General features: G+C 68.4%; 54 protein-coding genes, 2 tRNA genes and 1 pseudogene (2 of these 57 running past the window's edge). 26 read left to right on the top strand and 31 right to left on the bottom strand.

What is annotated here, in order from left to right; translation table 11 throughout:
- Both AC1RRW_RS09850 and AC1RRW_RS09845 read left to right on the top strand, forming a co-directional pair.
- Positions 1–1,238, top strand: the 3' portion of a protein-coding gene (locus AC1RRW_RS09850) for a TRAP transporter large permease (RefSeq protein ID WP_492900549.1). 58 nt of this gene lie to the left of the window's left edge; 1,238 of the gene's 1,296 nt are visible here — the last part of the coding sequence; its start codon lies off the left edge, out of view; it ends in the stop codon at positions 1,236–1,238.
- Between the two features lie 158 nt (positions 1,239–1,396).
- Entirely contained in the window at positions 1,397–2,581 is a 1,185-nt protein-coding gene (locus tag AC1RRW_RS09845) for an FAD-dependent oxidoreductase (protein ID WP_492900548.1), read from the top strand.
- A 231-nt stretch (positions 2,582–2,812) separates the two neighbouring features.
- Here AC1RRW_RS09845 and AC1RRW_RS09840 read toward each other — a convergent pair whose 3' ends face one another.
- Positions 2,813–3,757 carry a LysR family transcriptional regulator gene (locus tag AC1RRW_RS09840; RefSeq protein WP_492900547.1) on the bottom strand — a complete coding sequence of 315 codons (945 nt, stop codon included), beginning with the start codon at positions 3,755–3,757 and terminating at the stop codon, positions 2,813–2,815.
- Positions 3,758–3,990: 233 nt separating this feature from the next.
- Between AC1RRW_RS09840 and AC1RRW_RS09835 the strand changes: the two genes are divergently transcribed.
- From AC1RRW_RS09835 to AC1RRW_RS09810, 6 genes are read left to right on the top strand one after another with little or no spacing between them, the layout of a single operon-like run.
- Positions 3,991–4,743, top strand: a complete 753-nt coding sequence (locus tag AC1RRW_RS09835) for an SDR family oxidoreductase (RefSeq protein ID WP_492900546.1) — start codon at positions 3,991–3,993, stop codon at positions 4,741–4,743.
- A gap of 11 nt (positions 4,744–4,754) precedes the next feature.
- Entirely contained in the window at positions 4,755–5,942 is a 1,188-nt protein-coding gene (rhmD, locus tag AC1RRW_RS09830; RefSeq protein WP_492900544.1) for an L-rhamnonate dehydratase, read from the top strand.
- Positions 5,943–5,957: 15 nt separating this feature from the next.
- Positions 5,958–6,719 carry an SDR family NAD(P)-dependent oxidoreductase gene (locus AC1RRW_RS09825; RefSeq protein WP_492900542.1) on the top strand — a complete coding sequence of 254 codons (762 nt, stop codon included), beginning with the start codon at positions 5,958–5,960 and terminating at the stop codon, positions 6,717–6,719.
- A 40-nt stretch (positions 6,720–6,759) separates the two neighbouring features.
- Positions 6,760–7,767, top strand: coding sequence for a TRAP transporter substrate-binding protein (locus AC1RRW_RS09820; protein ID WP_492900541.1), 1,008 nt, complete (start codon positions 6,760–6,762; stop codon positions 7,765–7,767).
- Positions 7,768–7,777: 10 nt separating this feature from the next.
- A complete protein-coding gene (locus tag AC1RRW_RS09815; protein WP_492900540.1) occupies positions 7,778–8,248 on the top strand; it encodes a TRAP transporter small permease in 471 nt (156 codons plus the stop codon).
- The gene (locus tag AC1RRW_RS09810) at positions 8,248–9,519 is read left to right on the top strand and encodes a TRAP transporter large permease (RefSeq protein WP_492900539.1); all 1,272 of its coding nucleotides are present in this window, start codon (positions 8,248–8,250) and stop codon (positions 9,517–9,519) included. Before AC1RRW_RS09815 ends, AC1RRW_RS09810 begins: the two co-directional genes overlap by 1 nt.
- 173 nt (positions 9,520–9,692) lie before the next feature.
- Here AC1RRW_RS09810 and AC1RRW_RS09805 read toward each other — a convergent pair.
- Together AC1RRW_RS09805 and recJ are read right to left on the bottom strand one after the other, a co-directional pair.
- Positions 9,693–9,767, bottom strand: a tRNA-Glu gene (locus tag AC1RRW_RS09805).
- Positions 9,768–9,870: 103 nt separating this feature from the next.
- Positions 9,871–11,673: a single-stranded-DNA-specific exonuclease RecJ gene (recJ, locus tag AC1RRW_RS09800; protein ID WP_492900538.1), complete on the bottom strand. Its 1,803-nt coding sequence runs from the start codon at positions 11,671–11,673 to the stop codon at positions 9,871–9,873.
- A gap of 112 nt (positions 11,674–11,785) precedes the next feature.
- Between recJ and AC1RRW_RS09795 the strand changes: the two genes are divergently transcribed.
- Positions 11,786–13,441: an FAD-binding dehydrogenase gene (locus AC1RRW_RS09795; protein ID WP_492900536.1), complete on the top strand. Its 1,656-nt coding sequence runs from the start codon at positions 11,786–11,788 to the stop codon at positions 13,439–13,441.
- 10 nt (positions 13,442–13,451) lie between these two features.
- On the opposite strand, the gene AC1RRW_RS09790 is transcribed toward AC1RRW_RS09795, so the two are convergent.
- From AC1RRW_RS09790 to AC1RRW_RS09760, 7 genes are all read right to left on the bottom strand, one after another.
- Positions 13,452–14,669: an MFS transporter gene (locus tag AC1RRW_RS09790; protein ID WP_492900535.1), complete on the bottom strand. Its 1,218-nt coding sequence runs from the start codon at positions 14,667–14,669 to the stop codon at positions 13,452–13,454.
- A 193-nt stretch (positions 14,670–14,862) separates the two neighbouring features.
- On the bottom strand, positions 14,863–15,885 hold the full coding sequence (mgrA, locus tag AC1RRW_RS09785) for an L-glyceraldehyde 3-phosphate reductase (RefSeq protein WP_492900534.1): 1,023 nt from the start codon (positions 15,883–15,885) through the stop codon (positions 14,863–14,865).
- Between the two features lie 56 nt (positions 15,886–15,941).
- On the bottom strand, positions 15,942–16,940 hold the full coding sequence (glpX, locus tag AC1RRW_RS09780) for a class II fructose-bisphosphatase (protein ID WP_492900533.1): 999 nt from the start codon (positions 16,938–16,940) through the stop codon (positions 15,942–15,944).
- 72 nt (positions 16,941–17,012) lie between these two features.
- Positions 17,013–18,359, bottom strand: a complete 1,347-nt coding sequence (locus tag AC1RRW_RS09775) for a homoserine dehydrogenase (protein WP_492900532.1) — start codon at positions 18,357–18,359, stop codon at positions 17,013–17,015.
- 58 nt (positions 18,360–18,417) lie between these two features.
- Positions 18,418–18,849: a hypothetical protein gene (locus AC1RRW_RS09770; RefSeq protein ID WP_492900531.1), complete on the bottom strand. Its 432-nt coding sequence runs from the start codon at positions 18,847–18,849 to the stop codon at positions 18,418–18,420.
- Positions 18,850–19,089: 240 nt separating this feature from the next.
- Positions 19,090–20,310, bottom strand: a complete 1,221-nt coding sequence (locus AC1RRW_RS09765; RefSeq protein WP_492900530.1) for an LL-diaminopimelate aminotransferase — start codon at positions 20,308–20,310, stop codon at positions 19,090–19,092.
- 144 nt (positions 20,311–20,454) lie between these two features.
- The gene (locus AC1RRW_RS09760; RefSeq protein ID WP_492900528.1) at positions 20,455–20,934 is read right to left on the bottom strand and encodes a hypothetical protein; all 480 of its coding nucleotides are present in this window, start codon (positions 20,932–20,934) and stop codon (positions 20,455–20,457) included.
- Positions 20,935–21,052: 118 nt separating this feature from the next.
- Here AC1RRW_RS09760 and phaC point away from each other — a divergent pair, with 118 nt between their 5' ends.
- A complete protein-coding gene (phaC, locus tag AC1RRW_RS09755; protein WP_492900527.1) occupies positions 21,053–22,897 on the top strand; it encodes a class I poly(R)-hydroxyalkanoic acid synthase in 1,845 nt (614 codons plus the stop codon).
- Positions 22,898–23,013: 116 nt separating this feature from the next.
- Here the strand turns inward: phaC and AC1RRW_RS09750 are convergent.
- Positions 23,014–24,366 (bottom strand): annotated as a pseudogene (locus AC1RRW_RS09750) (OmpP1/FadL family transporter).
- A 460-nt stretch (positions 24,367–24,826) separates the two neighbouring features.
- Here AC1RRW_RS09750 and AC1RRW_RS09745 point away from each other — a divergent pair.
- A complete protein-coding gene (locus AC1RRW_RS09745) occupies positions 24,827–25,678 on the top strand; it encodes a fumarylacetoacetate hydrolase family protein (protein WP_492900526.1) in 852 nt (283 codons plus the stop codon).
- Between the two features lie 211 nt (positions 25,679–25,889).
- Here the strand turns inward: AC1RRW_RS09745 and AC1RRW_RS09740 are convergent, their stop codons facing one another.
- The 8 genes from AC1RRW_RS09740 to rplM all read right to left on the bottom strand — a co-directional run bounded on the left by AC1RRW_RS09740 (position 25,890) and on the right by rplM (position 32,069).
- A complete protein-coding gene (locus AC1RRW_RS09740) occupies positions 25,890–26,993 on the bottom strand; it encodes a helix-turn-helix transcriptional regulator (RefSeq protein ID WP_492900525.1) in 1,104 nt (367 codons plus the stop codon).
- Between the two features lie 110 nt (positions 26,994–27,103).
- Positions 27,104–28,036, bottom strand: a complete 933-nt coding sequence (gene argC / locus AC1RRW_RS09735) for an N-acetyl-gamma-glutamyl-phosphate reductase (protein WP_492900524.1) — start codon at positions 28,034–28,036, stop codon at positions 27,104–27,106.
- A 401-nt stretch (positions 28,037–28,437) separates the two neighbouring features.
- Positions 28,438–29,394, bottom strand: coding sequence for an agmatinase (gene speB / locus AC1RRW_RS09730; RefSeq protein WP_492900522.1), 957 nt, complete (start codon positions 29,392–29,394; stop codon positions 28,438–28,440).
- Between the two features lie 18 nt (positions 29,395–29,412).
- Positions 29,413–29,694, bottom strand: a complete 282-nt coding sequence (locus AC1RRW_RS09725; protein WP_492900521.1) for a hypothetical protein — start codon at positions 29,692–29,694, stop codon at positions 29,413–29,415.
- 103 nt (positions 29,695–29,797) lie between these two features.
- Positions 29,798–30,550, bottom strand: a complete 753-nt coding sequence (locus AC1RRW_RS09720) for an SDR family oxidoreductase (protein ID WP_492900519.1) — start codon at positions 30,548–30,550, stop codon at positions 29,798–29,800.
- A 65-nt stretch (positions 30,551–30,615) separates the two neighbouring features.
- On the bottom strand, positions 30,616–30,993 hold the full coding sequence (locus AC1RRW_RS09715; protein WP_492900517.1) for a PH domain-containing protein: 378 nt from the start codon (positions 30,991–30,993) through the stop codon (positions 30,616–30,618).
- A 132-nt stretch (positions 30,994–31,125) separates the two neighbouring features.
- Positions 31,126–31,605 (bottom strand): 30S ribosomal protein S9, encoded by a 480-nt coding sequence (gene rpsI / locus AC1RRW_RS09710; RefSeq protein ID WP_492900516.1) that lies wholly within the window; start codon positions 31,603–31,605, stop codon positions 31,126–31,128.
- A 2-nt stretch (positions 31,606–31,607) separates the two neighbouring features.
- The gene (rplM, locus tag AC1RRW_RS09705) at positions 31,608–32,069 is read right to left on the bottom strand and encodes a 50S ribosomal protein L13 (protein ID WP_492900515.1); all 462 of its coding nucleotides are present in this window, start codon (positions 32,067–32,069) and stop codon (positions 31,608–31,610) included.
- Positions 32,070–32,312: 243 nt separating this feature from the next.
- On the opposite strand from rplM, the gene AC1RRW_RS09700 reads away from it, so the two are divergent.
- The gene (locus AC1RRW_RS09700) at positions 32,313–32,480 is read left to right on the top strand and encodes a hypothetical protein (RefSeq protein ID WP_492900514.1); all 168 of its coding nucleotides are present in this window, start codon (positions 32,313–32,315) and stop codon (positions 32,478–32,480) included.
- Positions 32,481–32,683: 203 nt separating this feature from the next.
- On the opposite strand, the gene AC1RRW_RS09695 is transcribed toward AC1RRW_RS09700, so the two are convergent.
- Positions 32,684–33,115, bottom strand: a complete 432-nt coding sequence (locus AC1RRW_RS09695) for a PaaI family thioesterase (RefSeq protein ID WP_492900513.1) — start codon at positions 33,113–33,115, stop codon at positions 32,684–32,686.
- A gap of 92 nt (positions 33,116–33,207) precedes the next feature.
- Between AC1RRW_RS09695 and AC1RRW_RS09690 the strand changes: the two genes are divergently transcribed.
- The 4 genes from AC1RRW_RS09690 to AC1RRW_RS09675 all read left to right on the top strand — a co-directional run bounded on the left by AC1RRW_RS09690 (position 33,208) and on the right by AC1RRW_RS09675 (position 37,223).
- Positions 33,208–34,017 carry an enoyl-CoA hydratase gene (locus AC1RRW_RS09690; protein WP_492900511.1) on the top strand — a complete coding sequence of 270 codons (810 nt, stop codon included), beginning with the start codon at positions 33,208–33,210 and terminating at the stop codon, positions 34,015–34,017.
- Between the two features lie 65 nt (positions 34,018–34,082).
- A complete protein-coding gene (locus AC1RRW_RS09685; protein WP_492900510.1) occupies positions 34,083–34,613 on the top strand; it encodes a CoA-binding protein in 531 nt (176 codons plus the stop codon).
- Between the two features lie 29 nt (positions 34,614–34,642).
- On the top strand, positions 34,643–35,878 hold the full coding sequence (locus AC1RRW_RS09680; RefSeq protein ID WP_492900509.1) for an FAD-dependent oxidoreductase: 1,236 nt from the start codon (positions 34,643–34,645) through the stop codon (positions 35,876–35,878).
- A gap of 67 nt (positions 35,879–35,945) precedes the next feature.
- Entirely contained in the window at positions 35,946–37,223 is a 1,278-nt protein-coding gene (locus tag AC1RRW_RS09675; RefSeq protein WP_492900508.1) for an O-acetylhomoserine aminocarboxypropyltransferase, read from the top strand.
- On the opposite strand, the gene AC1RRW_RS09670 is transcribed toward AC1RRW_RS09675, so the two are convergent.
- Positions 37,208–38,317, bottom strand: a complete 1,110-nt coding sequence (locus AC1RRW_RS09670) for a COX15/CtaA family protein (protein ID WP_492900507.1) — start codon at positions 38,315–38,317, stop codon at positions 37,208–37,210. The two genes, AC1RRW_RS09675 and AC1RRW_RS09670, sit on opposite strands and share 16 nt — an antisense overlap.
- Before the next feature lie 147 nt (positions 38,318–38,464).
- Here AC1RRW_RS09670 and AC1RRW_RS09665 point away from each other — a divergent pair, with 147 nt between their 5' ends.
- Positions 38,465–38,674, top strand: coding sequence for a DUF2842 domain-containing protein (locus AC1RRW_RS09665; RefSeq protein ID WP_492900506.1), 210 nt, complete (start codon positions 38,465–38,467; stop codon positions 38,672–38,674).
- A gap of 8 nt (positions 38,675–38,682) precedes the next feature.
- Here the strand turns inward: AC1RRW_RS09665 and AC1RRW_RS09660 are convergent, their stop codons facing one another.
- The gene (locus AC1RRW_RS09660; protein ID WP_492900505.1) at positions 38,683–39,735 is read right to left on the bottom strand and encodes a polysaccharide deacetylase family protein; all 1,053 of its coding nucleotides are present in this window, start codon (positions 39,733–39,735) and stop codon (positions 38,683–38,685) included.
- Between the two features lie 158 nt (positions 39,736–39,893).
- Here AC1RRW_RS09660 and AC1RRW_RS09655 point away from each other — a divergent pair, with 158 nt between their 5' ends.
- Complete coding sequence (locus tag AC1RRW_RS09655; RefSeq protein WP_492900504.1) at positions 39,894–41,096, top strand: GNAT family N-acetyltransferase; 1,203 nt, start codon at positions 39,894–39,896, stop codon at positions 41,094–41,096.
- A 3-nt stretch (positions 41,097–41,099) separates the two neighbouring features.
- Here AC1RRW_RS09655 and AC1RRW_RS09650 read toward each other — a convergent pair whose 3' ends face one another.
- Positions 41,100–43,256 carry a GumC family protein gene (locus AC1RRW_RS09650; protein ID WP_492900503.1) on the bottom strand — a complete coding sequence of 719 codons (2,157 nt, stop codon included), beginning with the start codon at positions 43,254–43,256 and terminating at the stop codon, positions 41,100–41,102.
- A 206-nt stretch (positions 43,257–43,462) separates the two neighbouring features.
- Here AC1RRW_RS09650 and AC1RRW_RS09645 point away from each other — a divergent pair, with 206 nt between their 5' ends.
- Both AC1RRW_RS09645 and AC1RRW_RS09640 read left to right on the top strand, forming a co-directional pair.
- Positions 43,463–44,023: a polysaccharide biosynthesis/export family protein gene (locus AC1RRW_RS09645; RefSeq protein WP_492900502.1), complete on the top strand. Its 561-nt coding sequence runs from the start codon at positions 43,463–43,465 to the stop codon at positions 44,021–44,023.
- 34 nt (positions 44,024–44,057) lie between these two features.
- Entirely contained in the window at positions 44,058–45,221 is a 1,164-nt protein-coding gene (locus AC1RRW_RS09640; protein WP_492900500.1) for a glycosyltransferase family 4 protein, read from the top strand.
- Positions 45,222–45,230: 9 nt separating this feature from the next.
- Here the strand turns inward: AC1RRW_RS09640 and AC1RRW_RS09635 are convergent, their stop codons facing one another.
- Positions 45,231–45,545, bottom strand: a complete 315-nt coding sequence (locus AC1RRW_RS09635; RefSeq protein WP_492900499.1) for an SMR family transporter — start codon at positions 45,543–45,545, stop codon at positions 45,231–45,233.
- Positions 45,542–45,892, bottom strand: coding sequence for a DMT family transporter (locus AC1RRW_RS09630; RefSeq protein WP_492900498.1), 351 nt, complete (start codon positions 45,890–45,892; stop codon positions 45,542–45,544). The genes AC1RRW_RS09635 and AC1RRW_RS09630 overlap by 4 nt, the downstream gene beginning before the upstream one ends.
- Positions 45,893–46,414: 522 nt before the next feature.
- Between AC1RRW_RS09630 and AC1RRW_RS09625 the strand changes: the two genes are divergently transcribed.
- Together AC1RRW_RS09625 and AC1RRW_RS09620 are read left to right on the top strand one after the other, a co-directional pair.
- Positions 46,415–47,968, top strand: a complete 1,554-nt coding sequence (locus tag AC1RRW_RS09625) for an undecaprenyl-phosphate glucose phosphotransferase (RefSeq protein ID WP_492900497.1) — start codon at positions 46,415–46,417, stop codon at positions 47,966–47,968.
- Positions 47,965–49,212 (top strand): O-antigen ligase family protein, encoded by a 1,248-nt coding sequence (locus tag AC1RRW_RS09620; protein ID WP_492900496.1) that lies wholly within the window; start codon positions 47,965–47,967, stop codon positions 49,210–49,212. Before AC1RRW_RS09625 ends, AC1RRW_RS09620 begins: the two co-directional genes overlap by 4 nt.
- Here AC1RRW_RS09620 and AC1RRW_RS09615 read toward each other — a convergent pair whose 3' ends face one another.
- Positions 49,213–50,031, bottom strand: coding sequence for a class I SAM-dependent methyltransferase (locus AC1RRW_RS09615; protein ID WP_492900495.1), 819 nt, complete (start codon positions 50,029–50,031; stop codon positions 49,213–49,215).
- 194 nt (positions 50,032–50,225) lie between these two features.
- Here AC1RRW_RS09615 and AC1RRW_RS09610 point away from each other — a divergent pair.
- Positions 50,226–50,303, top strand: a tRNA-Pro gene (locus AC1RRW_RS09610).
- Between the two features lie 70 nt (positions 50,304–50,373).
- Positions 50,374–50,661, top strand: a complete 288-nt coding sequence (locus AC1RRW_RS09605; RefSeq protein ID WP_492900494.1) for a BrnA antitoxin family protein — start codon at positions 50,374–50,376, stop codon at positions 50,659–50,661.
- A 10-nt stretch (positions 50,662–50,671) separates the two neighbouring features.
- Here the strand turns inward: AC1RRW_RS09605 and AC1RRW_RS09600 are convergent, their stop codons facing one another.
- The gene (locus AC1RRW_RS09600) at positions 50,672–51,766 is read right to left on the bottom strand and encodes a methyl-accepting chemotaxis protein (RefSeq protein WP_492900493.1); all 1,095 of its coding nucleotides are present in this window, start codon (positions 51,764–51,766) and stop codon (positions 50,672–50,674) included.
- Between the two features lie 293 nt (positions 51,767–52,059).
- On the opposite strand from AC1RRW_RS09600, the gene AC1RRW_RS09595 reads away from it, so the two are divergent.
- Positions 52,060–52,284: a hypothetical protein gene (locus tag AC1RRW_RS09595; RefSeq protein WP_492900491.1), complete on the top strand. Its 225-nt coding sequence runs from the start codon at positions 52,060–52,062 to the stop codon at positions 52,282–52,284.
- Between the two features lie 59 nt (positions 52,285–52,343).
- Positions 52,344–52,511 (top strand): hypothetical protein, encoded by a 168-nt coding sequence (locus AC1RRW_RS09590; RefSeq protein ID WP_492900490.1) that lies wholly within the window; start codon positions 52,344–52,346, stop codon positions 52,509–52,511.
- 5 nt (positions 52,512–52,516) lie between these two features.
- Here AC1RRW_RS09590 and sugE read toward each other — a convergent pair whose 3' ends face one another.
- The 4 genes from sugE to AC1RRW_RS09570 form a co-directional block, all read right to left on the bottom strand.
- Positions 52,517–52,831 (bottom strand): quaternary ammonium compound efflux SMR transporter SugE, encoded by a 315-nt coding sequence (gene sugE, locus AC1RRW_RS09585; protein WP_492900489.1) that lies wholly within the window; start codon positions 52,829–52,831, stop codon positions 52,517–52,519.
- 37 nt (positions 52,832–52,868) lie between these two features.
- The gene (locus tag AC1RRW_RS09580) at positions 52,869–53,414 is read right to left on the bottom strand and encodes a MerR family transcriptional regulator (protein ID WP_492900488.1); all 546 of its coding nucleotides are present in this window, start codon (positions 53,412–53,414) and stop codon (positions 52,869–52,871) included.
- Positions 53,411–53,725, bottom strand: a complete 315-nt coding sequence (locus AC1RRW_RS09575; protein ID WP_492900487.1) for an integration host factor subunit alpha — start codon at positions 53,723–53,725, stop codon at positions 53,411–53,413. Before AC1RRW_RS09575 ends, AC1RRW_RS09580 begins: the two co-directional genes overlap by 4 nt.
- 188 nt (positions 53,726–53,913) lie before the next feature.
- Positions 53,914–54,599, bottom strand: the 3' portion of a protein-coding gene (locus tag AC1RRW_RS09570) for a beta-ketoacyl-ACP synthase III (protein ID WP_492900486.1). 292 nt of this gene lie beyond the right edge of the window; only the last 686 of its 978 coding nucleotides appear in the window; its start codon lies beyond the right edge, outside the window; it ends in the stop codon at positions 53,914–53,916.

The raw sequence follows: 54,599 nt of genomic DNA, 5'->3' as shown, positions 1-54,599 counted from the left end.
TCGCCTTCGCGATGGGGCTCGCGACCATCGGCGCTATCATGGCGCATGGCTCGCTGCCGATGTCGATCCTGGCCCAGCGCACGCTGGTCGGCGCCGATTCCTACGCGCTGCTGGCGATCCCGTTCTTCATCCTGGCCGGCAACCTGATGAATGGCGGCGGCATCACCAACCAGATCATCAGGCTCGCCAACGCCATGGTCGGGCGCTTTCGCGGCGGGCTGGCGCTGACCTCGGTGACGGCGGCGATGATCTTCTCCGGACTGTCGGGCTCGGCGGCTGCCGACGCCTCCGCGCTCGGCAAGGTGCTGATCCCGGCGATGAAGAAACAGGGCTATGGCGGCGGCTTCGCGGCGGCGCTGATGGCGTCCGCCTGCGTCAACGGGCCTATCATCCCGCCCTCGATCCCGCTCGTCATCTACGGGCTCTCGGCTGCCAAGGGCGTCTCGATCATCGCGCTCTTCCTCGGCGGCATCATCCCCGGCATCCTGCTCGCGCTCTCGCTGATGATCGCGGCCTACTGGATCTCGGTGAAGCGCAACTACCCGGTCTCGGAGGCGGTGCCGATCCGCGAGATCCCGAAGCTCTTCCTGCCGGCGAGCTGGGCCCTGATGATGCCGGTGATCATCCTGATCGGCGTCACCGGCGGCGTCGTCACGGTGACCGAGAGCGCGACCATCGCCGTCGTCTACGCCGCCTTCATCGGCTTCTTCGTCTACAAGGAGCTGAACATCCGGACGATCTGGCCGATCCTGGTCCAGACCGCGCTCGACACCGCGCTGGTGATGTTCATCATCGCCTTGTCGTCGGGCTTCGGCTGGCTGCTCGCGGTCTCGGGCGCGCCGCGCGCGATCGCGGCCTGGATCGGCACGGTCTCCACCGACCCGACGATCATCCTGATGATCGTCAACGTCTTCCTGCTGATCATCGGCATCTTCATGGAGCCGCTGCCGGCGATGTTCATCCTGATCCCGGTGCTGGTGCCGGTGGTGCAGGCGGTCGGCATCGACCTCGTCCATTTCGGGCTGGTGATGGTGTTCAACCTCTGCCTCGGGCTGATCACGCCGCCGGTCGGCATCCTGCTCTACATCTGCGCCAACTTCGCCGGCGTGAAGCTGGAGGAGGAAAGCCGCGAGCTCGGCCCCTTCCTCGGGGCCGGAATCGTCGTGCTGATCATCATCTCGCTGTTTCCGTCGACCGTGCTGTGGCTGCCGAGACTGCTCGTCGATTACGGGCAGTAAGGAGACGGACCGGCGAAAAGGGCGGCCCGACCGATGGACGCGACGCGCCGCGTCCCCGCATAGTGACGCCATGATCGCCGCCCGCGCCCGCGTCTTTTCCGGCTACCTGTCCCGCAGCCGAGCGAGCGCATGCCGGTGACACGCGTTCGCGGCTTCAGATGGCGATGACGCCGGACGGAAGCGCCGTTCCCGCCCGCCATGACATCGTCCTCGTCGGCGGCGGCCATACCCATGTCCAGGCGATGACGGCCTTCGGGACGAAGCCCGAGCCCGGCGTCCGGCTGACGCTGGTCGCCGACCGGCTGGAAACGCCCTACTCCGGCATGCTGCCAGGCCATGTCGCGGGCTTCTACAGCCATGACGAGATGCATATCGACCTCGCCCGGCTGGCGCGGGCGACCGGGACGCGGCTGGTCCATGCCGCGGCGACCGGGCTCGATCGGAACGGCCGGCAACTCCTGCTGCAGGGCCAGCCGCCGCTGGCCTACGACACGCTCTCGCTCAATCTCGGCATCGCGCCGGACCTGTCCGGCATCGCCGGCGCGGCCGATCACGGCGTCGCGGTCAAGCCGATCGGCTCCTTTCTCGACCGGCTCGACGCGCTGCTGGCGCGCGCCGCGCAACGCGACGGGCCGCGCCGCTTCGCCGTCGTCGGCGGCGGGGCGGCCGGCGTCGAGATCGCGTTCGCCCTGCGGACGCGGCTCGATGCGATCTCGCGGCAGGCGGGCAGCCGGCCGGAAGCATTCGCCGTCACGCTCGCCGGCGGCGGGCCGCTCGTCGCGACGCTGAACGGCGGCGTCCGCCGCCGCGTCGCGGACGCGCTGGCGCGCCGGTCGATCGCGGCCCTGACCGGATTCGAGGCCGTCGCGCTGAGCGAGACCGGCCTGACCGCCGCCGATGGACGCCTGCTCGCCGTCGACGCGGCGCTGTTCTCGACGGCCGCCCGCGCGCCGGACTGGCTCGCCGGCACGGACCTGCCGCTGGCGGCGGACGGCTCGGTCAGGACGAGGGCGACGCTCCAAATCGAGGATGACGAGGCCGTCTTCGCCGTCGGCGACTGCGCGACGGTCATCGGCGAGCCCCGCCCCAAGGCCGGCGTCTTCGCGGTCCGGCAGGGGCCGGTGCTCGCCGGCAACCTGCGCGCCCGGACGCAGGGCCGGCCGCTCGCCGCGCACAAGGCCCAGCGCGACTATCTCGTCATCCTGATGACCGGCGACGGCGGGGCCATCGCCGGGCGCGGCGCGTGGTTCTCGGCGGAAGGTGCGCCGATCTGGCGCTGGAAGGACTGGATCGACCGCCGCTTCATGGCGAGGTTCGCGGAGTTCGAGGCTCCCGGCGCATAGGACAAGGGGCCCGATCTCGCGATCCGGCCCTGCCGATTTTCGCTCCGGCATGCGTCCCGGGCTATTTAAATCGGGCCACCTCGTCCGCGCTGATCGCGCCTTGCGTCTGAACTGGACCAAAGGCGGCCTGCAATATGCTCCACCAGTTCGGTGAGCATCCAAGGAGACGCCGGGAGACCGGCGCCTCTGTCGGTTCCTTCGTCCGCTTTCCAGCGGTGCATGGAGGTCAATCTACGATCGGCCCCCAGCGAGCTCCCTGATGATCCCCGCGAAATCCTCGGCATTCGCCGAAAGGGCCTCGCCGCTGCGGCGGATGATGCCGTAGGGCTCCAGCGGATTGTCGAGGTAGAAAGGCAGCCGGACAAGTTCGCCCCGGTCGATCGCCTCCATGACGATGGTATGGGGGAGCACCGAGATCATCTGCGCTCGCCGCACGAGCTGCAGCGTCGCGTAGATCGAGGTCGTCTCGACGAGATTATCGAGCGACGGCAGTCCGGCCTCGGCGAACGATCGATCGATGACCTGCCGCATCGGGCTGGTCTGCTGCTGCAGCACCCAGGGATAGACCTCCATTTCGGCCAGCGAGACCTCGTCTCTTCCGGCCAGCGGGTGGTCGAAGGCGGCGAAGACCCAGAGGCTCTCGTTCGAGAGCGGCTCGACATCGAAGATCGCGTGGTGACGTGCCTCGGTCAGGCGCCCTATCACAAGGTCTATCTCGTTCTTCTCCAAGCCGCGCAGCAGTTCGTCGCTGGTCGTCGCCGAAAGCCGGATCGTCATCAACGGCCGGCGGCGCTTCAGCTCCGCGATTGCCGCCGGAAGAATGTCCGGCGCGGTCGCCATGATCGCCCCGATCGAGAGCGCGCCATAGCCCCCGCGCTTGAGATTGCCGAGTCCTCTCAGGAAGCGCTCCTGATCGACAAGGAGCTGGTCGGCATAGTTGATGACGAAGCTGCCGATCTCCGTCGGCGCCAGCCCGCGCGGCTGCCTGTCGAAAATGCGCACGGCCAGCATGTCCTCGATGTCGTGAAGCATCTTACTCACCGCCGGCTGCGTGACGTTCATCTCCTCCGCGGCCCGATGCAGCGTGCCCACGCGCGCGATCGTGGAGACGAGCAACAGATGCCGGATGCGCAGCCGGGACATCATGTGCCGCGGCAGTGACGCGATGAAGCTCATTGCGATAACTTTCTGGAAGTGATCATGTCGTATTTTTCATTATTTGCTTATCGCAATTGTCGCTAGCGTTTCTCGGAGAGGCAAGGCAGCGCCCAGGCGATCCTCGATGATCGAGCCCCGGGACGACGGCCTGTCAGGAGGACGCCGGAGGACGCCGCAAACGCGACATCCCCGTCTCGATCGAGTTCAGGCCGCCGGGCTCCTGCCGGCGGTCGATGAGGGGCTATGCGCGCGTGAACCATATCGATCTTCAGACCCGTATCGCCGTGATCACCGGCGGCGCACGCGGCATCGGCTTCGCCGCCGCCGAACGCATGCTCCGATCGGGTGCGGGCGTCACCCTCTGGGACATCGACGCGGAGCGGTTGGCGCAGGCTCAGGCGAAGCTTTCGCCTCTCGGCGAAGTCTCGACCGCGACCGTCGAGCTGACCGACGAAGACTCGGTCGCGAACGCCGCCGCCGCCGCGATCGAGCATCACGGCAAGGTCGACATCCTCGTCAACAATGCCGGCATCACCGGCGGCAACGGCAAGCTCTGGGAACTCGACCCCGAAACCTGGCGACGCGTCGTCGACGTCAATCTGGTCGGGCCTTATCTGACCTGCCGCGCGCTGGTTCCGCACATGATCGCGCAGGGCTATGGCCGCATCGTCAATGTCTCCTCGATCGCCGGGAAGGAAGGCAACCCCAACGCCTCGCATTATTCGGCCTCGAAGGCCGGACTGATCGGGATGACGAAATCGCTCGCCAAGGAGGTCGCCCAGACCGGCATCCTGGTGAACTGCATCACGCCGGCGGCCGCCAGGACCGAAATCTTCGACCAGATGAAGCAGGAGCATATCGACTTCATGCTCTCGAAGATCCCGATGAACCGCTTCCTGGCGGTGGAGGAGGCGGCGGCACTGATCGGCTGGCTGTCGTCGGAGGACTGCGCCTTCTCGACCGGCGCCGTTTTCGACATCTCCGGCGGTCGCGCGGTCTATTGAGGGAGATCGCGATGGCGATGCCGACGATCAGCCATGTCCGTGCCTTCACCGTCCGGGGCGGCGGAGCCGACTATCACGATCAGAAGGGCGGGCACTGGATCGACGGGCAGATCGCGACTCCGATGTCGCGCTACCCCGAATACCGGCAGACGCGCTCCTCCTTCGGCCTCAATGTGCTCGGCACGCTGGTGATCGAGATCGAGGCCAGCGACGGCACGATCGGCTTTGCCGTTACGACGGCCGGCGAGATCGGCGCCTTCATCGTCGAGAAGCACCTCGCCCGCTTCATCGAAGGCCGCAAGGTCACCGAGATCGAGGCGATCTGGGACCAGATGTACTTTGCCACTCAGTATTACGGCCGCAAGGGCGTGGTGGTGAACACGATCTCCGGCGTCGATCTCGCGCTCTGGGATCTGCTGGCGAAGGTGCGGGGCGAGCCGGTCTGCGCCCTGATCGGCGGGCCAGTGCGCGACGAACTGGTCTTCTACGCGACGGGTCCGCGTCCCGACCTCGCCAAGGGCCTCGGCTTCATCGGCGGCAAGATGCCGCTCAAGCACGGTCCGGCCGAGCGTGACGAGGGCCTCAAGGCCAATATCGAGGCGCTCGCGGCGATGCGCGACAAGGTCGGCCCCGATTTCTGGCTGATGCTCGACTGCTGGATGGCGCTCGATCTCGATTACGCGACGCGGCTCGCGCGGGCCAGCGCCGAGCATGGCCTCAAATGGATCGAGGAGGCGCTCTCGCCCGACGACTACTGGGGCTATGCCGCCCTGAAGAAGGCCGTGCCGCCCGGGATGCTCGTGACCACGGGCGAGCACGAGGCGACGCGCTGGGGCTTCCGCATGCTGCTCGAAATGGGTTGCTGCGACATCATCCAGCCCGATGTCGGCTGGTGCGGCGGGCTGACGGAGCTCTTGAAGATCAGCGCGCTCGCCGACGCCCATGGCGTCATGACGATCCCGCACGGCTCCAGCGTCTACAGCTATCATTTCGTGGCGACGCGCCAGAACAGCCCGTTCGCCGAGTTCCTGATGATGGCGCCCGATGCCGACCGCATCGTGCCGATGTTCCATCCGCTGCTGCTCGACGAGCCATTGCCGGAGAACGGCCGGATCAGGACATCCGCGCTCGACAGGCCGGGCTTCGGCGTCAGGCTCAATCCCGAATGCCAGCTCCACCGTCCCTATCCACGCGGCTGAGGATCGAGGCGCGCCATGCAGGATCTGAAAGGCAAGGTCGTCCTCGTCACCGGCGCCTCCTCCGGCATCGGCGCTGCGGTCGCGCGTGCCTTCGCCGCGCAGGGCAGCCATGTCGCGGTGCATTACCGCTCGCAGCGCGAGGCGGCGGAGGCGGTTGCGCTCGATGTCAGGTCGCATGGGTGCGAGGCCGAGATTTTCCAGGCCGACGTCTCGGTGACCGCCGAGACCGACCGGCTCGCCGCCGCGGTCATCGCCCGCTTCGGCCATGTCGACATCCTGGTCAACAATGCCGGCGGCTTCGTCCAGCGCGCGCGATTGAGCGACGCAGACGATGCGCTGATCGACGCGGTCTTCCATCTCAACGCCCGGTCCATGCTGGCGCTGACGCGTGCGCTGATTCCCGCCATGCGGGGCAGATCCGGTGCTTCGATCATCAACATGACGTCCCAGGCCGCACGAACGGGCGCCAGCCCCGGCGCCGGCCTCTACGCCTCGACCAAGGCCTATGTCTCGACCTTCACCCGGGCGCTGGCGAAGGAACTCGCTTTGGATGGCATTCGCGTCAATGCGGTCGCGCCCGGCGTGATCGCGACACCGATCCATGACGCACATACCTCACCGGAGCTGCTGAGATCGCTCGAGGCGGGCATCCCGATGGGGCGGCTTGGCCTAGCCGAGGAATGCACCGGAGCCGTGCTGTTTCTCGCGAGCGAACAGCTTGCCAGCTACGTAATCGGCCAGATCATCGAGGTGAACGGCGGCAGCGTGATGCCGTGACGGCACAAGAAAGCAACAACAGTCAGGGAGGACGACCATTATGACGACCAAGCCCATGATCGACCGCCGCAGCCTCGTCGCCGGCGGAGTCGCGGCCGTGACGGCGCTCGCGGCGCCGAGCCTCGTTCGCGCCCAGAGCAAGCGCACGATCAGGCTCGCCCATCACCTGCCGATCCAGTCTGAACAGCACGCCGCGGCCGAGATCTTCGCGAAGAAGGTCGCCGAAGCCTCCAAGGGGGCGATCACCATCCAGATCCTGCCCGCCGCCCAGATGGGCGGCCAGCGCGAGATCATCGAATCGGTCTCGATCGGCACGCTCGACATGGGGTTCGGCGAGTCCGGGCTCTACGCCAACTACGTGCCGGAGTTCGGCGTCGTCGCGCTGCCTTATCTCTACCGCGACTTCGACCATTGGAAGCGGGCGGTCGATGGCGAGGTCGGCGCCTCGCTCGCGAGCTCGCTCGACAAGAAGGCGAACATCAGGATCGTCAACTGGATGGTGACCGGCTACCGCTACACCTATCTGCGCGGCAAGCCGATCACACAGCCGGCCGATTTCAAGGGCCTCAAGGTGCGCCTGCCGGAGGCCCCGGTCTTCGTGAAGACCTTCTCGACGCTGGGTGCGATTCCGACGCCGATCCCGGCCCCGGAAATGTACGCTGCGCTGCAGACCGGCGTGGTCGATGCGATGGAGGGGACGGCCGAGGTCGCCTACACCTTCAAGATCTACGACGTCACCAAGTATCTCTCGATGACCCGTCACATCCTGCTCGACGGTTCCTTCGCGATCAGCAGCTCGCTCTTCGGCAAGCTTTCCAAGCCGGAGCAGGAGCTCATCCTCAAGGCGGCACAGGATGCGGCAGTCGAGCAACGCGCGCAGCATTTCGAGCGCGAGAAGGCCTCGCTCGCCAAGCTGACCGGCGAAGGCAAGATGCAGCTCAACGAACCGGACCTGAAGCCGTTCGCGGAGGCGCTCGCCAAGCTACAGGATGAGTTCGCCGCGGCCTCGAAGGGGACTTCCGTCCTCGACGCGATCCGCAAGCTGTGACGGCGCGGCGATGATCCGCAACGTGATCGGCGGCATCATTGGAGTCACGAAGCTCATCGCGGCGGGCTGCTTCGCCGCGATGATCGCGTTGACGCTCGTCCAGGTGGTCAACCGCTATGCGTTCGGGCTGCCGATGTTCTGGACGGAGGAGCTGATCGTCCTCCTCCTGGTCTGGTCGATGCTGCTGGGGCTGCCCGTGCAGCTCTGGACCCACGAGGAGATCGTGGTCGACGTCCTGCCGACGCCCGATCCGCGCGCCCAGGCGATCAAGGACGGGGCCAACCTCGCCTGCTCGGTCGCCTTCTGCGCAATCCTCGCCTGGTCGGGCTACGCCTTCATGCTGCGCGGCCTCAACGTCACCTCGCCGGCGCTCGGCCTGTCACGGCTGTGGTTCTTCCTGCCGATACCGGTCTCGGCCGCCCTCTCCGTCATCGTGTTGCTGACCCGGCCGAAAGGGCAGAGCATCGGAGGCTTCGACTGATGCTCTGGACACTCGTCCTCTCGCTGATGCTCTTCATCGCCATCGGCATGCCGATCGCCTTCTCGATGGGGCTCGCAGCCGTCGCCGCGCTCCTGGTCGATGGCTCGGTCCCGCTGATCGTGCTGCCGCAGAAGATGTATTCCTCGCTCGATTCCTTCCCGCTGCTGGCCATCCCTCTCTTCATCCTGGCCGGCTCGGTGATGAATGTCGGCGGGATCACGGCCAGCCTGATCGGCCTGGCGCGGGCGCTGGTCGGGCATCTCCGCGGCGGGCTCGGCCATGTCACCATCGTCACCAACGTACTGTTCTCGACGATTTCCGGATCGGCTGCGGCGTCCGCGGCCGCCGTCGGCTCGATGCTGATCCCGGAGATGAAGAAGGACGGCTACCGGCCCGAGGACGCGGCCGTCATCAACGCGGCGGGCGCGATCCTCGGCCCCGTGATCCCGCCCAGCGTGGTCATGGTGATCTATGGCGCGATGACCGGCCTATCGATCGGCACGCTGCTGCTGGCCGGCATCGGACCGGGAATCCTGATCGCCCTGATCATGATGGTGGCGGTCTATGTCATGGCCGGGCGCAGCGTCCTCAAGAAATACCCGCGCGCCTCGCTCGCCCAGATCGGGCGCGCCTCCCGCGACGCGGTTCCCGCGCTGATCATGCCGGCGATCATCGTCGGCGGCATCATGTCGGGGCTGTTCACTGCGACCGAGGCCGGCGTGATCGCCGTGGCCTATGGCGTCGCCTACGCGCTGCTGACGCGACGAAGCACCTTGCGCCAGTTGATCGACAACGTCACCGAGGCGACGATCGTCTCCTCCAGCATCATGATCATCCTCGGCGGGGCCGCGCTGTTCGGCTGGATCGTGGCCCGAGAGGGCGTGCCCGTGATGATCGCCGACTGGCTGCAGGCGATGACGAGCCAACCCTGGATCGTGATGGTGCTGATCCTCGCCGTGCTGCTCGTCGTCGGCATCTTCATCGAGCCCATCCCGGCGATGGTGATGCTGGTTCCGGTCTTGCAGCCGATCGCGGAGGCTTACGGCTTCAACCCGTACCATTTCGCGATGGTCGTGGTCTTCGGCGTGCTGCTCGGGTCGCTGACACCGCCCGTCGCGGTGCTCGTGCTCATCACCTGCAAGATCGCCAAGGTCGACGTCAACAAGGCAAACGGCCCGCTCGTACCGATGTTCCTGTTGATGGTGGTCGCGCTGTTCATCATCGCCTTCGTGCCGTGGATCTCGTTGATCGCCCCCAAGCTGTTGGGATGACGGCGCGGCAGCTTGCGCCGCGCCGCTTTGGAGGCTGCGACCGTCCCCGCCTGGGTTGCCATGCTCCCGTGGGTCTCATTGCGATTGGAGCGCCCGGTTCGGGCCGCATTCCGTCTTGAAGTGCCGAAGCCATGAATGTCGGGACTAAACATATTCGCAGCTTTGCACCGGAGTGGCGCGACCTACGGGAGTCGAACCCGTCTCCCCAGCGTGAAAGGCTGGTGTCCTAACCGATAGACGAAGGTCGCGGAGCACGCTTGAGTCGCGCGAGCGCCGGAGCGGGGCGAGCTATAGTGACCGCGGCCGGAGAGGGCAAGCCGTTTCGCGCGGCAAGGGTGCGCCGGGCCGGTCTCAGCCGGTCGCGCGGGCGAGATCGAGCACCCGCAGTTCGGCGCTCTCGTTGCCGCCCCAGCGGTTGAGAGTGAGCGTGGCGGCGAGATGGACGAGTTCGCCGCGCGCCGCCAGCAGCGCCAGCCCGAGCGGCTCCCGCGCCGCGCGGAAGACGATGCCGCCGACGCTGGCGCCGTCGCCGGCCCGCAGCCTGATCCTGAGATGACCGTCGCCGCCGACCTCCATGACATCGGTCAGACGGTGCGAGGGGAAGACGAAGACCGGCTCGGGCGCGCCCGCCCCGAACGGCCCGGCCTTGTCGATCTCGGCGAGCAGGCGCGGGCTCGCCCCGCCGGCGCCGAGCGCGCCGTCGATCAGCAGCGCCTCGGCCTCGCCCGCGGCCGCGACCTCGCCGGCCAGACGCTCCGTGAGGAAGGCGAGGAACATCCCGCTCTGGCCGGGTGCGAGCGTGACGCCGGCCGCCATGGCGTGGCCGCCGCCCTTGACGGCGAGCCCCGCCTCGACCGCCGCGCGCACGGCGCGGCCGAGATCGACGCCCGCGACCGAGCGGCCGGAGCCGGTCGCGCCGCCCTCCCCGTTCACGGCCAGCGCGAAGGCCGGCCGCCGGAAGCGCTCCTTCAGCCGCGCCGCGACGAGGCCGACGATGCCGGGATGCCAGTCGGCCGAGCCCGCCATCAGCACCGGCCGGTCGGGCTGGAGCGAGAGGCGATAGTCGGCCTCGGCGACGGCCTCGACCACCGCCTGCCGCTCGATCTCCTGGCGTTCCCGATTGAGGCGGTCGAGCCCGGCGGCGATGGCGCGCGCCTCGATCTCGTCGTCGGTCAGCAGCAGCCTCGCGCCGAGCGCCGCATCGCCGATGCGGCCGCCGGCGTTGATGCGCGGCCCGAGCAGGAAGCCGAGATGCCAGGGCTGGACCGGGCCGTCGAGCCCGGCGACATCCATCAGCGCGACGAGGCCCGGCCGCGCCCGGCCGCGCAGGATGGCGAGCCCCTGCCGGACGAAGGCGCGATTGAGCCCGGCCAGCGGCACGACGTCGGCGACGGTCGCCAGCGCCACGAGATCGAGGGCGGCGAGCAGATCCGGCTCCGGTCGCCCGCTCCAGAACCCCCTGCCCCGCAAGGCGCGGCTCGTGGCGACCAGCGTCAGGAAGACCACGCCCGCGGCACAGAGATGGCCGAGGCCCGAGAGATCGTCCTGGCGGTTCGGATTGACCAGCGCCTCGACCTCCGGGAGCCGCTCGGGCGCCTGATGGTGGTCGAGCACGACGACATCGAGCCCGAGCCGGCGCGCCCCGGCGAGCGGCTCGTGGCTGGTCGTGCCGCAATCGACGGTGACGAGAAGGCTCGCGCCCTCGCCCGCCAGCATCGCGATCGCCTCGGCATTGGGGCCGTAGCCCTCGATCAGCCGGTCGGGGATGTGGATGCGCGGGCGCGCCCCGGCCTGCGTCAGGAAGCCGGCGAGGAGCGCCGACGAGCAGGCGCCGTCGACATCGTAATCGCCGAAGATCGCGACCTTTTCGCCGCGTTGCGCGGCGGTGGCCAGCCGGTCGGCGGCGGCCTCCATGCCGGTCAGCGTCGCGGGATCGGGCAGGAGATCGCGCAGCTTCGGCTCGAGGAAGCGCGCGGCGTCCGCCGGCTCGACGCCGCGCCCGGCGAGCATCCGCGCGAGCACGTCGGGAATGCCCCCGACCTGCGCCAGCGCCTCGGCCCGACCCAAGCCCGCCGCATCGAGCCGGTCGCGCCAGGGCCGGCCGAGCGCGGAGCGCGTGACGCCGAGAAAGGCGCGCGGGGGCTGGGGATTCATCACCTGAACGGGGTCGCTCAGCCGCGCGCATCCGTCAACCGCCGCCGCCCTTGCGAGCGCCGCCATCCCCGTCATACTGCGGATCGTTCAGACCTGAACCAAGGAGCCCGTCATGGCGCGGGAGGCTGATGCGATCATCGTCGGCGCGGGGCTCGCGGGCCTCGTCGCGGCGGCCGAGCTGGCCGATGCCGGCCGCAGGATCGTGATCCTCGACCAGGAGCCCGAGGCGACGCTGGGCGGACAGGCGCACTGGTCCTTCGGCGGGCTGTTCCTGATCGACACGCCCGAGCAGCGTCGGCTGCGCATCCGCGACTCGCTGGCGCTGGCGACGCAGGACTGGCTGGGCTCGGCCGGCTTCGACCGGCCGGAGGATCATTGGCCGAGGCAGTGGGCGCGGGCCTATCTCGATTTCGCGGCCGGCGAGAAGCGCGCCTGGCTGCACCAGCAGGGCATGCGCTGGTTCCCGGTCGTCGGCTGGGCCGAGCGCGGCGGCTACGCCGCCACCGGCCACGGCAATTCCGTGCCGCGCTTCCATGTCGCCTGGGGCACGGGGCCGGCCGTACTGGAACCGTTCCTGCGGCGGGTGAAGGCGGCGCGGGCGGCGGGGCTGGTCGAGTTCCGCTTCCGGCGCCGCGTCACCGCGCTGACGCGGAGCGCCGGCGCGATCGACGGCGTCGAGGGCGAGGTGCTGGAGCCGAGCGATGTCGGGCGCGGCGAGCCGAGTTCGCGGGTCGTCGCCGGCTCCTTCGCGCTGAAGGCGCAGGCCGTGATCGTCGCCTCCGGCGGAATCGGCGGCAACCACGAGCTCGTGCGCGGGAACTGGCCGCGGCGGCTGGGCTCGGCCCCGGCGACGATGCTGTCCGGCGTGCCGGCCCATGTCGACGGGGCGATGCTCGGCGTCGCGGAGGCCGCCGGCGGCCGGCTGATCAACGGCGACCGGATGTGGCATTACGTCGAGGGCATCGCGAACCACGCCCCGGTCTGGCCGCGCCACGCCATCCGCATCCTGCCCGGCCCTTCCTCGCTGTGGTTCGACGCGCGCGGGCGGCGGCTTCCCGCGCCGCTGTTTCCCGGCTTCGACACGCTGGGCACGCTCGAACACCTGCGCAAGACCGGCTTCGACCATTCCTGGTTCGTGCTGAACCGCTCGATCATCGCCAAGGAGTTCGCGCTGTCGGGCTCCGAGCAGAACCCTGACCTGACCGGCAAGAGCTGGCGGCAGGTGATCGAGCGCGCCACCGCCGGCGTGCCCGCGCCGGTTCAGGCTTTCATGGACAAGGGCGAGGACTTCATCGTCGAGCGCGATTTTTCGACGCTGGTCGCGCGCATGAACGCGCTTGCCGGCGAGGCCTTGCTCGACGGGACGGCGTTGCGCGCCGAGATCGAGGCGCGCGACCGCGAGATCGACAACCCCTTCGGCAAGGATCTGCAGATGACCGCGATCCGCGGCGCGCGCGCCTATCTCGGCGATCGGCTGATCCGCACCGCGAAGCCGCACCGCATCCTCGACCCGGCGCATGGGCCGCTGATCGCGGTCAGGCTCAACATCCTGACGCGGAAATCGCTGGGCGGGCTGGAGACCGACCTGTCCTCCCGGGTGCTCGACGCCGGTGGGCAGGCCGTGCCGGGCCTCTACGCGGCCGGCGAGGCGGCGGGCTTCGGCGGCGGCGGCATCCATGGCTACCGCGCGCTGGAAGGCACGTTCCTCGGCGGCTGCATCTTTTCGGGCCGCGCGGCCGGACGGGCGGCGGCGAAGGCGGCGGCGTGAAAGACGCGCGCTACGGCGCGGGCCGCTCCTTCAGGCTCGGCAGGAACCAGGCGAGCAGGCCCATGAGCGGCAGGAAGGAGCAGATCCGGTAGACGGCGTCGATGCCGATCCGGTCGGCGAGCTCGCCCAGCATCGCCGCCGCGATGCCGCCGAGGCCGAAGGAGAGCCCGTAGAACAGGCCGCCGATCAGGCCGACACGGCCGGGCGAGAGCTCCATCGCATAGATCAGGATCGCTGCGAACGCGCTCGACATGATCAGGTTGATCACGATCGTAAGCGCGCCGGTCCAGAACAGGTCGGCATAGGGCAGCGCCAGCGTGAAGGGCAGCGCGCCGAGGATCGAGAACCAGATGATGCGGTCGCGGCCGATCCGGTCCCCCAGCATGCCGCCGGCGACCGCGCCGACCGCCGAGGCGCCGAGGAAGAGGAACAGCATCACCTGCGAGGTCTCGACCGAAACGCCGAACTTGCCGATCAGGTAGAAGGTGTAGAAGGAGGAGAAGCTCGACGAATAGGCGTTCTTCGAGAACAGCAGGATGACGAGGATCGTCATCGCGAAGGCGACGTTGACGGTGGGCCTGGCCAGGGTCGCGGACGCGCCGGCGGGAACGGATGCGACCGGCGTGGCGGCGGGCCCGCGGTCGAGCGCGGCGTGGCGGCCGACGATCCACATCATCAGGAGCATCGCGGCGAAGGCCGCCAGCGAGAACCAGGCGAGGCTCGCCTGCCCGCGCGGCACGATGATGAAGGCTGCGAGCAGCGGGCCGACCGCGCCGCCGGCCTGGCCGCCGAGCTGGAAGATGCCCTGCGCCAGACCGTGCTGGCCGCCCGACGCGCTGCGCGCCATGCGCGTCGCTTCCGGGTGGAAGATCGACGAGCCGATGCCGACGCAGCCGGCCGCCAGCAGGAGCAGCGGGTAGCTGCCGGCATAGGCGAGCCCGACCAGGCCCATGAGCGAAAAGCCCATGCCGACGACCATCGAATAGGGCATCGGGTTGCGGTCGGTGTATTGGCCGACGAGCGGCTGGAACAGCGAGGCGCAGATCTGGAAGGTCAGCGTGATCAGGCCGATCTGGCCGAAGTCGAGCGCATAGGCGCTCTTGATGATCGGATAGATCGCCGGGATCAGCGACTGGATCATGTCGTTGAGCAGATGAACCGCGCCGAGGCCGACCAGCACGGGCACGACGGCGCGATGGGACATGGTCGGGGTGATGTTCTGGTTCATCGTCGCTGCTTCATGCCGCTGCCGGAGGGGCCATCTGGCCGGCCGCATGCGGCCGTATCCGACGCCGGCTCCGTCTTACGATCCGCGCCGGAAATGACAATCGCGGCAGCGCATGGCGTCCCGGCGTCCGGCGCGGGCGGCAAAGCATCGCGCGGCCCCGGCCTGCTGCGCCGAGACGAGCGGCTCGCGCCGCTCAGCGCTCCGCCGAGGCGGCCCAGATGTTCAGCCCGCCCTCGACGGCGTTGCGGTCGATGCTCGCCAGTTCCTCCGCGGAGAAATCGGGGCGTTCCAGCGCCGCGACGCATTCGACGACCTGCTCCGGCCGGCTCGCGCCGATCAGCGCCGAGGTGACCCGGCCGCCGCGCAGCACCCAGGCGATCGCCATCTGGGCGAGGCTCTGCCCGCGCGCCGCCGCGATCTCGTTCAGGGCCGCGATGGCGCGCAGATTGGCCTCGCTCAGAAAACCGTCGCGAAAGGACGGGGCCTTCTTCGCGGCGCGGCTGCCCTCGGGCACGCCGCCGAGATATTTCGAGGTCAGCATGCCCTGCGCCAGCGGCGAGAACACGATCGAGCCGACGCCCTCCCCGTCGAGGGTGTCGAGCAGTCCGTCCTCCTCGATCCAGCGGTTGAGCATCGAATAGCTCGGCTGGTGGATGACGCAGGGCGTGCCGAGCGATCTGAGGATCGCCGTGGCCTCGCGCGTGCGCCTGGAATTGTAGGAGGAGATGCCGGCATAGAGCGCCTTGCCTCGACGCACGGCCGAGTCGAGCGCGCCCATGGTCTCTTCGAGCGGGGTGTCGGGGTCGAAGCGGTGCGAGTAGAAGATGTCGACATGGTCGAGCTTCATCCGCCGCAGGCTCTGGTCGAGGCTGGAGATCAGGTATTTGCGGCTGCCCCATTCGCCATAGGGGCCGGGCCACATGCGGTAGCCGGCCTTGGTCGAGATCACCAGCTCGTCGCGATGCCCGGCGAGGTCCTCGCGCAGGATCTCGCCGAACAGCGTCTCGGCCGAGCCGGGTGGGGGCCCGTAGTTGTTGGCGAGGTCGAAATGGGTGATGCCGAGGTCGAAGGCCGTGCGGCAGATGGCGCGGCCGGTCTCGCGCGGGGACGTGCCGCCGAAGTTCTGCCAGAGCCCGAGCGAGATCGCCGGCAGCATCAGGCCGCTGCGGCCGCAGCGATTGTATGTCATGCGGTCGTAGCGGTCCGCGGCGGGCATCGGCGGTCGTCCTCGGTGTGTCCCGTCGGCCGGAAAGAGCGCGACAGGCGCCTCGTTCAGTCCAGCTTGAACTTGCCGAACTCGCGATGCTCGCCATGGATGCGACGGACCGTGCCGGTGATCGAGCGGTAGACGATCGTCTCGGTCAGGATGACGTTCTTGTTGAACTTGACGCCCGACAGCATGCCGCCATCGGTGACGCCGGTGGCGCAGACGATGACGTCGCCGGAGGCCATCTCCGACATGTCGTATTTCTTGTTCGGATCGGTGACGCCCATGCCGTGGGCGCGCTTGCGCTTCTCCTCGGTGTCGAGGATCAGCCGGCCCTGCATCTGGCCGCCGACGCAGCGCAGCGCCGCCGCCGCCAGCACGCCCTCGGGCGCGCCGCCGATGCCGAGATAGAGGTCGATGCCGGTCTTCTCCGGCTCGGTGCAGTAGATCACGCCGGCGACGTCGCCGTCGGTGATCAGGCGGATCGAGCAGCCGGTCTTGCGGATTTCCTCGATCAGCCTGGCGTGGCGCGGGCGGTCCATGACGAGCGTCGAGATCTCGTGGGGCTTGCAGCCCTTGGCCTTGGCGAGCGCATGGATGTTGTCGGTCGGCGAGGCGTCGAGGTCGATCACGCCCGGCGCGTAGCCCGGACCGATGGCGATCTTGTTCATGTAGACGTCGGGCGCGTTCAGCAGCTTGCCGGCCTCGGCCATCGCCATCACGGCGATGGAATCGGGCATGTCCTTGGCGCAGAGCGTCGTGCCTTCGAGCGGATCGACGGCGATATGGACCTTCGGGCCCTGCCGGGTGCCGACCTTCTCGCCGATGAACAGCATCGGGGCCTCGTCGCGCTCGCCCTCGCCGATGACGATCTCGCCGTCGATCGGCAGGCGGTTCAGCTCGCGCCGCATCGCGTCGACCGCCGCCTGGTCGGCCGCCTTCTCGTCGCCGTGGCCACGCAGGCGCGCGGCGGAGACGGCGGCGCGCTCGGTGACGCGGACCAGCTCCATCGAGAGATAGCGCTCGATGATCTGTTCGGAGGAAATGCGGAGTTCGTCGGACATTCTGGGCTCCCTCGGGCAGCGGGCAATCGGCAGTGGGCGGTCGGCCATCCCCTAACCGCCACCTGCCGATGCCTACTCCCGTTCTATTCTGATGACTTGCGGCGCTTCGGCGACATGGCCGTCGGCCGTGACCTTCTCGAGCGCGGCGCGGATGGCGGCCTCGCTGGTGGCGTAGGTGATCAGCACGACCGGAACCGGCGCGCCGGACCGGCCCGAGGGATCGCGCTGGGCCGCGGCTTCCGAGCGGCGCTGGACGATGCTCTCCAGCGAGATGTCGGCCTCGGCCATGCGCGTCGCGATCGCGGCGGCCGCGCCCGGCCGGTCTGCGACGGCGAGACGGATGTAGTAGCCGCCCTCGTGGCGCTGCATCGGCGCGCGGGCGGCCACTTCGAGTCGCGCCACCGGCAGGCCGAAGGGCTGGCCCGCGACGCCGCGCGCCACATCGGCGATGTCCGCGACGACGGCCGAGGCCGTCGGGTCGCCGCCCGCGCCGGGCCCGACCAGCGTGATCTCGCGCACCGCGTCGGCGTCTATGGTGACGGCGTTGGTGACGCCCGTCACCTGCGCGATCGCGGAGGATTTCGGCACCATGGTCGGGTGGACGCGCTGCTCGATGCCGGTCTTGGTGCGCTCGGCGACGCCGAGCAGCTTGATGCGGTAGCCGAGTTCGTCGGCCATCTTCAGGTCGAGCGGCGCGATCGAGGAAATGCCTTCGACGTGAATCGCTTCGGAATCGATCTTCGTCCCGAAGGCGAGGCTGGTCAGAATGGCGAGCTTGTGGGCGGTGTCGAAGCCCTCGACGTCGAAGGTCGGGTCGGCCTCGGCATAGCCGAGCCGCTGGGCCTCCTTCAGGCAGGCCTCGAAGGTCAGCCCCTCCAGCTCCATGCGCGAGAGGATGTAGTTGCAGGTGCCGTTGAGGATGCCGTAGAGCCGCGTGACATTGTTGCCGGCGAGCGCCTCGCGCAGCGTCTTGACCACCGGGATGCCGCCGGCCGAGGAGGCCTCGAAAGCGAGCGCGACGCCGTTGGCCTCGGCGAGCTCGGCCAGCGCGACGCCGTGATGGGCGAGCAGCGCCTTGTTGGCGGTGACGACCGGTTTGCCCGCCGACAGCGCCGCCTCGACGGCTGCCCTGGCAGGACCGTCCGCGCCGCCGACGAGCTCGACCAGGCAGTCGATCTCGGGCGAGGCCGCGAGCGCGACCGGGTCGTCGAACCAGGCGAGCCCGCCGAGATCGACGCCGCGATCGCGCTTTCGGTCCCGGGCCGAGACGGCGGTGACGCGGATGGCGCGGCCGCAGCGGTCGGCCAGCGCGTTCTCGCGGCGACGCAGGATGCGCAGCACCGAGGCGCCGACGGTGCCGAGTCCGGCGATGCCGATGCGAAAAGCGGCGTCGGGCGGCGTGGAGGTCGCGGTCGTCATGAGGCGCGGGGTCGCATGAGGCGGGATGGGAGTCAACGGCGGCGGGAAGCCGATGCGATCAATCGAACCGACACACCACCTCGGCCGCGAGCTTGCGGAGCCTGCCCTCCCCGAAGGTCATATGGATGCGCAGCAGGTTGTTGCCGAAGGCGGTCGCCTTGATGGTGCGCAGCGCCTCCAGCGTGTCGCCGTTCCAGCTCGTGGAGTTCTCGATCGTCGGCTTCCAGAACCAGGGTTTCGGCGGGACGATCTCGGCCTCCTTGAGGATGCGTTCGGCCTCGGCCTGCTCGATCCCGACAGGGAAGTAGCGCTGGGCGATCGTCGTGGCGTCGCGGCCGCAATCGCGCGCGGTCGTGGCGGCGAGCACGTCGGAGACGAGCGGCGAGGCCGTCTGCGACAGCCGTCCGCGCGAATAGTCATAGGTGAGGATGAAGCAGACGATAGCGAACAGGCCAAAGCCGATGCCGATCAACCGGCCTGTGGAAAGCATGTCCAGCGCCTCGAACCGAGTGTCGGGGCAAGCCCCGTTCGTGCGCAAGGAGTTCCCATGTTTTGAAGGCGGGGTCCAGTGTTCCCCGCGCAAGCGATCACCGCCGTCATGCCGGACGCGGCGAGGCGGAGACCCGGGCGTCATCCGGGAGCAGCGTCCCGCCCTGTGATGGGTCCCGGATCCGCGCGGCCGCGCGGCTTGTCCGTGACGACGGCGAGGGGTGGAGTCGCGGGCCTCCCCTCACCCCGCCTTCGGCATCCGGATGACGTTGTGCAGGGTCTGGTCGGCGGTCTTGAGGAAGCGGCCGAGATTGCGCGCCGCCTGGCGGATGCGCTGCTCGTTCTCGACGATGGCGATGCGGACGAAATCGTCGCCATGCTCGCCGAAGCCGATGCCGGGCGCGACCGCGACCTCGGCCTTCTCGATCAGCAGCTTGGAGAACTCCAACGAGCCCAAATGGCGGAATTTCTCCGGGATCGGGGCCCAGGCGAACATCGAGGCGCGCGGCACAGGAATGTCCCAGCCGGCCTTGCCGAAACTCTCGACCAGCGCGTCGCGGCGCTTGCGATAGGTCTCGCGCATCTCGCGGATGCAGTCGTCCGGGCCGTTCAGCGCGGCGGCAGCCGCGACCTGGATCGGCGTGAAGGCGCCGTAGTCCAGATAGGACTTCACCCGCGCCAGCGCCGCCAGCAGCTTCTCGTTGCCGACCGCGAAGCCCATGCGCCAGCCGGCCATCGAGAAGGTCTTCGACATCGAGGTGAACTCGACCGTGACGTCGATCGCGCCGTTGACCTGCAGCATCGAGGGCGGCGGGTCGGCGTCGTCGAAATAGACCTCGGCATAGGCGAGGTCCGACAGCAGGATCAGCTCGTGCCTCTTCGCGAAGGCGACGAGGTCGCGGTAGAAATCCAGCGTCGCGGTGAAGGCGGTCGGGTTCGCCGGATAGCAGGCGACGAGCGCGATCGGCCTCGGCACCGAATGCATCATCGCCCGCTCCAGCGCCGGAAACATCGCCGGCGTCGGCTCGGCCGGGACGGAGCGGATGACGCCGCCGGCCATCAGGAATCCGAAGGCATGGATCGGATAGCTCGGATTGGGCACCAGCACGACGTCGCCCGGCCCGGTGATGGCCTGCGCCATGTTGGCGAAGCCCTCCTTCGAGCCGAGCGTCGCGACGATCTGCGTGTCGGGATTGAGCTTCACGCCGAAGCGGCGCTCGTAATAATGCGCCTGGGCCCGGCGCAGGCCCGCGATGCCCTTGGAGGCCGAATAGCGGTCGGTGCGCGGCTTGCCGGCGGTCTCGACCAGCTTCTCAATGACGTGCCGGGGCGCCGGCAGGTCGGGATTGCCCATGCCGAGGTCGACGATGTCGACGCCCTTGGCGCGCTCGGCCGCCTTGATCTTGTTGACCTGCTCGAAGACGTAGGGCGGCAGGCGCTTGATGCGGTGAAAATCGGCCATCTCGAAAACGTCCCTGGCCGGAGACCGGAATCGGACCCGGCGATCAAATCATTGCGTCGAATCTGCTTAGCACCGCATCTTTGGTCATGGCAGATGTAAAAACGCAAGAATCGACGCGTGAGGCCGTTTGCGACGGAGGCGGACTCAGTTGGTCGGCTGCACCGCGGCGGGCTTGGGCGGAGGCAGGGCCTGGCCGAGCGCCCTGGCCTGCGTGCTCGCGGCTTCGTTCCGGAGCCGCTTGGCCTCGAGATCGGCCTCGATATTCTTGAAATCGGCCCGCGGCTTGCAGGCGTCGGCGCGCGTGCGCGCGGCCGGCCGAAGGAAGTTGGCGGCGGTTCCCGACGGGGTGTAGGGCGGCGGGAGCGTGTCGCCGAAGCAGAGCGGCTCCTCGGGAAAGACGCGCCCGACCGGGATGTAGGCCGGATCGACCGGACGGGTTTCCCTGACGAAGGCCTTCGATTCCTGCGCCGTCGTCGCGAGCCCCGCCGCCTCCGCGACGCCCTTGACCGGCCCGTCGGAACCGCAGCCGGCCAGCGAGGCGGCCAGGGCGACGGCCGCCAGCAGCGGAGCCGGGGTTCGCCTCGGCGACGGCGTCGGCGAAACAGGCATGGGCGAGGCGGTCATGGTGCGGTCCGGCATCGTGCGGAATTCTCTTTATCGATCATATCGGCTACGTCCTTAATGGGACCAAAATGGGGACGCATCGAACGCCCCCAGCGGAAACGGCCAGGGGAGAGGCGCCATGGGCTCGAAAGGCGAGCATGAGCCGAAAGGCAAGCCGGCGAACCCGACGGCCCAAGGGCCTGCCGGATTGCCTGCCGGTCCGGATTTCGACCAGTTCTCGCAGAACATGGCAAGGCTGGTCGAGGAATACGGCAAGGCCACCGCCGCCTACCTGAAGCCGGTCGAGCGCGGCGAAGCCAAGGGCGGCCAGGCCGAGGAGGCGAGCGAGATGGTCAGGACGCTCAGCCGCGTCGCCGAGCGCTGGGTCAACGACCCGCGCAAGATCATCGAGGCGCAAGGCGCGCTGACCAGCGACTTCCTCAGCCTGTGGAGCAACACGCTGAAGCGCGCCGGCGGCGAGGAGACGGCCCCCGTCGCCGAGCCGGACAAGCGCGACGCCCGCTTCGCCGATCCCGACTGGTCGGCCCATCCGATGTTCGACTTCGTCAAGCAGGCCTATCTGATCGGCTCGCGCTGGGCCGAAACCATGGTCGACAAGGCCGAGGATCTCGATCCGCATACCCGCGAGAAGGCGCGTTTCTACGTCAAGCAGATCGCCAGCGCGCTCTCGCCCTCGAACTTCGTCGCGACCAATCCCGAACTGCTGCGCGAGACGCTGGCGCAGAACGGCGAGAACCTGGTGCGCGGCATGAAGATGCTGGCCGAGGACATCGAGGCCGGCGGCGGCGAGCTCAAGATCCGGCAATCGGACGCCGGCGCATTCGAGGTCGGCCGCAACATCGCCACCACGCCCGGCAAGGTGGTCTTCCGCAACGAGATCATCGAACTGATCCAGTATGCGCCGACGACGCCGGACGTGCTGAAGCGCCCTCTCCTGATCGTGCCGCCCTGGATCAACAAGTTCTACATCCTCGACCTCAACGCCGAGAAGAGCTTCATCCGCTGGTGCGTGGCGCAGGGGCTCACCGTGTTCTGCATCTCCTGGGTCAACCCCGACGCGCGCCACGCCGCCAAGGACTTCGAGAGCTATATGCGCGAGGGCATTTTTGCCGCGCTCGACGCGATCGAAGAGGCTACGGCTGAAAAATCGGTCAGCGCGATCGGCTATTGCGTCGGCGGCACGCTGCTCGGCGTGACGCTGGCCTATATGGCGGCGGTCAAGGACAAGCGCATCGCGAGCGCGACCTTCTTCACCACCCAGGTCGATTTCTCGAATGCCGGCGAGCTTTCCGTCTTCGTCGACGAGGGCCAGATCAGGGCGATCGAGCAGCAGATGGCCGAGCGCGGCTATCTCGACGGGGCGCGCATGTCGGGCGCCTTCAACATGCTGCGGCCCAACGACCTGATCTGGTCCTATGCGGTCAACAACTACCTCAAGGGCAAGACCCCGACCGCCTTCGACCTGCTCTACTGGAACGCGGATTCGACCCGGATGCCGGCGGCGAACCACTCCTTCTACCTGCGCAACTGCTATCTGGAAAACAGGCTCTCCAAAGGCGAGATGCGCATCGGCGGCAAGGCGCTCGACCTCGGCAAGGTGACGATCCCGGTCTACAACCTCGCGGCGCGCGAGGACCATATCGCGCCGGCCCCCTCGGTCTTCCTCGGCTCGCGATGCTTCGGCGGCCCGGTCGACTATGTCGTCGCGGGCTCGGGCCACATCGCCGGCGTGGTCAACCCACCGACCAAGGTGAAGTACCAGTACTGGACCGGCGGCAAGGCGGAGGGGGCTTTCGAGGACTGGATGAAGGCCGCGACCGAGACGCCGGGCTCATGGTGGCCGCATTGGTTCGCCTGGCTGGAAAAGCAGGCGCCGGAAAGGGTCAAGGCGCGCGAGCCGGGCGGCGGCAAGCTGAAGGCGATCGAGGATGCGCCGGGGAGCTATGTGAGGGTGAAGGCGTGAGGATGTGGGAGAGCGGGGCAGCTTCCGACCCTCTCCGGACATCCACCTCTCGCAGCCCGCCACACAAAAAAAGCCGGCCTCGCGGCCGGCTTCTTCGTCTCGCCTTGGGGCGACGATCAGTACTTGCGCACCACCGGGGCCATGGGAATCGTCTCGACGGGGTTGTCCCAGCGATAGGTCAGGCCGGCCGAGACGATGTGGATGTAGGGCTTGGCCTCGGCGGTGTAGAACACGTTGGGGTTCTGCTGCGGATGCGTGCCGCCGTAGTTCACGGTCGCCTTCTTCACGTTCAGGTAGCTGTAGCCGATGTCGAGCTTCAGCTTGTCGGTGATCTGGTAGCTGCCGCCGACGCCGAGCCAGAGCCGGTCGTTGTCGGAGATGAAGACCGTGCGGTTGCGGTCGTTGACCGGCGACCATTCGTAGCCGACGCCGGCGCGCAGCGTCAGGTCGCGGTTGTAGCGGTATTCCACGCCGGCCGAGACGAAATGGCTGTCGTCATACTGGAAGTTCAGGCTCGGCAGGGGGCCGAGAACGCCGCCCGTCAGCTTGTTGACGATCGGGATGTTGCGGAAGCGGCTCCAGTTGGTCCACTCGTAGCCGAGATGGACCTGCCACTGCTCGTTGATCTGATGCGAGACGCCGACGACGACCGAATCGGGCAGGTTGAGATTGGCCTTGATCGGGATCGCGCCGGCGGGGGTCGAGAAGTCGCCGTCCAGCGTCTGGCGGATGGAGGAGCGGTAGCCGACGCCGATCGTGGTGCCCCTCATCGGGGTCAGGGTGATGCCGAGGCGGTAGCCGAGGTCGATCGAATCGCCGTCGAGGATCGCGTTCGGGGCCGTGGCGGTCACCGCGGTGGCGGACTTCAGGTTCGTCTTGATGAACTAGCCCTGCACGGCCGCGCCGACCGCGAGCCAGTCGTTGACCTGATAGCCGATCGTCGGGGCGATGTTGATGGTGCGGACCTTGGCCGAACGGCCATAGGTCTGGGCGGCGTTGTAGTTGTTCTCGGCCTTCGAGCGCAGGCCGAACGGCGCGGTCGAGGTCACGCCGATCCAGAGCCGGTCGGTCAACTGCCAGGCCGAGAAGGAGGCCGGCACGAAGGCGCCGTCGCCGCCGAGATTGCCCGTCCCGGCCGGGCTGCCGCCGGCCAGGGTGTTGGGGATCAGGCCGCCGGTCGCAGGGTTGCGGACCAGGGTCTGCGAGGTCGGGTTATATTCGCCGTTCGGCGCGATATAGGTCGCGTTCCAGTTGCTGTTGCGGCCCGGGAACATGGTGATGGTGGCCGGGTTCCAGGCCATCGAGCCCAGCCCGATGCCGCCCGAAGCCGCGCCGGCATAGGCCATGCCGAGGCCCTCGGCGCTCTGGCCCGAGCGGATCGCGAAGGAGCCGGCGAGCGCCGCGCCCGAGGCGGTGAGCGCGAGCACGGAAACCGTGGCGGCGGCGATGTAACGGAGGCGGCTCTGCATCATGCCCATCCCTTGGAGTGATCTTGTCTCGAATGATCTTGGCGATCGATCTTGCGTCGGGGTCGCTTCGCCCCGCTTCGACGACACCATGCCGCGAGCCCGTCCTTGCCGCAATCCCGCCTTACAGGCCCCAATTTCGCCATCAGCTCCGAGCCTGCTCCATCGGAAACGCGGAAAACACGAGAATTCGGGTCAATTTCGTCGGCTTGCACGCAAGCCCCGGGCGAAAAGGATCGTTTACATAGGAACTATCGCGATTTTTGGCGCGACTGCCGGGAATCTGACCATGACAGCCTCATCGTTGGGCGCTTCTCTTTCACGCGTCGCGTGTCATTCCGGCAACATCGCGACATGGGCTCGGGCGCAGCCGGGCCATGCGCGCAAACGGGCTTGTCTTGGCGCCGCGCCTCCGATCAGGATCGCGCCGCTCGATCAGATCGTTTGAAATGGGGTAAACGACGTGAAACTGCTACGTTATGGCGATTTCGGCCAGGAGAAGCCGGCGCTGCTCGACGCCAAGGGCGTGTTGCGCGACATATCCGGACTCGTTCCGGATCTTGCCGGCAAGGCGCTGACTTCGGCCTCTCTGGCGACGATCAAGGCCGCCAGTCCCGAATCGCTGCCGGCCGTTCCGGGCTCGCCCCGAATCGGCGCCTGCGTCGGCGATGTGCGCAATTTCATCGCCGTCGGCCTGAACTTCGCCGACCATGCGGCCGAGACCGGCGCCGCGATTCCCGCCGAGCCGATCCTTTTCAACAAGGCGCCGAACTGCATCGTCGGCCCCAACGACGACGTCGTCATCCCGAAGAACTCGGTCAAGACCGACTGGGAGGTCGAGCTTGCGATCGTGATCGGCGATGGCGGCTCCTATATCGAGGAGAAGGACGCGATGGCCGCGATCGCCGGCTTCTGCGTCTGCAACGACGTTTCCGAGCGCGCCTTCCAGACCGAGCGCGGCGGCCAGTGGGCCAAGGGCAAGGGCTGCCCGACCTTCGGGCCGCTCGGCCCCTGGCTGGTGACGCCCGACGAGATCGCCGACATCCAGAACCTCGGCATGTGGCTCGAGGTCGATGGCGAGCGCGTCCAGAACGGCTCGACCAAGACCATGATCTTCGGCGCGACCTATCTGGTCCACTATATCAGCCAGTTCATGCGGCTCGATCCGGGCGACGTCATCACCACCGGCACGCCGCCCGGCGTCGGCCTCGGCTTCAAGCCGCCGCGCTTCCTCAAGGGCGGCGAGGTCGTGACGCTCGGGATCGATGGGCTCGGCGCGCAGAAGCAGAACTTCCGGCCGTTCAAGGCCGCCTGAAAGCGGCCTGAAACGAAAAAGGCCGTCATGACCGCTTGACCCGGTCATGACGGCGGAGGAGCTCGAAACGGCGGGCGGCCCGATCTGCCATGAGCGCCCGCGCGCGGCGGAGAGCGGGAGTGACCGCGCTCCAGAACCGCGGCCCGAAGGCCGCGAAGCCCTGATATTTCACGGCTGCCGCATGGGCACACCTCCCATATGGGAGCAGCGCTCAGCCCGGCCTCGCCGCGCCGCGCAGCATGCCGACGAGGTCGGACTGGCGGCGCGAGCCGGTCTTGGCCAGGACGCGCTTGAGGGTCGTGCGCGCCGTGCCCTCGGTGACGCCGAGCCGCTGCGACGCGTCGCGCGGCGTCAGGCCCTCGGCGATCATCACGGCGAGCCTCGCCTCGGCCGGCGTCAGGTCGAACAGGCCCTCGATGATGTCGGCGCCAGGCGCGCGGTGCGGCCGCAGCGGAGTCGCGATCAGGATCGCGGCCGAATTCGCGAAGACGTCGCGGGCGCGGCGGCTGACCGGTGAGAGGTGGAGGATGATGGGCGGCCGCTCCTCGCTCGCCGGAATCGGGATCGAGCGCACGGCGGAGTCGTGCCCGTCAGGCGCCAGCCCCGCCAGTGCGAGGCCCAGAAGCCGGTCGGCGACGGGATCGACGATCGAGAGCCGGCCGAGCCTGTCGCGGAAGACCGCCGGCATGAGCGCCTCGATCAGGGCGTTCGCGCTGACGATGCGCCCGTCCGGGCCCAGCACCGCGCCGGGCAGCCCCATCTGCGCCAGCGCCGCCGCCGCCGCCTGCGCGCGCTCCATGTCGAGACGGCGCGCGAGCAGCCCGGCGCGGGCGAAATGCGGCCGCAAGCGGTTGAGCGCGGCGATCGTGGCCGGGTCGACGGCGCCTTCGGCGATCGCGCGCTCGCAATGGACGACGATCATCTCGCCGCTCGGCGCGGCGATGGCCGCCGCGACGCCCGAGCCGTAGCCCGACGGGATCAGCATTTCCTGATAGAGCGGCTCGGATGCGATCTCGGCTTCGGTGAAAACGTCCATGTCGGTGATGAAGCCGCGATTCCGCGCGCCCATCAGGCGCAGAGCGCGCTGGTTGACCGGGATCGGAAGGCGTTCGAGAATCCGGTCGTAAGCCCGGCCGAATTCAGGGGAAGACGCCGTCAGCCGGGCCTGGTCGTTCAGGATCGTTCCGAACAGCGCCTCGCGACAACCGGCGATCGCGGCCGTGACCCGAAGGACCTCGGGCCAGCCCTCGGGCACGATCGCGGCCTCGTAGATCCGGTCGATCAGGCCCTCTTCGCGATCGTCGGCGTCAGGCAAGGCGCAACCTTCTGGCGGAGCAAACGAATGAATCAATGCGATTCAAATGGTTGCCGGGACAAATTGTTGCGCCGATCGCCACTGGTCGGGCGATCACGATCCCGTGAAGATCATGCCGGCAAACCGAGCATCAGCCTGATGTTCTGGACCGCCGCGCCGGACGCGCCCTTGCCGAGATTGTCGAGCCTTGCCACGAGCAGAGCCTGACCGAGCGCATCGTCGCCGAAGACGCGCAATTCCAGCAGGTTGGTGTGGTTGAGCGCCTCCGGCTCCAGCTTGCCGCCGGAGAGCGCGCCGTCGACGACGGAGACATAGGTCGAGCCGGCATAACGCTCCGCCAGCACAGCCTGAAGGTCGGCGATCTTCGGTCCGCCCGGCAGCGTGTCGAGGTGCAGCGGCACCGAGACCAGCATGCCCTGACGGAAACCGCCGACGGACGGCACGAAGATCGGCCGCCGGGTCAGGCGGGCATATTCCTGCAGCTCCGGCAGGTGCTTGTGCTTCAGCCCGAGACCGTAAAGCTCGAAGGCCGGCGCCCTGCCCGCCTCATGATCCTCGATCATGCCCTTGCCGCCGCCGGAATAGCCGGAGACGGCATTGATGGCGAGCGGTTGATCCCGCGCCAGCAGCCCGGCATCGACGAGCGGCCGCAGCAGCGCGATCGCCCCCGTCGGATAGCAGCCCGGATTGGCGACGCGGTTGGCGTTGGCGATCCTGTCGGCATGGCCTGGGGCGAGCTCGGCGAAACCATAGACCCAGCCCGGCGCGATCCGGTGCGCGGTCGCGGCGTCGACGATCTTGGGTGCGTCGGAGCCCAGCTCGTCGGCGAGCGCGACCGATTCCCTCGCCGCGTCGTCGGGCAGGCAGAGCACGACGAGGTCGACGCCGGCCATCATCGCCTTGCGGGCGGACGCGTCCTTGCGTTTGTCGGGGTCGATGCTCCTGACCACGACCTCCGGCACGGCGGCCAGCCTGTCGCGGATGCCGAGGCCGGTGGTGCCGGCCTCGCCGTCGATGAAGATGGATTTCAGATTCTGGTTCATCGGACCCTCGCGAGGCGTCTGGTGGAGATAGGCGAAAAAACTTGGCCGGCTTCAGGCATAAAAAAACCGCGCTCGGGGCGCGGTCGCGGGCGTTCGGACTGGCAGCCGAGCGTCATCGCGGTCGCGCAGGGGCGGCCGGGGACGGGCGACGTCGGGAGAAGTTCGCGGGCATGGCAGGGATATGAGGGAGTGGGACGACGCTGTCAATAATCAGGGAGCCCTTCGCTCGCTCCTTGTCATGGCCCCCTAAAGGCGACCATCCACGTCTTCCTCGGCGGCCACGGCGGTCAAGACGTGGATACCCGGGACAAGCCCGGGCATGAGTGGAAGGAATTGTCGCGCAACATGAGTCAGTTCATCGGTTTGGCAAACGCCTTGATTCAACCGCCTCACATCCCGATTCAACCGGCCTTCCTCAGCGCCAGCATCTGGATGTAGTGCTGCGCGACGGCCGCTCCCGCGATCGCGGTCGCGTCGGCGTGGTCGTAGGGCGGCGAGACCTCGACGATGTCCATGCCGCGGAGATCGAGACCGCGCAGGCCCCAGACCATGCGCAGCGCCTGCGCCGTTGACAGCCCGCCGGCGACGGGCGTGCCGGTGCCCGGCGCGTGGCCGGGGTCGAGCGCGTCGATGTCGAAGGTGAGATAGGCCGGGCCCTGCCCCACCCGCTCGCGGATGCGGGCGACGACGCCCTCGACGCCGAGTTCCTGCGCCTCGTAGCCGTCGATCACCGCGAGCCCGCAATCGCGCGGCGCGACGGTGCGGATGCCGATCTGGATCGAGCGCTCGACGTCGATCAGATCCTCGCGCACCGCCTCCAGCACGAAGGCGCCGTGGCTGATCGCGCCGACGCCGTCGTCCCAGGTGTCCTGATGCGCGTCGAACTGGACGAGCGCGAGCTTGCCGTGGCGGGCGACATGGGCGCGCAGCAGCGGCAGGGTGATGAAATGGTCGCCGCCGAGCGTGACGAGATGGGCGCCGCTGGCGATGATCCCGGCCGCGCCGTCCTCGATCGCTTTCGCGCAGCCCTGGAGATCGCCGCGCGGCAGCAGGCAGTCGCCATAGTCGACCGCGCTCAGGCTCTCGAACGGGTCGATGCGCGACGGGAATTGCGCGTCGCCGTCGAAGATCGCGCTGACGCGGCGCAGCGCCTGTGGGCCGAAGCGCGCGCCGGGGCGGTTCGAGACCGCTAGATCGAAGGGCACGCCCCAGATCACGAGATCGCAGCCGGAAACGTCCTTGCCGTAGCGGCGGCGCATGAAGGAGAGCGCGCCGGCATAGGTCGGGTCATGGGCGGGGCCGCGCCTGTCGCCGGTGAAGGCGTGGTCGATCGTCGGGGTATCGGCGGGTTCGGTCATCGGTTTCAGTCTCAAGGGTCAGCGGCGCGCGCCGGCAAGCCAGACATAGAGGCACCAGGGCAGGATCAGCGCGAGGCCCGACAGCACGAGCCGAAGCGTCGTCCAGGCCACGGGATTCCGCAGGGCCCGGCCGTCGAGTTCCGGCGCGCCGTGGATCAGGCCGAGCGCGATCGCCGGCGTCAGGAAGATCGCCAGCGCATTGGCGATGCGCCGCGCCCGGCCATGCCGGGCGCTGGACAGCGCGAGCAGGGCCGGCACGGCGATCATGCCGAAGGCGATCAGGATGAGAAGGACGCGCATTGTGGCTCGCGGGCGGAGTGGAGCGGGGGATTTAGCACGGCCCTGCGCGGGTGGCAGTCGGGATCGACGTCGATGGCAGCCGAATCTGTCGTCCCGGTCGCGATCAGCGCCCGCCGGCGACGCGCAGCACGACGCCCGTCGTGTAGGCCGAAGCCTCCGAGAGCAGGAACAGGATCGATTCGGCGATCTCCTCGGGCGTCGCGGCGCGCTTGAGCGGAACGCTCGGCGCGATGCGCGCGACGCGGCCGGGATCGCCGGTGGACAAGGCGTGGATGTCGGTCCCGGTCATGCCGGGCGCGACCGCGTTGACGCGGATCCCGGCCGGGGCCAGTTCCTTGGCGAGCCCGATTGTGAGGGAGTCGATCGCGCCCTTCGAGGCGGCGTACCAGACATATTCGCCGGGCGAGCCGAGCGTGACGGCGGCCGATGAGATGTTGACGATCGCCCTGCCCGGCGCGTCGCCGTTCGCCGTCAGCGCCCGCGCCGCCTCGCGCGCCACCAGGATCGCGCCGGTGACGTTGACGTCGATGCAGGCGCGGATGACGGCGGTGTCGGCGTCCGCCAGCGGGCTCGCCTTGCCGGTGATGCCGGCGTTGTTGACGACGTGCGAGATCGGCCCGAGCGCCGCCTTCGCCTCGGCGAAGAGCCGGATGACGTCGGTCGCGCTCGCCATGTCGCCCTGGATCGCGACGGCCTTGGCTCCGGCCGCCTCGCAGGCCGCGACGACGGTCGCCGCAGCCTCTGCATTGCCCTGGTAGTTCACCGCGACGTCATAGCCACGCTTTGCCGCCAGGATGCAGGTGGCGGCCCCGATGCCGCGGCTGCCGCCGGTGACGAGGAGGACGGGGCGAGTCATGGGCGGGCTCCAATAGGACCACGCGAGCACCGAGGCTCACGGCCTTTTTCGATCAGGCGTGAGTTCTAGCGAAAGATTGCAGCCGCGATTGCCCGCTGGACACCGCGCACATCGCTACCCTTCTTCAGCGTCTTCTGGATTGGATCGGGGCTCCCAGACACCCAAATCTTCAGCTCCGCGTCCAAATCAAAAGTACCAGCGGTTTCAACAGAAAATCGAGTGATTGCTTTATAGGGGATCGACATAAAATCGACCTTGCTGCCAGTGATGCCCTGCACATCAACCAGGATGACGCGAAAATTGGTGAATACGAAAAAGTCCCTGATGATCTTGTACGCAATATCGACCCGTTCATTCTCGATCAGGACGCCCTCGAGTCGCTGACGCAGTTTCTCCGGGTCGACGTCAGTCCCATGGCCCAATAGCGCGTCGAACATTCCCAAGACAGAACTCTCCCACTCGACACGCTCACGACAGTTTGAGCGTCTGATCTCCAGCAATAGAAACGAAAAGGGCGGCTCTTGCGAGCCGCCCTGATGCATGGCCGGTAAACGACGGCCGTGGCTTTCGTTCGATCAGCGCTTCGAGAACTGGAAGCTGCGGCGGGCCTTGGCCTTGCCGAACTTCTTGCGCTCGACGACGCGCGAATCGCGGGTCAGGAAGCCGCCCTTCTTGAGCGGGCCGCGAAGCTCGGGCTCGTAGAAGGTCAGGGCCTTGGAGATGCCGTGGCGCACCGCGCCGGCCTGGCCGGAGAGGCCGCCGCCCTTGACGGTGACGACGACGTCGTACTGGGTCATGCGCTCGACGAGCTGCAGCGGCTGCTGCAGGACCATGCGCAGCACCGGGCGGGCGAAATACACCTCCTGGTCACGGGTGTTGACCGTGATCTTGCCGGAGCCCGGCTTGATCCAGACGCGGGCGATGGCGTTCTTGCGCTTGCCGGTGGCATAGGCGCGGCCCTGCGCGTCGACCTTCCTGACGTGGACGGGGGCGTCGGCTTGCGCGGTCTTGGCGACCTGGCCGAGCTGCTCGAGAGACTGGAGAACCTCGGCCATGGTCAGACCCTCGCATTCTTGCGGTTGAGCGCGGCGACGTCGAGCGTCTCCGGCGACTGCGCGGCATGGGGATGCTCGGCGCCCTTGTAGACGCGCAGATTGCCGAGGATCTGGCGGAAGAGCGGGCCGCGCGGCAGCATGCGCTCGACGGCCTTCTCGACGATGCGCTCGGGGAAGCGGCCTTCCAGGATGAACTTGGCCGACCGCTCCTTGATGCCGCCGGCATAGCCGGTGTGGTGGTGGTAGACCTTCTGGTCGCGCTTGCGGCCGGTCAGGACGACCTTGTCGGCATTCACGATCACGATGTTGTCGCCGCAGTCGACATGGGGCGTGTAATCGGCCTTGTGCTTGCCGCGCAGACGCAGCGCCACGATGGTGGCGAGGCGGCCGACGACGAGCCCGGAGGCGTCGATCACAACCCACTTCTTTTCGACATCGGCGGGTTTCAGCGACATGGTCTTCATCGCGGCGCCCTTTCGATTGGCTGATGAGAAAACGACAAGCCGCCGGAGACCGGCGGCGATGTGGGGCGGTGGATAGGGCGGCGACGGCAGGCTGTCAAGCGCCACAATGCGCGCTCGCGAGCGAAAATCGCTGATTTTTGAACGATATGCCATATAAGGTATCTGGATACCGCAAATCCTTGCCGTGCTGCGTCTTGCCGCCTGTTTCCGGTCCGGGCGAACATGCGTCCGGAGGAAACATCCATGACGAGAACTCTGAACCTGTCGGCCCTGCTTTCGCTCGGCGCGGTCGCCGCCCCGCTCATGATCGCCGCGCCGACCATGGCGGACGTCCATGTCATCAGATCCTGCGGCTTCACGGCGGCCGGGATCGCAGCCGGATCGAAGGGCCAGAAGCGGCGAAGAAGCTGATCGCCTGCCTCGGCTCGCCGGAGGCCGCGCCGGCGATCAAGAAGACCGGGCTGGAACCGCTGCCGCAGAAGCCGTAGCGCCCTGCCCTCGCCCGTCATGCTCGCCCTTGTGGCGAGCATCCACGTCTTGGGCATGGGCTCGCCGCCGGAAGACGTGGATTGTCGGGACAAGCCCGACCATGACGGTAAAATACGTGGGCCTGCCTAGCGCTGCGCCGGGATCGAATAGGTCCCGGTCGCGTGGCAGACGATCTCGCTTTCTCCCTGAGAGAACAGCGAGACCTCGCCGACCGCGAGCCGCCGGCCGAGCTTGAGCAGTTTGCATTCGGCGATCAGCGCCGCCTGACCCGGCTTGCGCAGGAAATTGTAGTTCAGGCTCGTCGTGACGGCGAGCGCGACCGGGCCGATCTGGGCCAGGATCGCGACATAGAGCGCGAGATCGGCCAGCGCCATCATGGTCGGGCCCGAGATCGTGCCGCCGGGACGCAGATGCCGCTCGTGATAATCGCAGCGCATCCGGGCGCTCATCGGCCCGACGTCCTCGACGAAATAGGTGCGCCCCCCGATGTGCAGCTGCGGGAAGACCCGATCGAGATACCGCTCGATCTCGGAGGCGGTCATGGCGGTGGTCGTCATGGTGCGGCAAACGGCTCCGGCTTCGGCATTGCCGTCCCTTGCAGCATGCGGCCGGCGTACCGACAATAGGCGTGTCTGCGAAAGGCCCTGCGATGAACGCCCATGCCATCAACACCGCCCCCGTCCTGCTGCGCTCCGACGCCGACGGCGTCGCGACGCTGACGCTGAACCGGCCGCACGCGCGCAACCCGCTCGGCGAGGCGTTGCTGGCGGCGCTGTCGGAGAGCCTTGCGGCGATCGCGGCGGACCGCGCGGTCAAGGTCGTGATCCTCGCGGCCGAGGGCCCGGTGTTCTGCGCCGGCCACGACCTCAAGGAGATGAGCGCGCATCGGGCCGACCCAGATCGGGGACGAGCCTATTTCACGGACGTTCTCGGGCGCTGCTCGACCGTGATGCGGGCGATCACCGCCCTGCCCCAGCCGGTCATCGCGGCGGTCGAGGGCACGGCGACGGCGGCGGGTTGCCAGATCGTCGCGAGCTGCGACCTCGCGGTGGCGGGCGCGGACGCAAAGTTCTGCACGCCCGGCGTCCATATCGGCCTGTTCTGCTCGACGCCGATGGTCGCGCTCTCGCGCAATCTCTCGGCCAAGCACGCGATGGAGTTGCTGCTGCTCGGCGAGATGCTGCCGGCTGCGGAGGCGGCGCGGATGGGGCTGGTCAACCGGGTCGTGCCGACCGGCGGCGCGTTGGCGGAAGCGGGCAGGCTCGCCGCCGTGATCGCCTCGAAGTCGCCGGCGACGATCAAGATCGGCAAGCGGGCGTTTTACGAGCAGCGCGAGATGGGCCTGGCGGCGGCTTACGACCATGCCTCGGCGGTGATGGTCGAGAACATGCTGGCGCGGGACGCGGAGGAAGGCATCGGCGCGTTCGTGGCGAAGCGCGCGCCGGTATGGGAGGGGTAGGCGCTGGGAACCCCACTCCTGTAAGGATTGGCTTCCCGCTATCCGACTCTCGAAACGCAAGTGTGATGACCCACGACGCCTACCCCGACAGCCAGATCCGCGACATCCTCAAATCCGTGAAGCGCATCGCGCTGGTCGGGGCCTCCGCCAGCGAGGCGCGGCCTAGCTGGATCGTCACCAAATACCTGCTCGATCGCGGCTACGACGTGATCCCGGTCAATCCGGGGCTCGCCGGCCAGACTCTGCTCGGCAAGACGGTCCATGGCTCGCTCAGGGACATCCCCGGCGCGATCGACATGGTCGAGATCTTCCGCAATTCGCAGGCCGCCGGGCCGATCACCGAGGAGGCGCTGGCGCTCGACCCGCTGCCTAAGGTGATCTGGATGCAGCTTTCGGTGCGCAACGACGAGGCCGCCGCCCGCGCCGAGGCGAAGGGCGTCACCGTGATCATGAACCGCTGCCCGAAGATCGAATATGGCCGGCTCTCGGGCGAAATCGGCTGGCAGGGCATCAATTCGCGCATCCTGTCGTCGAAGAAGCCGGCGCTGGCGGGCAAGGGCTTCCAGAAGCTGACGATCCACCGGCCGGGGACGTGAAGGCGGCCTGATTTCGCGAGGGCTCCGCGATGCATACGCTCACCACCACCTGCTGCATCGCCGGAGGCGGCCCGGCCGGGATGATGCTGGGCTTCCTGCTGGCGCGGGCCGGCGTCGAGGTCGTCGTGCTGGAGAAGCACGCCGACTTCCTGCGCGATTTCCGCGGCGACACGATCCATCCCTCGACGCTGCAGTTGATGCACGAGCTCGGGCTGCTCGAGGATTTTCTCCGGCTGCCGCACAGCAAGGTGTCGGACCTTGCGATGAGGTTCGGGCAGGACACGGTCCAATTCGTCGATTTCTCGCACCTGCCGGTCGTGGCGCCGTTCATCGCGATGATGCCGCAATGGGACTTCCTCGATTTCCTGGCCGATCGCGGCCGCGAGCAGCCGCGCTTCACGCTGACGATGAACGCGAAGGCCGAGACCCTGATCGAGGACGGCGGCAAGGTGGTCGGGCTCACCGGAACAGGCGCGGACGGGCCTTTCTCGGTCAGGGCCGACCTCGTCGTCGCCGCCGACGGACGCCGCTCGGACATCCGGGCCGCGTCCGGCCTGACCACGATCGACATCGGCGCGCCGATGGACGTGCTCTGGTTCAGGCTGGCGCGGGAGCCCGGCGATCCCGGCCAGACCGGCGGGCAGGTCGCCAATGGCCGCCTGCTGGTGACGCTCGATCGCGGCGACTACTGGCAAAGCGCCTTCGTCATTCCGAAGGGCAAGTTCGACGAATTGCGCGCCGCCGGACTGCCGGCCTTCCGGGACGACATCGTCAGGCTCGCGCCATGGTTCGCCAACCGCATCGACAGCATCGCCGACTGGGACCAGATCAAGCTGCTCACCGTCAGCATCGACAGGCTCGATAAATGGTGGCGGCCCGGCCTGCTCTGTATCGGGGACGCGGCGCACGCCATGTCCCCCATCGGCGGCGTCGGCGTCAACCTGGCGGTGCAGGACGCCGTCGCCGCCGCCAACCGGCTCGCCGCGCCATTGCGCGAAAAGCGCGTCAGCGACGCCGATCTCGCCGCGGTCCAGGCGCGCCGCGAATTTCCGACACGGGCGACCCAGCGCATCCAGGTGATCGCGCAGAACCGGATCATCTCGCCGCTGCTGGCCCGCGCCGGAAGCGATGCGCCGCTGCGCGCGCCCTGGCTGGCGCGGCTGTTCGACTGGCTGCCGCCGCTGCGGCGCATTCCCGCCCGGATCGTCGGGCTCGGGATCAGGCCGGAGCATATCGGGCCTGAACTCGTCCCGCCGTCGAATTGACGCAGCCCAGAGCGTTCGTTAAAACGAACGGCACGTCTCACGACCGGAATTTTTCAGGGAGCACGCCATGACCGACCGCGCACCGGGTTTCCACACGCTCGCCATCCATGCGGGCGCGGCTCCCGACGCCGCGACGGGCGCGCGAGCGACCCCGATCTACCAGACGACCTCCTTCGTCTTCGACGATGTCGACCATGCGGCGTCGCTGTTCGGGCTGCAGGCCTTCGGCAACATCTACACCCGCATCGGCAACCCGACCAACGCCGTGCTGGAGGAGCGCGTCGCGGCGCTGGAGGGCGGGACGGCGGCGCTCGCGGTCGCCTCGGGCCATGCGGCCGAGTTCCTGTGCTTCCATGCGCTGCTGCAGCCCGGCGACGAGTTCGTCGCGGCCAGGAAGCTCTATGGCGGCTCGATCAACCAGTTCAACCACTCCTACAAGAATTTCGGCTGGAGCGTGATCTGGGCCGATTCCGACGATCTGGAGGCCTTTGCCGCCGCCGTGACGCCGAAGACCAAGGCGATCTTCATCGAATCCATCGCCAATCCGGGCGGCGTCGTGGTCGACATCGCCGGCATCGCGGCGATCGCCAGGAAGCACAACATTCCGCTGATCGTCGACAACACGATGGCGAGTCCCTACCTGATCCGCCCCTTCGAGCACGGCGCCGACATCGTCGTGCATTCGGCCACCAAGTTCCTCGGCGGCCACGGCAACTCGATCGGCGGGCTGATCGTCGACGGCGGCTCGTTCAACTGGGTCGGCGACGAGCGCTACCCGATGCTCTCCAAGCCGCGGCCGGAGTATAACGGCATGGTGCTGGGCGAGACTTTCGGCAATTTCGCTTTCGCGATCGCGACCCGCGTGCTCGGCCTGCGCGACATGGGCCCGGCGCTGGCGCCCTTCAACGCCTTCATGATCCTGACCGGCATCGAGACCTTGCCGCTGCGGATGCAGAGGCATTGCGAGTCGACGCTCGCCGTCGCGCAGCATCTTTCGCAGCATCCGGCGGTCGACTGGGTCAGCTATGCCGGCCTGCCCGACAACAAGCACCACGCGCTGGCGCGGCGCTACTGCCCGAAGGGCGCGGGCGCGGTCTTCACCTTCGGCCTGAAGGGCGGCTACGACGCCGGCGTCAAGCTGGTGACCAACCTGAAGCTGTTCTCGCATCTGGCCAATATCGGCGACACGCGCTCGCTGGTGATCCACCCGGCCTCGACCACCCACCGCCAGCTCTCGGACGCGCAGAAGACGGCGTCGGGCGCGGGCCCGGAGGTGGTCCGGCTCTCGATCGGGCTCGAGGACGTGCAGGACATCATCGACGATCTGGATCAGGCGCTGGCGTGACCGCCTCTGTCGTTCCGGGGAGCCGCCTTCGGCGCGCTCCGGAACGACAGGCGCGTCACATGCGCCACCGCCATCGCGAGGATCGCGAAGGCGAGCGCCTGATGGGCCAACCCGGCCCAGAGCGGCACGACCAGCAGCAGCGTGACGACGCCGAGCGCGCCCTGCATCAGCATCATGCCGGCGAGCGCGGTCGCGCGCTTCGCCCCGCCGGACCCCGCCGCGACGCGGCGCAGGGCGAACGCATGCCAGAGCGCGAAAACCAGTAGCGCATAGGCCCCCAGGCGGTGGTTGAACTGAACCAGCGCGACATTGTCGACGAAGTTCTCCCAGAACGGCGTCTGGGCGAACAGCGTCGCCGACGAGGGCAAGAGCGCGCCGTCCATCAGCGGCCAGGTGTTGAAGGCGAGGCCGGCCTTCGAGCCGGCGACGAGCCCGCCGAGCGCGATCTGCGCGAAGGTCAGGCCCAGCAGGGTCCAGGCCGCCGCCCCGCCCTGCGCGGCCTCGACGCGTCGCGGCGGCGTCATCGCGGTCGCGAAGGCGACGACGGAGGCGAAGAACAGCCCGGCGAAAGTGAGGTGCAGCATCAGCTTCACGGGCGCGACCGCGACCATGCCGGGCTGGAGGCCGGACGCCACCATGATCCAGCCGATCGCGCCCTGGAGCGCGAGCAGCAGGCCCATGCCGAACAGAACCAGCGTCTGCCGCCAGGGCAGGATGCGCAGCGCCGCGATCACCAGGAAGCCGCCGAGATAGACCAGCCCGATGAAGCGGCCAAGCTGGCGATGGCCCCATTCCCACCAGTAGATGAACTTGAAATCACCGATGCCCATCCCGGCGTTGAGCAGCAGGTATTGCGGGCTGGCGCGATACTTCTCGAATTCGAGCGCCCATGCGGCGTCGGACAATGGCGGCAGCGCGCCGGTCACCGGCCGCCACTCTGTGATCGAGAGGCCAGACCCCGTCAGCCGCGTCGCGCCGCCGACCACGACCATGACGAAGACCAGCGCCGCGACAGTCCAGAGCCAGCGCCGGATCGCGGCGCGCCCGGCGTTGTCTTCGGCCGCGAATGCGGGTCGGTCGAGGGCGATGGTCACGGGTTGGGGCTTTCCGTCGTTTCGGGATCTGCCGTCACGGATTGTCGCGCTTCACAAACGGTCGTCGCGGTGACAGATAGACGCCATGAAAACACCCGACAACGCCCGCATTGCCGCAGCCGGCCTCCCTTGCGGCGAGACGACGCGATGACCCAGAGCCGCCGCAAGCTGATCGGGACGGTCGCGATCCTCGTCTTCGTCTGCGTCTACGCGCTGGTCGCGATGGCGCTGGCGCAGGGCCGCATCACCGAGGCGCCGAAGCTGGTGCAGGCCATCGCCTATATCGCGCTGGGACTGGCCTGGGTGCTGCCGCTGCTGCCGCTGATCAGGTGGATGGAGCGGAAGGATGGAGGTTAGGTCTCCACCTAACCCACATTCACCTTTCGCCCCTTGTTCCACAACAGGAACGGCAGCCCCGACAGCAGCGCCCGCACCGCCTCCTCGCTCTGGTGGTAGCCATTGAGCGAGACGCGGGGCAGGGCCTGGAGATGGCGGGCATGCGGCTCGTGGAGATGGCCGGGCCGCGTCGTGACGGAGCTCGCGAAGCCGGCCTCCTCCGCGAGTGCGAATTCGCGCGGGCCGGCCGAGGTCGGATCGCCGACCGGATAGGCGAAATGGCGGACGGGCAAGCCGAGTTCGGCTTCCAGCCGCGCCTTGCTCCCGGCGATCTCGGCGCGGGCGATCCCGGGCGGGTGTTTTGCCAGCATGGGGTGGCTCAGCGTATGCGCGCCGATGGTGACGCCAGGCGCGCCCGACAGCGCCCGCAGCGTCTCCCAGGGCAGGCATTCGCGCTCGACCAGCGCTTCCGCGTCGATCCCCGCCTGCCGCGCGAGGTCGGAAATCACCGACAGCAGAATCGCTTCCGGCTCTTTCCGCAGACGCCAGTAGAGCTGCTCGAAGGCGAGCTGTTTTTCCGCCGGCGCCTCCGTCCGGGCCGAGAAGCCGCCCGTCGGCAGCTCGACCGAAAAACGCGGCAGCGCCCGGATCGCCTCCTCCAGCTCAAGCCACCAGAGCCGGGCGGTGCGGTCGGCGAAGCCCGGCGTCACGAACAGCGTCCAGGGCGCCTCATGCCTCGCCAGCACCGGCCAGGCATGCTCGACATTGTCGCGGTAGCCGTCGTCGAAGGTCAGCGCGACGAAGAAGCGTCCGGGCTTGAACGCCGTCAGCCGCGTCACCGCCTCGTCGAGCGAGACGATGTCATGGCCCTCGGCGCGGATCAGCCGCAGCGTCGCATCGAGAAAACCGGGCGTGATCTCGAGCAGGCCGTTGGGCTGGAAGGGATCGGCGCGCGCGGGGCGGACATGGTGCAGCGTCAGGATCACGCCCATGCCCTGCGCGAATCTCCTGCCCCAGCGATCGGCGCCGGTGAGCGCGATCGCCCTGAAGGCAGCAGAGAAGGCTTCGTGGCGCAGGCTCATCTTTCCGTCCGCGGCAACCGCTTGCTAACGCTGTTCGCCGAAGCCTGGCTTCGACGCCGCGATCCTGCCCGGTCTGTTCACAATGCGGGGTTAAGGAGAAGGCGTATTCAATGCACCCATCGGATCGACCGCACGTGTCAGCCCTCGCCGAACGCCCCGTGGCCTTCTCTTTGGCCCAGCGCCAAAGCGCGGCCGCGCGCGGCTTCGCAAGCATCACGGTCGAGCGCGAGATCGGCGCGATCGCGGAGGACTGGCGCGGCCTCGAGGCGACGGCGCTGCTGACGCCCTATCAGGCGCTGAGCTGGGTCGCGGCCTTCGTCGCGACGGTCGGCAAGGACCAAGGCATGGACTTTCGCCATGTCGTGCTCCGCGACGGACGCGGTCAGGCCGTGGCGATCCTGCCGCTGGCGATCACGCGGCGCAACGGCATCCGCTTCGCCGAGTTCATCGGCGGCAAGCACGCCAACTATCACATGGGCGTCTATGCGCCGGAGTTCGCCGCGAGTCTCGATGCGGAGGCGACCCACGCGATACTGGCGGAGATCGCGGGCGCGATCGGCGGGCTCGACGCCTTCGTCTTCGTCAACCAGCCGGTCGAGTGGCGGGGCCTCGCCAATCCGATGGCGCTGCTGGCGGCGGGCCCGAGCCCGAGCGGGGCCCACAAGCTCGCGCTGGCCGCCGGCGATTGCGACGGCACGCTGCGCCGGGCGATGAGCAGCCACGCCCATAAGAAGCTCAAGAACAAGCGAAACCGCTTCACGACCTTCGGCCCCTCGCAGGTCGTGCGGGCGACGAGCGCGGACGAGATCGATCGCGTCGTCGCGGCGTTCCTGGCGCAGAAGGCGATGCGCTTCGCCGCCATGGGCATCGCCGATCCCTTCGCCGATCCGGGCATGCGCGCCTTCCTGAAACGCGCCGCCAGCGGCGACAGGCCCGCGCTGCAGCTCTATTCGCTCGATCTCGCCGGCCGGTCCGTCGCGACCTATGTCGGGGCGGTGCAGGGGCAGCGCTTCTCGGGGATGGCGACGTCGTTCGATATGGAGAGCGAGGTCGCCAGGACCAGCCCCGGCGAGATCCTGCTCGTCGAGCTGATCAAGCTGCAATGCCATGCCGGCATCGCGGTCTTCGATCTCGGCGTCGGCGAGGCGCGCTACAAGACGACGATCTGCGACGCGCGCGACGAGCTGGTCGATACCTTCGTGCCGGTCACGCTGAAGGGCCGCGCCTTCGCCGGCGTCGCCAGCGCCAAGCGCTCGGCCAAGCGCTGGATCAAGACCCAGCCGCGGCTGCTGAAGCTGACCCGCCGGGCCTCGGGGCTCATGGACAGGGCGCGCGGCCGCGGCCGCGCCGCCGAGGAGTAGCCCTCAGAGCGTCGCCGCGTCGCGCTCGCGCGCCTCGAAGGGCAGGCGCTGCCCGCCCTCCGGCTGGTCCAGCACCAGCGAGACCGGCGCCTTGGTGAGGTCCGACAGGCGATAGGCCGTCTCGACCGCGTGGCCGTTGCTGGCCGTGCCTGCCATGACGAGCCCGCCCTGCGCGCGCGCGGCGAGCGGCGCGAGCACGGCGCCGTCGTCGTTCGAGGCGGCGGCGACGAGCACCCAGTCATAGGTCTCGCAGAGCGCGTCGAGCGCGACCTCGACGAGGTCGGGCGCGGCCAGCACCGCGTCGCGGCCGGCATGACCGGAGCCGATGCGGTGCAGACGCGAACCCGGCTCGCGCATGATGATGTCGGAGAACATCGCCTCGCCGGCGAGCAGCTCCGAGAAGCCGGGCTCGCGGCGGTCGCGGTCGGCGACGAGATCGACGATGATGCAGCGGCAGCGGCGCGAGAGGTGCTCGGCGAGATCGCGCGCCGTGGTCGCGCCGACGCCGCCGCCGTCCAGCACCAGGAGCAGCGGCGCCATGCCGCGCGCCGGCTCGTCGACGCGGGCGGCGAGCTCGACCAGCGTCTGCTCCGGCCGCTCGGGATCGAGCCTCAGTTGGCCGAGGCGGCCGGCATGGGTGAGCAGGCCGGCGACGCGCTCGCGGCGCGGATCGGTGCGCGGCGCGTCCGCTCCCGCGCCGACCCAGCCCGGAGCGCGGCGCCGGGTATCGGCGGGCTGGCCGGCCTGGCCGTTCAGCAATTCGCGCGAGACGACGGTGGCGAGCGCGACGAGGAAGGTCGCGAGCGTCGCGACGATCATGGTCGGGATCTTCTTGGGGAAAGAGGGTTCGGTCGGCTCGATCGCGCGCGAGATCACGCGGGCGTCGGCCGGCGTCGCATTGACGGCGTCGCGGGCGACGGCCTCGCGATAGCGCAGCATGTACTGCTCGAGCTGGTCGCGCAGGGTCTTGGCCTCGCGCTCGAGGGCGCGGAGCTGGACCTCGCTGTCGTTCGCGCTGGAGACGTTCTTCTTCTGGCCGTCGAGCGCGGCGGTGAAGCTCTCGATGCGCTGGCTGGCGATCCTGGCCTCGTTCTCCAGCGTCCGCACGGCGCGCTCGGCCGCGCCCCGGAGCTGGCCTTCGAGATCGGCGAGCTGGGCGTTGAGCTCCTTGATGCGCGGATGCTCGGACAGCAGGTTGCGCGATTCGAGCGCGATCTGGGCGCGCAGGTTGACGCGCTGTTCGATCAGGCGGCGGACGAGCTCGTTGTTGGCGACGTCGGGGATCTCGAAGGTGCGGCCCTGCCTGATCGCATCGCGGATCAGTCCGGCCTTGGCCTGCGCCTCGGCCTGCTGCCGGCGCGCGTCGGAGAGCTGCGCCGAGAGATCGGCGAGCTGCTGCGAGGTGATGGTGGTGTTGTTCGCGCCGACCAGCAGGCCGTTGCGCGAGCGGAACTCCTCGACCCGCGCCTCGGCCTCGGCGAGGCGCTTGCGCAGCGGCTCGATCGTGGTCGAGAGCCAGGACGAGGCGCTGCGGGCGGTGTCCTGCTTGGCGGCCTCCTGAGTCTCGAGATAGGTCGTGGCGATGATGTTGGCGCCCTTGGCGGCGAGCGCCGGGTCCTGCGAGGTGAACTCGACCGAGACGATGCGCGACTTGCCGACCGGGAAGACCAGCAGCCGGTCGTAGTATTTCTCCAGCACGCGCTCCTCGGGCGAGCGGTCGGCCGGATGGGCGCCCAGCCCGATCAGGACGCCGATCTTCTTCAGCGCGTTCAGCGCGCCGGCGCCCGAATCGAATTCGCCGTTGCCGACGAGGCCGATGCGCTTGATCGCCTCGCGCGCCAGATCGCGCGACATGATGACCTGGACCTGGCTCTGCACCGCCTCGCTGTCGAACTGCTGGCCGGCTCCCTCGCCACCGCCGCCGTTCTGACCGGGGCGCGTATAGAAGCTGTCGCGATTCTCCAGCAGGATTCGGGCCTCGCCGGTGTAGCGCGCCGGCATCAGGTTGACCGCGACGAAGGAGAGGCCGAGCGCCGCCAGCGTAGGGCCGATGATCCAGGCCTTGCGCCGCTTGATCGCGGCCCAGAGCGCCGCGAGATCGAGCATGTCGCCCCGGTTCTCGCCGGCGTCCCGCATCTGGCTATCGGTGTGAGCGGTCATGACCCATCCATCCACGCAGAACTGTCGCCCCTTGGCGAGGGACGCAGGGTCAAGCAAACCTCATTAAGGTTAGTGGCCGGTTAATGTCGCGGAAGAACGCTTCCCCGCCCCGCCGCCCGCAAAAGCAGAGACGTCGCGGCCACGTCACGCTTTGTTAACCACGTCGGCCTAACCCTTTGCTGGGTTTGGACATGGGTACGCATGTGATGAGTCGACATCTCGCCTCTCTCGCACTGGCCGCCGCCCTGGCGGCGGGCGCCTGCGCGCCGCGCTATGTCGCGTCCGAATACGCCATCGCCGAGACGCAAGGGCCCTACCGCCTCGCCAGCGGCGACAGGCTCCGGATCATCGTTTTCGGCCAGGACAACCTCTCGAACATCTATGCCGTCGACGGCGCGGGCCGGATCTCGATGCCGCTGGTCGACACGGTCGACGCGCAGGGGCGCACCACGCAGCAGCTCGAACGGGCGATCGAGGGCAAGCTGCGCGCCGGATTCCTGCGCGAGCCAAAGGTCTCGGTCGAGGTCGACACCTACCGCCCCTTCTTCGTGCTGGGCGAGGTCACGAATTCGGGGCAGTTCCCCTATGTCAACGGCATGACCGTGCAGACCGCGGTCGCGATCGCCGGCGGCTTCACCCCGCGCGGCCAGCGCGCCTGGGCCGAGGTCACGCGCCAGGTCGACGGCCAACTGATCACGGCCTCCGTGCCGATCACCTATGCCGTGCAGCCGGGCGACACCATCGTCATCAAGGAACGCTGGTTCTGAGCGCGCCTGCCTCGAGTCCCGCCGGGAGATCGCGATGACCGACGGTGCCGATCCGAAGCGGTTGCGCATCCTGCATGTCTTCCGGGCGCCGCTCGGCGGGCTGTTCAGGCACGTGCTGGACCTGGCGCGCGGTCAGGTCGCGCGCGGGCACGATGTCGGCATCTTCTGCGATTCGACCACGGGCGGCGCCCGCGCCGACCAGGTCTTCGCCGAGCTCGCGTCCGGGCTCGCGCTCGGCGTCACGCGGGTCCCGATGTCGCGCTATCCGAGCCTCACCGACGCAAGGGCGCAGTTCAGCGCGGCCTCGGTGCGCGCAAGGCTCGCGCCGGACATCGTCCACGCCCATGGCTCCAAGGGCGGCGTCTATGCCAGGCTGCCGGCGCTGCTGGCGCCGAAGCGACGCTACGTCACGGCCTATACGCCCCATGGCGGCAGCTTCAACTACAAGCCGGGCGGGACCGAGCATAAGGTCTACATGGCGGTCGAGCGCCTGCTCGAACGCGCCACCGACATGTTCCTGTTCGAGAGCGCCTTCATCGCCGGGCGCTTCGAGGTCCATATCGGGCATATGCCGTTCACCGACCATCGGATCGTGCTGAACGGCATCTCGGAGGCGGAATTCGAGCCGATCGACCACGGGCACGCCGGCCACGACCTCGTCTATCTCGGCGAGTTGCGCTCGGCCAAGGGCGTCGACACGCTGATCGAGGCGCTCAGCCTGCTGAAGACGCGCGACGCGCTGACGCCGCGCATGCTGATCGTCGGCTCCGGACCGGACGAGGCGGAGCTGCGCCGCATGACCGTGCAGAAGGGCGTCGCCGGGCAATGCGTCTTCGAGCCGCCGGGACCGATCCGCAAGGCGCTGTCGCAGGCGCGGATCATGGTGATCCCGTCGCGGGCGGAATCGCTGCCCTATGTCATCCTGGAAGCGGCGGCGGCGGCCCAGCCGCTGATCTCGACCGATGTCGGCGGCATCAAGGAGATCTACGGTCCGGCCCATCGCGACAGGCTGATAGCGCCGAACGACCCGGTCGTTCTGGCCGATGCGATCCGCGCCACGCTGGCGACGCCGGAGGCCGAGCGCGAGGCACAGGCGGTCGATCTCGCAAAGCATGTCCGCCAGAACTTCGCGCTCGACGCGATGATCGACGGCGTGCTCTCGGCCTATCGCGACGCGATGACGGCGCGCGGCGTCTGAACGCCCCGCCTAGAGAATCTTCAGCGCCGCGACGCCGGCGATGACGAGCGCCATCCCGGCCCAGCCGGCCGGGCGAATGCGCTGGCCGAAGGCGAGCGCGCCGACGATCGCGGTGATCACCAGCCCGGCTCCGCCCCAGACCGCATAGGCGACCGAAAGGTCCATGCCGCGGATCGCCTGGGCCAGCGCGGCGAAGGCGCCGATGACGAGGGCGACGCCGAACGCGCCGCGCCACCTGCGCCTCATCCCGTCCGAGAGCTTGAGCAGCCAGGTCCCGCCGACTTCGAGCACGACGGCGAGCGCGAGCCAGAGCAGGGCGATCATGCCGGCCTCCCCTCGCTCCCGGTCTCTTCGCTCACGCCACGCTCCAGCAGCACGATGCCGACGACGATGGCGGCGAGCGCCACGATGCGTCCCGGCGTCAGATGCTCGCCGAAGAACCAGTGGCCCGCGGCGGCGATGCCGACGACGCCGAGCCCTTCCCAAACCGCATAGGCGACCGCGAGCGGGATCGCCCGCAGCGCGACGCTGAGCAAAGCGAAGGACAGGCCGATCAGGACGAGCGGTAAAGCGGCGACAAGCAGCGGCGCCGAGACGAACGACTTCAGCGCGGCCGTCGCGACGATCTCGACGGCGATGGCCGCGAGCAGGATCAACCAATGGAAGGACATGTTGCACACGGGCGAAGCCGGCGCCCGGCGTCGCGGGGGCGACGCCAGGCAGCCAAGCAAAAGTTCGAGTTTAAGAGACGAGTTCCGGGTCAAAATCTTTCGCGGAAAATACCGCAAAATCCGCACGGCAAGAATGAGACAGCGGGCAAAGCCACTGACATTCGTCGCTCAAAAATGTGCTTTTCAGACACTCATCGCGGAAATATATACCCGTCGCGTTTCTTTCTGTCAACTCGAAAGGACTTCAAGAGGCCGCGCAAGCAAGAGCCCGCGAAGAAAACGGCTATCTCTAAACTGATTTAATTCCTTGTCGGGCCGAGCGAAAACCGACTTTTCCGCGCTGACTTTTCAATGCCGCGACGAGCCGCCCCGGCGCTCCCGCCTCGACCTTTCGACGCCGCGCCCGCGCGAATTCGACGAGACAACGCCGCGTCCGGTTAAGCCTTCCGTGAGCATTGTGCGGTAGCGCTTGGTCAAGATCGGCAGACATCGCCCTGTCGGTCCGACCAGGGATGTAGCGTCATGGGCGCCTTCGATGTTCGCGATCTGATCAAGGCCGACGCGGCCTCGGCCGCCGCCGCCGATCTGTCGGGCCCCGATCCGGCGCGCGCGACCCGCGTCTTCCATCCCCTGGCCGAGCGCATCGCCGCAATGCCGGTCAAGCAGACGCTCTCGCCGGTGATGATCGAGGGCTTCGTGCGGCTGTTCGACGTGCTGGCCGTGGCCGGCGTCGGCGGGCTGGTCTACTGGTTCTACGTCGCGGGCAATGTCGACAGTTCGACGCCCTACCAGATCACGATCCCGCTTCTGGCGGTCGGCGCGCTCGGCACGTTCCAGGCGCTGCAGCTCTACCATATCGGCGCGCTGCGCCATTTCATCACCATGGCGGTCAGGCTGACGGCCGGCTGGACGACGTTGTTCCTGATCGCGCTCGCAGCCTTCTTCTTCCTGAAGATCGGCGACCAGGTCTCGCGCGTCTGGCTCGCCGGCCTCTATGCCGGCGGCCTGAGCGCGCTGCTGTTCGAGCGGCTCTGCGTCACGCTCGGCGTGCGCCACCTCACCCGCATGGGCCGGCTGGAACGCCGCACCGCCATCGTCGGCGGCGGGGAGGCCGGCGAGGCGCTGATCCGCGCGCTGGAAATGCAGCGCGACACGGGCCTTCGCGTCTGCGGCGTGTTCGACGACCGCAACGACGACCGCTCGCCCGATCTCGTCGCCGGCTATCCCAAGCTCGGCACGATCGACGATCTCGTCGAGTTCGCGCGCCGCACCAAGCTCGACCTCGTGATCTTCACGCTGCCGATCTCGGCCGAGGCGCGGCTGCTGACGATGCTGCGCAAGCTCTGGGTGCTGCCGATCGACATCCGCCTCTCGGCCCATATGTCGAAGCTGCGTTTCCGACCGCGCTCCTATTCCTATATCGGCGCGGTTCCGGTGCTCGACGTGTTCGACCGGCCGATCGCCGACTGGGACATCGTCGTCAAGTTCCTGTTCGACAAGGTCGTCGGCATGCTGGCGCTGGTCGCGCTGTCGCCGCTGATGATCGCGACCGCGATCGCGATCAGGCTCGATTCGAAGGGGCCGGTGCTGTTCCGGCAGAAGCGCTACGGCTTCAACAACGAGCTGATCGAGGTGTTCAAGTTCCGCTCGCTCTATCACGAGATGAGCGATTTCACCGCCGTCAAGCAGGTCACCAAGGGCGATCCGCGCGTCACCCGCGTCGGCCGCTTCATCCGAAAGACTTCGATCGACGAGTTGCCGCAGCTCTTCAACGTGATCCTGAAGGGCGATCTCTCGCTGGTCGGCCCGCGCCCGCACGCCGTCCACGCCACGGCCTCGAACCGCGCCTATGAGCAGGTCGTCGACGGCTATTTCGCCCGCCACAAGGTCAAGCCCGGCATCACCGGCTGGGCCCAGGTCAATGGCTGGCGCGGCGAGACCGACACCGAGGACAAGATCCAGCGCCGCGTCGAGCACGACCTCTATTACATCGAGAACTGGTCGGTGCTGCTCGACATCTACATCCTGATCAAGACGCCGCTCTCGCTGATGACCAAGACCGAGAACGCCTATTGAGCGCGCTCGCCGACCGCGCCGGCGTAGAGCCTGGCCGCCCGCGCGGCCTGACGATATCCCATGCCGCGATCAAGCGCGGCGCGCTCTGGCTGCTGGCGGCCTCCAGCGGCTTCGCGCTGATCGAGCCCTCGCCCTACGAGCTCGTCTTCCTGCTCACGCTGCTCGTCTTCGCGCTGACCGGCATCCGCTTCTCGCAGAAGCTGATCCCGATGGCGCTGCTGCTGCTCGTCTACAATCTCGGCGGCGCGGCCTCGCTGATCCCATGGATGGACGAGCCGCCCTCGGTGCGGTTCACCGCCGTCTCGGTCTATCTGATGATCACCGCGATCTTCCTCGCCGCGATCATGGCCGACGACGCGTTCGGCCGGCTGGAGACCCTGCGCAAGGGCTATCTCTTCGCCGCCTGGTGCGCGAGCCTTGCCGGCCTGCTCGGCTATTTCGACGTGGCGGGGCTGGGCTCGGCGCTGGCGCTCTACGGCCGCGCGTCCGGCACCTTCAAGGATCCGAACGTGCTCGGCCCCTTCCTGGTGCTGCCGATCGTCTACGCGCTGCAGCACATCCTGACCGGGCGGACCGGACTCCTGCGCGGCTTCGCCATCATGAGCCTGCCGCTGGCGGCGCTGTTCCTGACCTTCTCGCGCGGCGCCTGGGGCAATCTGGCGGCGGCGACGCTGCTGATGATCGCGCTGACCTTCCTGACCTCGCCCAGCGCCTCGCGGCGCGCGCGCATCGTCTTTTTGACCCTGCTCGCCTTCGGCGTGCTCGCCGCCGCGCTGCTGGTCGCGCTCTCCTTCGAGAACATCCGAAACATCTTCGAGGTCCGCGCCACGCTCGACCAGAGCTACGACCAGGGCGTCACCGGCCGCTTCGGCAACCAGCTGCGCTCGATCCCGATGCTGCTCGACCTGCCGAACGGCTTCGGGCCGCTGCGCTTCCGCTTCACCTTTCCGGAAGACCCGCACAACGTCTACATCAACGCCTTCGCCTCCTATGGCTGGCTCGGCGGCTTCGCCTGGCTCGGGCTGACGGCGGCGACCTGCTTCGCCGGCTGGCGGCTGGTGTTCCGGCGCACGCCGACGCAGAACCACGCGATCGTGCTCTGGTCGGTGCTGTTCGTGACGATCCTGCAGGGGCTGCAGATCGACACCGACCATTGGCGGCATTTCTACCTGATGCTCGGCCTGGTCTGGGGGCTGGCGGCGCTGAAGGATTCGGCAAGGCCGGGGTCCGCCCCTCAGCCCTGATCAGGCCTTTTCCTTGCGGACCACGACATAGGCGTAGGTCGTCACCAGATCCCAGCCGATCTTCGCCGCCAACGCATTGAAGGCGTGGTCGGCCTGCTTCAGTCCCGGCATGCGCTCGAAATAGCCATGGCCCCAGAAGCGCTGGACATGGATGTCGCCGAAGCCGGCGCGGCGCAGCATCGGCTCGAGCGTGGCGCGGCTGCCGCGACACTGGTCGTAGAAGGCCGGGAACTTCGGATCGCCGCCATCGTCGCGCCGGGCCGGGAACAGCGCGTGCACGATGGCGCGCGAGGCTTTTTCCGGCAGGATGTGGTTGAGCGCGAAGACCGGCGCCCACAAGGTCGGGAAGAAGGCGAGCGCGACCCCGCCCGGCGCAAGCAGGGCATGGATGTTCGTCCAGGCCCGCTCGACGTCATGGACATGCTCGAAGACCATGCGCGAGACCATCAGGTCGTAGCCGCCGCGCGCGATATCGGGCTCCGACAGGTCACCGGCGATGTCGAAGCGCGCGGTCGCGAGGCCCGGCGGGGTCAGGGCGAGTTCGCCGGCGTCGATGTCGTTGACGGTCAGCGCGATGCCGTTGCGGGCGGCGTCCCCGGCCGAGAACAGCGGGTCGCGGCCGCCTCCGATCTCGCAGACGCGGCGCAGGCCGAACTGATGGGCGAGGCCGAGGATCGTCGGCTCGTAATGGTCCCAGGCCCATTGCGAATGCCAGTCCGGCGCGAGCGCGCGGAAAAAGCTCTCGAGCGAGCCGGACGGCCGCGCGGGGGACAGGATGGCCGGCTCGCGCCGCCCGGCCGCGGCAGTCGCCATCGACATGGTCTTCTCCGCCTCGATGACCCCCGTCCCAAGGCGACGATGCGGAAAACCGGCTTTCCGCGCAATCACAGCCTTAAGTAAGAGTTAACGGCGGGCTGGCCGCCTTGTGCCGCTTCGGGGCTGTCCGCCCCGGCTCGGCAAGGGGCCGAAACCGCATTGCATCTGCCTGCACCCGACTCTATAAGCCGAGCCGTCGGAGCGTAGCGCAGCCCGGTTAGCGCACTTGTCTGGGGGACAAGGGGTCGGAGGTTCGAATCCTCTCGCTCCGACCATTTTTCACATCGCACGAGCAGCCGGCGACGCCGCGACGCGCGGTTTCGCGACGGCGGCAAAGGGTCTGCCATGAGCGTCGATCGCACCCGCCGGCCGGACAGCGCCCGCGACAAGGCCGAGGCGCTCTTCAAGCCGGCCGCCCCCAAGGCGGCGGCGGCCGCGCCGGCGCCGCGCCCGGTCGTGCCCGGAGCGCGCGAAATGGTGACACTGCGGATCGACAGCGAGGCGCTGGCGCATTTCCAGAACGCCGGGCCCGGCTGGCAGGACAGGATCAACGAGGCCCTGCGCCAGGCGGCCGGCATCGGCGGCGATGACGGGCTGACGCCGGACGAACTCAACTCCTCCAACGACGGCTGACCGGACCCGCTCAGGCGGCCCTGGTCGCGTCCGCCACTTCGCGCTCCAGATCGAGGCTGGCTTCCGCGATTGCCCGGGCCGTAAGGTCGAGGACAGCGGCGATCCGCTCCGACGCACCGGCTTGAATCTCGACATGGGACATGCCGCGCGAGCTCTCGCCCGCATGCCGTAGCGCCTGCGTCGCGAGCGCGGCGACCTGCCCAACCGCCCTGGCCTGAACGTCGAGCGCCGTCGACATCTCGCAGGCATTGATTTCGGCCGCGCCCACGCGGTCGGAAATCAGGCGGATTGCTTCGGCCGAGCGGAACGAAGTGTCCTGAATGGCGCTGACGTGCCGGGCGATCTCGAGCGCGGCCTGGCCGCTCTTCCGCGCCAGCGCCTTGACCTCGGCGGCGACGACAGCAAAGCCCCTGCCCGCCTCGCCGGCGCGCGCAGCCTCGATCGTCGCGTTAAGAGCGAGGAGATTGGTCTGTCCCGCGATCGACTGGATCAAAGAGACGACTTCGCCGATGCGCGAAGCGCCGGCGTCGAGCTGCCCGACCAGGCCCGAAGTGTCGCGGGCGATCTCATCCGCCTTGACCACCATGTCAAAGGTGGAACGCAGGCGCGCTTCCAAATCGGCGCCGGCGGCGAGCATGCGTTCCTGCGCCATGGCGACATTGCCCGCCACCAATTCCGAGCGCCGCGAGTCCTCGGTGAACGCGCTCAAGCCGTTGCGGGTTTCGGCCGCGGCGCAGGTCAGCTCGGTCGCCGAGGCCCGCAACGTGGCTGATCCGGCCGCGACGCTTTCGCTGATCGCGGCGAGACGGAAGCGCCGCGACATGGCGTCGGCAGTCTCGTCGCGCGTTCGCGGCAGCCCCGGAACCGGCTCCGACTCGGATGCCCGCTGCTTCGCCATGGCTTCCGCCAGACTTGCCTCCAGCAGGCGGACATGGGCGCGAGAGCGGCGCTCGCAGCGCCACAGAACCAAGAACGCGGCGCCAGCCGCAAGCACCCAGCAGGCGAACCGAAGCGAATCCGCGACTCCGGCCGGCAAGCCGAGCCCGGCGGCGACGGAGGCAGGCATGGCGGCCACGCCCGCGCATAGCGCAAGGAACAGCGCCATGCGAAATTGATCGAGGCGGCAATGCCGCCGCATGGACTCCATGAAACCGCCCGAATGCAGAACAAGGCGGCCAACGCCGCCGCCCGTGAGCCCCCGAAGCCGTTCTACCGGACTCCTGCCTACCAGACCGTGAAGAAAGGCCGGTCGCCGGGATGAATCGCGCAGATGCAGGCCACGCCGCGCCGCGCATCCGACCGCGAGCGCTCGTCTTCCCGAGCTTTGGGGATTAGGCTTGCTTCCGGCGCGGCCCGGGCGCAGTTTTGACGCCGGGTTGCAGAGTTCGGGAGAGTATCATGGCAGGCGATCACCACGGTCCACGCGGCTGGCACGATGTCCACAGCGTCCAGGAAGCTCCGCGCGAGAAGCAGAAGTCGAGCGGACGGATAGCCGCCGAGGAGGCGGCCGCCCGCAAGAAGATCGAGGCGCTGCGGGCGCTCAGGCTCGCCAAGCAGGCCGCCGAGCCGCCGCCCGAACCCAAGGCGAAAGCGACGAGGAGGAAGGTCGCCGCGACGGCCTGAGGCGCAAGGCTCGCGATGCCGGGTTTCACGGCCCGCCGCGATCGGCTAGACAGGGCCCGATGGAATTCGTCGTCCCCCTTCTGATCGGCCTGACGCTGATCTGGCTGATCGGCCGCGGCACGCCGTGGAACGCGAAGCTGCTGACGCTCGCCGTCACGCTGGCCGTGATCGTCGTGATCGTGCTGCTGGAGCGAAGCGGCAGCTGGCCCGACGCCTTCCGCCGCTAAACGTCTCACGAAACCAGCTTGAGGCCGACGATGCCGGCGACGATCAGGCCGATGCAGGCGAGCCGCAGCGCGCCGGCCGGCTCGCCGAGCAGGACGATGCCGAGGATCGCGGTGCCGATCGTGCCGATTCCGGTCCAGATCGCATAGGCCGTGCCGACGGGCAGGCTCTTCAGGGCCAAACCGAGCAGGCCGAGGCTGACCGCCATGCTGGCCAGCGTCAGCAGCGTCGGCACGAGCCTGGTGAAGCCTTGCGTGTATTTCAGGCCGATCGCCCAGCCGACCTCGAAGACGCCGGCGACGGCGAGCCAGATCCAGGCCATGGCGGCCACTCCTTCGGCGGATGGCGCCTTGCGCCGTTCAGACGGCCTCGGTGACCCGCGGCTGCATCGCGCCCTGCAGGATGCGCCGGCATTCGCCGAGTTCGACGAGGATGACGGAGAGCACGGTCAGGTGGTCCGGTCCCTCAGTGGCGGGCCGCGGGCGCGGCGGCGGCATGGCGGCAGGCTGGGCGCCGGACGGCGCCGGCACGGCCATGGCGGCCGGAGCGGCGGGTTTCTGCTCCTGGTCGGCCGGGCGCGGACCCACCGGACCGCCGCGGCCGATCGCCTGGACATGGCGCGGCCCCTGCTCCCTGAGGATGCGCTGCAGCCCCTTGATGGTATAGCCCTCGCCGTAAAGCAGCCGGCGGATGCCCTTCAGCAGGGCGACGTCGTCCGGGCGGTAGTAGCGCCGGCCGCCGCCGCGCTTCAGCGGCTTGATCTGGTTGAAGCGCGTTTCCCAGAAACGCAGGACATGTTGAGGAATGTCGAGGTCCTCCGCGACCTCGCTGATGGTCCGGAAGGCATCTGGGCTCTTGTTGTCCAATTCGGCCTCTTGGTCGCCGTCAGGGAACTCCAGAGTCACGCGTCTTCGTCCTCGCCGACCTCGCCGTTGATGCGGGCCTTCATCACGTTGGACGGCTTGAACACCATCACGCGACGCGGCTCGATCGGCACCTCTATGCCCGTCTTGGGATTACGCCCGATTCGCTCGCCCTTGTCTCGCACGACGAAGGATCCGAACGACGACAGCTTGACGTTCTCGCCACGCGCGACCGCATCGCAGATTTCGTCGAGCACCGCCTCGACGAGCTTGGACGACTCCGTCCGCGACAGACCGATCTTCTGATAGACAGCCTCGCACAGATCCGCGCGAGTGACCGTTTGCCCCGCCATTCATATCCTCCAAGGCGTTATCGACCGGCGGACTGGCCACCGAGCCTTCGCCATTACGGACGCCGGACGCTATGCGTCCGCGCCACGCCGGTCAATCCGTTCCGCCGCCATTGTGGCGACGGCTTTGATAAAAAGGCCGAAAAACCAGACGAAACTGTCATAAATCAGAGCAGTCTCGTCGCCGGCGCTCACCATCGGATCAGCGCCGACCCCCAGGTGAAGCCGCCGCCCATCGCCTCGATCAGCACGAGCTGACCCGGCTTGATCCGGCCGTCGGCATGCGCCTCGGCGAGCGCCAGCGGGATCGAGGCCGCGGAGGTGTTGCCATGCCGGTCGACGGTGACGACGACGCGCTCATGGCCGATGCCGAGCTTGTCGGCCGTGGCGTCGATGATGCGGCGGTTGGCCTGGTGGGGCACGAACCAGTCGATGTCGGCGCCGCTCAAGCCAGTGACCTCGAAGGTGTGGCGGACGGTCTCGGCGAGATTGACGACGGCGTGGCGGAAGACCTCCTTGCCCTCCATGCGCAGGAAGCCGACCGTACTGGTCGAGCCCGCGCCGCCATCGACATAGAGCTTGTTCCCGTGACGACCGTCGGAGCGGATATGCGTGGTCAGCACGCCGCGATCGGCCAGCGTGCCCTCGCCGGGCTCGGCGACCATCACCACGGCCCCTGCCCCGTCGCCGAACAGGACGCAGGTGGTGCGGTCCTCCCAGTCGAGGATGCGGGAAAAGGTCTCGGCGCCGATGACGAGGGCCGCCCGCGCCGCGCCCGTGCTCAGGAACTTGTCGGCCGTGGCGAGACCGAAGACGAAGCCGGAGCAGACCGCCTGAAGGTCGAAGGCGGCTCCGCCCTGGATGCCGAGCGCCGCCT

It is taken from the genome of Allobosea sp. GW821-FHT12C12, assembly GCF_058807355.1.
The sequence above is the reverse complement of the archived record's forward strand: the minus strand, read 5'-3'. Positions and strand labels throughout refer to the sequence as shown.

Bases quoted from the DNA above. Each gene is read 5' to 3' on its own strand.
- AC1RRW_RS09845 (WP_492900548.1), top strand. From the start codon at position 1,397: ATGGCGATGACGCCGGACGGAAGCGCCGTTCCCGCCCGCCATGACATC.
- AC1RRW_RS09840 (WP_492900547.1), bottom strand. From the start codon at position 3,757: ATGAGCTTCATCGCGTCACTGCCGCGGCACATGATGTCCCGGCTGCGC.
- rhmD (WP_492900544.1), top strand. From the start codon at position 4,755: ATGGCGATGCCGACGATCAGCCATGTCCGTGCCTTCACCGTCCGGGGC.
- AC1RRW_RS09825 (WP_492900542.1), top strand. From the start codon at position 5,958: ATGCAGGATCTGAAAGGCAAGGTCGTCCTCGTCACCGGCGCCTCCTCC.
- AC1RRW_RS09820 (WP_492900541.1), top strand. From the start codon at position 6,760: ATGACGACCAAGCCCATGATCGACCGCCGCAGCCTCGTCGCCGGCGGA.
- AC1RRW_RS09815 (WP_492900540.1), top strand. From the start codon at position 7,778: ATGATCCGCAACGTGATCGGCGGCATCATTGGAGTCACGAAGCTCATC.
- AC1RRW_RS09810 (WP_492900539.1), top strand. From the start codon at position 8,248: ATGCTCTGGACACTCGTCCTCTCGCTGATGCTCTTCATCGCCATCGGC.
- recJ (WP_492900538.1), bottom strand. From the start codon at position 11,673: ATGAATCCCCAGCCCCCGCGCGCCTTTCTCGGCGTCACGCGCTCCGCG.
- AC1RRW_RS09795 (WP_492900536.1), top strand. From the start codon at position 11,786: ATGGCGCGGGAGGCTGATGCGATCATCGTCGGCGCGGGGCTCGCGGGC.
- AC1RRW_RS09790 (WP_492900535.1), bottom strand. From the start codon at position 14,669: ATGAACCAGAACATCACCCCGACCATGTCCCATCGCGCCGTCGTGCCC.
- mgrA (WP_492900534.1), bottom strand. From the start codon at position 15,885: ATGCCCGCCGCGGACCGCTACGACCGCATGACATACAATCGCTGCGGC.
- glpX (WP_492900533.1), bottom strand. From the start codon at position 16,940: ATGTCCGACGAACTCCGCATTTCCTCCGAACAGATCATCGAGCGCTAT.
- AC1RRW_RS09775 (WP_492900532.1), bottom strand. From the start codon at position 18,359: ATGACGACCGCGACCTCCACGCCGCCCGACGCCGCTTTTCGCATCGGC.
- AC1RRW_RS09770 (WP_492900531.1), bottom strand. From the start codon at position 18,849: ATGCTTTCCACAGGCCGGTTGATCGGCATCGGCTTTGGCCTGTTCGCT.
- AC1RRW_RS09765 (WP_492900530.1), bottom strand. From the start codon at position 20,310: ATGGCCGATTTTCACCGCATCAAGCGCCTGCCGCCCTACGTCTTCGAG.
- AC1RRW_RS09760 (WP_492900528.1), bottom strand. From the start codon at position 20,934: ATGACCGCCTCGCCCATGCCTGTTTCGCCGACGCCGTCGCCGAGGCGA.
- phaC (WP_492900527.1), top strand. From the start codon at position 21,053: ATGGGCTCGAAAGGCGAGCATGAGCCGAAAGGCAAGCCGGCGAACCCG.
- argC (WP_492900524.1), bottom strand. From the start codon at position 28,036: ATGAACCAGAATCTGAAATCCATCTTCATCGACGGCGAGGCCGGCACC.
- speB (WP_492900522.1), bottom strand. From the start codon at position 29,394: ATGACCGAACCCGCCGATACCCCGACGATCGACCACGCCTTCACCGGC.
- AC1RRW_RS09725 (WP_492900521.1), bottom strand. From the start codon at position 29,694: ATGCGCGTCCTTCTCATCCTGATCGCCTTCGGCATGATCGCCGTGCCG.
- AC1RRW_RS09720 (WP_492900519.1), bottom strand. From the start codon at position 30,550: ATGACTCGCCCCGTCCTCCTCGTCACCGGCGGCAGCCGCGGCATCGGG.
- rpsI (WP_492900516.1), bottom strand. From the start codon at position 31,605: ATGGCCGAGGTTCTCCAGTCTCTCGAGCAGCTCGGCCAGGTCGCCAAG.
- rplM (WP_492900515.1), bottom strand. From the start codon at position 32,069: ATGAAGACCATGTCGCTGAAACCCGCCGATGTCGAAAAGAAGTGGGTT.
- AC1RRW_RS09700 (WP_492900514.1), top strand. From the start codon at position 32,313: ATGACGAGAACTCTGAACCTGTCGGCCCTGCTTTCGCTCGGCGCGGTC.
- AC1RRW_RS09695 (WP_492900513.1), bottom strand. From the start codon at position 33,115: ATGACGACCACCGCCATGACCGCCTCCGAGATCGAGCGGTATCTCGAT.
- AC1RRW_RS09690 (WP_492900511.1), top strand. From the start codon at position 33,208: ATGAACGCCCATGCCATCAACACCGCCCCCGTCCTGCTGCGCTCCGAC.
- AC1RRW_RS09685 (WP_492900510.1), top strand. From the start codon at position 34,083: ATGACCCACGACGCCTACCCCGACAGCCAGATCCGCGACATCCTCAAA.
- AC1RRW_RS09680 (WP_492900509.1), top strand. From the start codon at position 34,643: ATGCATACGCTCACCACCACCTGCTGCATCGCCGGAGGCGGCCCGGCC.
- AC1RRW_RS09675 (WP_492900508.1), top strand. From the start codon at position 35,946: ATGACCGACCGCGCACCGGGTTTCCACACGCTCGCCATCCATGCGGGC.
- AC1RRW_RS09665 (WP_492900506.1), top strand. From the start codon at position 38,465: ATGACCCAGAGCCGCCGCAAGCTGATCGGGACGGTCGCGATCCTCGTC.
- AC1RRW_RS09660 (WP_492900505.1), bottom strand. From the start codon at position 39,735: ATGAGCCTGCGCCACGAAGCCTTCTCTGCTGCCTTCAGGGCGATCGCG.
- AC1RRW_RS09650 (WP_492900503.1), bottom strand. From the start codon at position 43,256: ATGACCGCTCACACCGATAGCCAGATGCGGGACGCCGGCGAGAACCGG.
- AC1RRW_RS09645 (WP_492900502.1), top strand. From the start codon at position 43,463: ATGAGTCGACATCTCGCCTCTCTCGCACTGGCCGCCGCCCTGGCGGCG.
- AC1RRW_RS09640 (WP_492900500.1), top strand. From the start codon at position 44,058: ATGACCGACGGTGCCGATCCGAAGCGGTTGCGCATCCTGCATGTCTTC.
- AC1RRW_RS09635 (WP_492900499.1), bottom strand. From the start codon at position 45,545: ATGATCGCCCTGCTCTGGCTCGCGCTCGCCGTCGTGCTCGAAGTCGGC.
- AC1RRW_RS09630 (WP_492900498.1), bottom strand. From the start codon at position 45,892: ATGTCCTTCCATTGGTTGATCCTGCTCGCGGCCATCGCCGTCGAGATC.
- AC1RRW_RS09625 (WP_492900497.1), top strand. From the start codon at position 46,415: ATGGGCGCCTTCGATGTTCGCGATCTGATCAAGGCCGACGCGGCCTCG.
- AC1RRW_RS09615 (WP_492900495.1), bottom strand. From the start codon at position 50,031: ATGTCGATGGCGACTGCCGCGGCCGGGCGGCGCGAGCCGGCCATCCTG.
- AC1RRW_RS09605 (WP_492900494.1), top strand. From the start codon at position 50,374: ATGAGCGTCGATCGCACCCGCCGGCCGGACAGCGCCCGCGACAAGGCC.
- AC1RRW_RS09600 (WP_492900493.1), bottom strand. From the start codon at position 51,766: ATGGCGCTGTTCCTTGCGCTATGCGCGGGCGTGGCCGCCATGCCTGCC.
- AC1RRW_RS09595 (WP_492900491.1), top strand. From the start codon at position 52,060: ATGGCAGGCGATCACCACGGTCCACGCGGCTGGCACGATGTCCACAGC.
- AC1RRW_RS09590 (WP_492900490.1), top strand. From the start codon at position 52,344: ATGGAATTCGTCGTCCCCCTTCTGATCGGCCTGACGCTGATCTGGCTG.
- sugE (WP_492900489.1), bottom strand. From the start codon at position 52,831: ATGGCCTGGATCTGGCTCGCCGTCGCCGGCGTCTTCGAGGTCGGCTGG.
- AC1RRW_RS09575 (WP_492900487.1), bottom strand. From the start codon at position 53,725: ATGGCGGGGCAAACGGTCACTCGCGCGGATCTGTGCGAGGCTGTCTAT.